59 protein-coding genes (2 of these 59 cut by a window edge) are annotated in these 54440 nt (G+C 68.5%); 35 read left to right on the plus strand and 24 right to left on the minus strand.

Annotated features, from left to right (window positions below):
• Window positions 1-472: the 5' end (the start) of an NAD(P)/FAD-dependent oxidoreductase gene (locus ACYQ07_RS06145; protein WP_459878851.1), read on the minus strand. The gene continues 857 nt to the left of window position 1, outside the view; the window shows 472 of its 1329 coding nt (coding positions 1-472); its start codon is at window positions 470-472; the stop codon falls past the left edge of the window.
• 84 nt (window positions 473-556) lie between these two features.
• Here ACYQ07_RS06145 and ACYQ07_RS06150 point away from each other — a divergent pair, with 84 nt between their 5' ends.
• A complete protein-coding gene (locus ACYQ07_RS06150) occupies window positions 557-1765 on the plus strand; it encodes a threonine synthase (protein ID WP_459878853.1) in 1209 nt (402 codons plus the stop codon).
• 126 nt (window positions 1766-1891) lie between these two features.
• Window positions 1892-2944 carry a DUF7096 domain-containing protein gene (locus ACYQ07_RS06155; protein WP_459878856.1) on the plus strand — a complete coding sequence of 351 codons (1053 nt, stop codon included), beginning with the start codon at window positions 1892-1894 and terminating at the stop codon, window positions 2942-2944.
• Window positions 2945-3266: 322 nt separating this feature from the next.
• Here ACYQ07_RS06155 and ACYQ07_RS06160 read toward each other — a convergent pair whose 3' ends face one another.
• Window positions 3267-5117 carry a flippase-like domain-containing protein gene (locus tag ACYQ07_RS06160; protein ID WP_459878859.1) on the minus strand — a complete coding sequence of 617 codons (1851 nt, stop codon included), beginning with the start codon at window positions 5115-5117 and terminating at the stop codon, window positions 3267-3269.
• A 184-nt stretch (window positions 5118-5301) separates the two neighbouring features.
• Between ACYQ07_RS06160 and ACYQ07_RS06165 the strand changes: the two genes are divergently transcribed.
• A complete protein-coding gene (locus ACYQ07_RS06165) occupies window positions 5302-5559 on the plus strand; it encodes a DUF7123 family protein (RefSeq protein WP_459878862.1) in 258 nt (85 codons plus the stop codon).
• Between the two features lie 37 nt (window positions 5560-5596).
• The gene (locus ACYQ07_RS06170) at window positions 5597-6277 is read left to right on the plus strand and encodes an HAD family hydrolase (RefSeq protein WP_459878865.1); all 681 of its coding nucleotides are present in this window, start codon (window positions 5597-5599) and stop codon (window positions 6275-6277) included.
• Between the two features lie 23 nt (window positions 6278-6300).
• Here the strand turns inward: ACYQ07_RS06170 and ACYQ07_RS06175 are convergent, their stop codons facing one another.
• The 4 genes from ACYQ07_RS06175 to ACYQ07_RS06190 all read right to left on the minus strand — a co-directional run bounded on the left by ACYQ07_RS06175 (window position 6301) and on the right by ACYQ07_RS06190 (window position 9641).
• On the minus strand, window positions 6301-6906 hold the full coding sequence (locus ACYQ07_RS06175) for a winged helix-turn-helix transcriptional regulator (protein WP_459878867.1): 606 nt from the start codon (window positions 6904-6906) through the stop codon (window positions 6301-6303).
• Between the two features lie 114 nt (window positions 6907-7020).
• Window positions 7021-8163 (minus strand): SPFH domain-containing protein, encoded by a 1143-nt coding sequence (locus tag ACYQ07_RS06180; protein ID WP_459878869.1) that lies wholly within the window; start codon window positions 8161-8163, stop codon window positions 7021-7023.
• 90 nt (window positions 8164-8253) lie between these two features.
• Window positions 8254-8790, minus strand: a complete 537-nt coding sequence (locus tag ACYQ07_RS06185) for a DUF84 family protein (protein ID WP_459878871.1) — start codon at window positions 8788-8790, stop codon at window positions 8254-8256.
• Window positions 8791-8810: 20 nt separating this feature from the next.
• Window positions 8811-9641 carry a cobalamin-binding protein gene (locus ACYQ07_RS06190; protein ID WP_459878873.1) on the minus strand — a complete coding sequence of 277 codons (831 nt, stop codon included), beginning with the start codon at window positions 9639-9641 and terminating at the stop codon, window positions 8811-8813.
• Window positions 9642-10047: 406 nt separating this feature from the next.
• Here ACYQ07_RS06190 and ACYQ07_RS06195 point away from each other — a divergent pair, with 406 nt between their 5' ends.
• From ACYQ07_RS06195 to ACYQ07_RS06220, 6 genes are all read left to right on the plus strand, one after another.
• Complete coding sequence (locus ACYQ07_RS06195) at window positions 10048-11034, plus strand: transcription initiation factor IIB (RefSeq protein ID WP_459878875.1); 987 nt, start codon at window positions 10048-10050, stop codon at window positions 11032-11034.
• A 65-nt stretch (window positions 11035-11099) separates the two neighbouring features.
• Complete coding sequence (locus ACYQ07_RS06200; protein WP_459878877.1) at window positions 11100-11489, plus strand: DUF7994 family protein; 390 nt, start codon at window positions 11100-11102, stop codon at window positions 11487-11489.
• Between the two features lie 57 nt (window positions 11490-11546).
• Window positions 11547-12257, plus strand: coding sequence for a type I 3-dehydroquinate dehydratase (locus tag ACYQ07_RS06205; RefSeq protein WP_459878879.1), 711 nt, complete (start codon window positions 11547-11549; stop codon window positions 12255-12257).
• Window positions 12258-12315: 58 nt separating this feature from the next.
• Window positions 12316-13299: a rhomboid family intramembrane serine protease gene (locus ACYQ07_RS06210; protein ID WP_459878881.1), complete on the plus strand. Its 984-nt coding sequence runs from the start codon at window positions 12316-12318 to the stop codon at window positions 13297-13299.
• Between the two features lie 7 nt (window positions 13300-13306).
• Window positions 13307-14161, plus strand: coding sequence for an endonuclease V (locus ACYQ07_RS06215; RefSeq protein WP_459878883.1), 855 nt, complete (start codon window positions 13307-13309; stop codon window positions 14159-14161).
• Between the two features lie 127 nt (window positions 14162-14288).
• Window positions 14289-15128 (plus strand): SDR family oxidoreductase, encoded by an 840-nt coding sequence (locus tag ACYQ07_RS06220; protein ID WP_459878885.1) that lies wholly within the window; start codon window positions 14289-14291, stop codon window positions 15126-15128.
• Window positions 15129-15197: 69 nt separating this feature from the next.
• Here the strand turns inward: ACYQ07_RS06220 and ACYQ07_RS06225 are convergent, their stop codons facing one another.
• Window positions 15198-15707 (minus strand): DUF7984 family protein, encoded by a 510-nt coding sequence (locus tag ACYQ07_RS06225; protein ID WP_459878887.1) that lies wholly within the window; start codon window positions 15705-15707, stop codon window positions 15198-15200.
• A gap of 186 nt (window positions 15708-15893) precedes the next feature.
• On the opposite strand from ACYQ07_RS06225, the gene ACYQ07_RS06230 reads away from it, so the two are divergent.
• Window positions 15894-17822 (plus strand): beta-CASP ribonuclease aCPSF1, encoded by a 1929-nt coding sequence (locus tag ACYQ07_RS06230; protein ID WP_459878889.1) that lies wholly within the window; start codon window positions 15894-15896, stop codon window positions 17820-17822.
• Window positions 17823-18063: 241 nt separating this feature from the next.
• Here ACYQ07_RS06230 and ACYQ07_RS06235 read toward each other — a convergent pair whose 3' ends face one another.
• The 3 genes from ACYQ07_RS06235 to ACYQ07_RS06245 are packed head-to-tail and all read right to left on the minus strand — an operon-like array spanning window position 18064 to window position 20411.
• Window positions 18064-18975, minus strand: coding sequence for a thiamine-phosphate synthase family protein (locus ACYQ07_RS06235; RefSeq protein ID WP_459878891.1), 912 nt, complete (start codon window positions 18973-18975; stop codon window positions 18064-18066).
• A complete protein-coding gene (gene dcd, locus ACYQ07_RS06240) occupies window positions 18972-19616 on the minus strand; it encodes a dCTP deaminase (RefSeq protein WP_459878893.1) in 645 nt (214 codons plus the stop codon). Before dcd ends, ACYQ07_RS06235 begins: the two co-directional genes overlap by 4 nt.
• 48 nt (window positions 19617-19664) lie before the next feature.
• A complete protein-coding gene (locus tag ACYQ07_RS06245) occupies window positions 19665-20411 on the minus strand; it encodes a Yip1 family protein (RefSeq protein WP_459878895.1) in 747 nt (248 codons plus the stop codon).
• Window positions 20412-20505: 94 nt separating this feature from the next.
• Here ACYQ07_RS06245 and pth2 point away from each other — a divergent pair, with 94 nt between their 5' ends.
• From pth2 to ACYQ07_RS06285, 8 genes are all read left to right on the plus strand, one after another.
• On the plus strand, window positions 20506-20844 hold the full coding sequence (gene pth2, locus ACYQ07_RS06250) for a peptidyl-tRNA hydrolase Pth2 (protein ID WP_459878897.1): 339 nt from the start codon (window positions 20506-20508) through the stop codon (window positions 20842-20844).
• Entirely contained in the window at window positions 20845-22389 is a 1545-nt protein-coding gene (gene truD, locus ACYQ07_RS06255) for a tRNA pseudouridine(13) synthase TruD (RefSeq protein WP_459878899.1), read from the plus strand.
• Between the two features lie 144 nt (window positions 22390-22533).
• Complete coding sequence (locus ACYQ07_RS06260; RefSeq protein WP_459878901.1) at window positions 22534-22800, plus strand: eL43 family ribosomal protein; 267 nt, start codon at window positions 22534-22536, stop codon at window positions 22798-22800.
• The gene (locus ACYQ07_RS06265) at window positions 22801-22935 is read left to right on the plus strand and encodes a DNA-directed RNA polymerase subunit P (RefSeq protein WP_121561748.1); all 135 of its coding nucleotides are present in this window, start codon (window positions 22801-22803) and stop codon (window positions 22933-22935) included.
• A 9-nt stretch (window positions 22936-22944) separates the two neighbouring features.
• Window positions 22945-23214: a KEOPS complex subunit Pcc1 gene (locus tag ACYQ07_RS06270; RefSeq protein ID WP_459878904.1), complete on the plus strand. Its 270-nt coding sequence runs from the start codon at window positions 22945-22947 to the stop codon at window positions 23212-23214.
• Window positions 23215-23329: 115 nt separating this feature from the next.
• Window positions 23330-23716, plus strand: a complete 387-nt coding sequence (locus tag ACYQ07_RS06275; protein WP_459880244.1) for a prefoldin subunit beta — start codon at window positions 23330-23332, stop codon at window positions 23714-23716.
• Complete coding sequence (locus tag ACYQ07_RS06280; RefSeq protein WP_459878906.1) at window positions 23717-23989, plus strand: DUF3194 domain-containing protein; 273 nt, start codon at window positions 23717-23719, stop codon at window positions 23987-23989.
• A gap of 128 nt (window positions 23990-24117) precedes the next feature.
• Window positions 24118-24315: an HVO_0649 family zinc finger protein gene (locus tag ACYQ07_RS06285; protein WP_459878908.1), complete on the plus strand. Its 198-nt coding sequence runs from the start codon at window positions 24118-24120 to the stop codon at window positions 24313-24315.
• Window positions 24316-24558: 243 nt separating this feature from the next.
• Here the strand turns inward: ACYQ07_RS06285 and ACYQ07_RS06290 are convergent, their stop codons facing one another.
• The 3 genes from ACYQ07_RS06290 to ACYQ07_RS06300 all read right to left on the minus strand — a co-directional run bounded on the left by ACYQ07_RS06290 (window position 24559) and on the right by ACYQ07_RS06300 (window position 28377).
• Window positions 24559-26517, minus strand: coding sequence for a DUF2070 family protein (locus ACYQ07_RS06290; protein ID WP_459878910.1), 1959 nt, complete (start codon window positions 26515-26517; stop codon window positions 24559-24561).
• Between the two features lie 115 nt (window positions 26518-26632).
• Entirely contained in the window at window positions 26633-27187 is a 555-nt protein-coding gene (locus ACYQ07_RS06295; RefSeq protein ID WP_459878912.1) for a GMP synthase subunit A, read from the minus strand.
• Between the two features lie 110 nt (window positions 27188-27297).
• Window positions 27298-28377 carry a tubulin/FtsZ family protein gene (locus ACYQ07_RS06300; RefSeq protein ID WP_459878914.1) on the minus strand — a complete coding sequence of 360 codons (1080 nt, stop codon included), beginning with the start codon at window positions 28375-28377 and terminating at the stop codon, window positions 27298-27300.
• Between the two features lie 75 nt (window positions 28378-28452).
• On the opposite strand from ACYQ07_RS06300, the gene ACYQ07_RS06305 reads away from it, so the two are divergent.
• The 7 genes from ACYQ07_RS06305 to ACYQ07_RS06335 all read left to right on the plus strand — a co-directional run bounded on the left by ACYQ07_RS06305 (window position 28453) and on the right by ACYQ07_RS06335 (window position 34902).
• Window positions 28453-29148 carry a DUF7310 family coiled-coil domain-containing protein gene (locus ACYQ07_RS06305; protein WP_459878916.1) on the plus strand — a complete coding sequence of 232 codons (696 nt, stop codon included), beginning with the start codon at window positions 28453-28455 and terminating at the stop codon, window positions 29146-29148.
• 261 nt (window positions 29149-29409) lie between these two features.
• A complete protein-coding gene (locus tag ACYQ07_RS06310; protein WP_459878918.1) occupies window positions 29410-29856 on the plus strand; it encodes a DUF5791 family protein in 447 nt (148 codons plus the stop codon).
• Window positions 29853-30782: an NAD-dependent epimerase/dehydratase family protein gene (locus ACYQ07_RS06315; protein ID WP_459878920.1), complete on the plus strand. Its 930-nt coding sequence runs from the start codon at window positions 29853-29855 to the stop codon at window positions 30780-30782. Before ACYQ07_RS06310 ends, ACYQ07_RS06315 begins: the two co-directional genes overlap by 4 nt.
• Before the next feature lie 77 nt (window positions 30783-30859).
• Complete coding sequence (locus tag ACYQ07_RS06320) at window positions 30860-32035, plus strand: DHH family phosphoesterase (RefSeq protein ID WP_459878922.1); 1176 nt, start codon at window positions 30860-30862, stop codon at window positions 32033-32035.
• Window positions 32036-32102: 67 nt separating this feature from the next.
• Entirely contained in the window at window positions 32103-32867 is a 765-nt protein-coding gene (locus ACYQ07_RS06325; protein ID WP_459878924.1) for a class I SAM-dependent methyltransferase, read from the plus strand.
• Window positions 32868-32889: 22 nt separating this feature from the next.
• A complete protein-coding gene (locus ACYQ07_RS06330; RefSeq protein WP_459878926.1) occupies window positions 32890-33300 on the plus strand; it encodes an FxLYD domain-containing protein in 411 nt (136 codons plus the stop codon).
• A 24-nt stretch (window positions 33301-33324) separates the two neighbouring features.
• Window positions 33325-34902: a flippase gene (locus ACYQ07_RS06335; RefSeq protein WP_459878928.1), complete on the plus strand. Its 1578-nt coding sequence runs from the start codon at window positions 33325-33327 to the stop codon at window positions 34900-34902.
• A gap of 105 nt (window positions 34903-35007) precedes the next feature.
• On the opposite strand, the gene ACYQ07_RS06340 is transcribed toward ACYQ07_RS06335, so the two are convergent.
• From ACYQ07_RS06340 to ACYQ07_RS06365, 6 genes are all read right to left on the minus strand, one after another.
• Entirely contained in the window at window positions 35008-35487 is a 480-nt protein-coding gene (locus ACYQ07_RS06340) for a metal-dependent hydrolase (RefSeq protein WP_459878930.1), read from the minus strand.
• Between the two features lie 149 nt (window positions 35488-35636).
• Complete coding sequence (locus ACYQ07_RS06345) at window positions 35637-36572, minus strand: sulfide-dependent adenosine diphosphate thiazole synthase (RefSeq protein ID WP_459878932.1); 936 nt, start codon at window positions 36570-36572, stop codon at window positions 35637-35639.
• 540 nt (window positions 36573-37112) lie between these two features.
• Window positions 37113-37871: a DUF2103 domain-containing protein gene (locus tag ACYQ07_RS06350; protein WP_459878934.1), complete on the minus strand. Its 759-nt coding sequence runs from the start codon at window positions 37869-37871 to the stop codon at window positions 37113-37115.
• Window positions 37872-37923: 52 nt separating this feature from the next.
• Window positions 37924-39276: an AlbA family DNA-binding domain-containing protein gene (locus ACYQ07_RS06355; RefSeq protein WP_459878936.1), complete on the minus strand. Its 1353-nt coding sequence runs from the start codon at window positions 39274-39276 to the stop codon at window positions 37924-37926.
• 47 nt (window positions 39277-39323) lie between these two features.
• Entirely contained in the window at window positions 39324-40451 is a 1128-nt protein-coding gene (locus tag ACYQ07_RS06360) for an ArsA family ATPase (protein WP_459878938.1), read from the minus strand.
• 306 nt (window positions 40452-40757) lie between these two features.
• Window positions 40758-41054 carry a DUF7565 family protein gene (locus ACYQ07_RS06365; protein ID WP_459878940.1) on the minus strand — a complete coding sequence of 99 codons (297 nt, stop codon included), beginning with the start codon at window positions 41052-41054 and terminating at the stop codon, window positions 40758-40760.
• A gap of 89 nt (window positions 41055-41143) precedes the next feature.
• On the opposite strand from ACYQ07_RS06365, the gene ACYQ07_RS06370 reads away from it, so the two are divergent.
• Window positions 41144-41920, plus strand: a complete 777-nt coding sequence (locus ACYQ07_RS06370) for a PHP-associated domain-containing protein (protein WP_459878942.1) — start codon at window positions 41144-41146, stop codon at window positions 41918-41920.
• 18 nt (window positions 41921-41938) lie between these two features.
• Here the strand turns inward: ACYQ07_RS06370 and ACYQ07_RS06375 are convergent, their stop codons facing one another.
• A complete protein-coding gene (locus ACYQ07_RS06375; protein WP_459878944.1) occupies window positions 41939-42430 on the minus strand; it encodes a metal-dependent hydrolase in 492 nt (163 codons plus the stop codon).
• A 205-nt stretch (window positions 42431-42635) separates the two neighbouring features.
• Between ACYQ07_RS06375 and ACYQ07_RS06380 the strand changes: the two genes are divergently transcribed.
• Both ACYQ07_RS06380 and ACYQ07_RS06385 read left to right on the plus strand, forming a co-directional pair.
• The gene (locus ACYQ07_RS06380) at window positions 42636-43745 is read left to right on the plus strand and encodes a pyridoxal phosphate-dependent aminotransferase (protein WP_459880247.1); all 1110 of its coding nucleotides are present in this window, start codon (window positions 42636-42638) and stop codon (window positions 43743-43745) included.
• A complete protein-coding gene (locus ACYQ07_RS06385; RefSeq protein WP_459878946.1) occupies window positions 43742-44248 on the plus strand; it encodes a PaaI family thioesterase in 507 nt (168 codons plus the stop codon). Before ACYQ07_RS06380 ends, ACYQ07_RS06385 begins: the two co-directional genes overlap by 4 nt.
• A 6-nt stretch (window positions 44249-44254) precedes the next feature.
• On the opposite strand, the gene ACYQ07_RS06390 is transcribed toward ACYQ07_RS06385, so the two are convergent.
• Window positions 44255-44899 (minus strand): ferredoxin--NADP reductase, encoded by a 645-nt coding sequence (locus ACYQ07_RS06390; protein ID WP_459878948.1) that lies wholly within the window; start codon window positions 44897-44899, stop codon window positions 44255-44257.
• 342 nt (window positions 44900-45241) lie between these two features.
• On the opposite strand from ACYQ07_RS06390, the gene ACYQ07_RS06395 reads away from it, so the two are divergent.
• The 3 genes from ACYQ07_RS06395 to ACYQ07_RS06405 all read left to right on the plus strand — a co-directional run bounded on the left by ACYQ07_RS06395 (window position 45242) and on the right by ACYQ07_RS06405 (window position 49286).
• Window positions 45242-46987 (plus strand): 2-oxoacid:acceptor oxidoreductase subunit alpha, encoded by a 1746-nt coding sequence (locus ACYQ07_RS06395; RefSeq protein WP_459878950.1) that lies wholly within the window; start codon window positions 45242-45244, stop codon window positions 46985-46987.
• A gap of 3 nt (window positions 46988-46990) precedes the next feature.
• Window positions 46991-47854: a 2-oxoacid:ferredoxin oxidoreductase subunit beta gene (locus ACYQ07_RS06400; protein ID WP_459878952.1), complete on the plus strand. Its 864-nt coding sequence runs from the start codon at window positions 46991-46993 to the stop codon at window positions 47852-47854.
• Window positions 47855-48056: 202 nt separating this feature from the next.
• Window positions 48057-49286 carry a digeranylgeranylglycerophospholipid reductase gene (locus ACYQ07_RS06405; RefSeq protein WP_459878954.1) on the plus strand — a complete coding sequence of 410 codons (1230 nt, stop codon included), beginning with the start codon at window positions 48057-48059 and terminating at the stop codon, window positions 49284-49286.
• Window positions 49287-49380: 94 nt separating this feature from the next.
• Here ACYQ07_RS06405 and ACYQ07_RS06410 read toward each other — a convergent pair whose 3' ends face one another.
• Window positions 49381-50049 carry a DUF6517 family protein gene (locus ACYQ07_RS06410; protein WP_459878956.1) on the minus strand — a complete coding sequence of 223 codons (669 nt, stop codon included), beginning with the start codon at window positions 50047-50049 and terminating at the stop codon, window positions 49381-49383.
• A gap of 161 nt (window positions 50050-50210) precedes the next feature.
• Here ACYQ07_RS06410 and ACYQ07_RS06415 point away from each other — a divergent pair, with 161 nt between their 5' ends.
• The gene (locus tag ACYQ07_RS06415) at window positions 50211-51068 is read left to right on the plus strand and encodes an aldo/keto reductase (protein ID WP_459878958.1); all 858 of its coding nucleotides are present in this window, start codon (window positions 50211-50213) and stop codon (window positions 51066-51068) included.
• A gap of 159 nt (window positions 51069-51227) precedes the next feature.
• On the plus strand, window positions 51228-51968 hold the full coding sequence (locus ACYQ07_RS06420) for a hypothetical protein (protein WP_459880250.1): 741 nt from the start codon (window positions 51228-51230) through the stop codon (window positions 51966-51968).
• 45 nt (window positions 51969-52013) lie between these two features.
• Here ACYQ07_RS06420 and ACYQ07_RS06425 read toward each other — a convergent pair whose 3' ends face one another.
• Window positions 52014-52574: a DUF7097 family protein gene (locus ACYQ07_RS06425; RefSeq protein WP_459878960.1), complete on the minus strand. Its 561-nt coding sequence runs from the start codon at window positions 52572-52574 to the stop codon at window positions 52014-52016.
• Window positions 52575-52695: 121 nt separating this feature from the next.
• Between ACYQ07_RS06425 and ACYQ07_RS06430 the strand changes: the two genes are divergently transcribed.
• Entirely contained in the window at window positions 52696-53688 is a 993-nt protein-coding gene (locus ACYQ07_RS06430) for an NAD-dependent epimerase/dehydratase family protein (protein WP_459878962.1), read from the plus strand.
• Window positions 53689-53736: 48 nt separating this feature from the next.
• Here ACYQ07_RS06430 and ACYQ07_RS06435 read toward each other — a convergent pair whose 3' ends face one another.
• On the minus strand, window positions 53737-54440 hold the 3' portion of the coding sequence (locus ACYQ07_RS06435; protein ID WP_459878964.1) for a GNAT family N-acetyltransferase. 49 nt of this gene lie beyond the right edge of the window; only the last 704 of its 753 coding nucleotides appear in the window; its start codon lies off the right edge, out of view; it ends in the stop codon at window positions 53737-53739.

Here is a 54440-nt window from a genome sequence, read left to right on the forward strand (position 1 = left end):
TGTAGGTCTCCGAGAATCCCCAGTCGTCGAGGTACTCGCGGATCGAGGCGTCCTCGCCGGCGAAGAACTCGGCTTCGTCCCGCTTCGAGAGGTCGTAGCGGAGCGCCAGCGTCCGGAGCTTGTCCGAGAACGGGATCTCGGGGTTGAACGCCGACTCGACCGCCCGTGCCGGATCTCGAATCGGGTCCGAGAGCACCGACCGGGATCCGGGTCGGCAGATGGTCGCGCCGGGTGCAAACGACCGGAGGTCGAGCGCGTCGAGGTCGAGCTCGCGGGCGACCGCGGGGTAGCTCGTGAACAACACCTGAAAGCCACGGTCCAGCGTGAACCCGTCCGTCTCCGCGGTTCGTACCCGGCCGCCGACCTCGGGGCGGCGCTCGAACAGCGTCACGTCGGCGCCCGCGTCCGCGATCCGGCGCGCGGCGACCAGTCCGGCGAGTCCCCCTCCGACGACCGCGACGGCTCCGTCCATACCCCCGCTTGGGCCGGCACCCTCAAAGGGGTCCCGACGGCCGCGGACGGGAAGCGCTTAGTCGCCGGCGACGAACGACCCGATATGGAGACGACGGAGACGACAGAGACGTTCCGCGGACTGCGGAGCCGGGAGTCTGGCACGGTTCACGAGACGGCGGATCCGGAGACGGTCGACCCGGACGAGGGGGGACTCGATCCCGCCTACGACCACGAGGCGGTCGACCCGGACGACCTGCTCGCGCCCGCCGAGACGCCCGGCGTCGGCCACTGGCGGTTCGACGCCCTGCTCCCGTTCCCCGCGGAGACGGCGGTGAGCGCCGGGGAAGGTGACACTCCCCTCGTCCCTGCCGAGCGGCTCGCCGGCGAGCTGGACGTGGGTGGCGTCTACATCAAGGACGAGGCGCGCAATCCCACGGGGACCGTCCTCGACCGCGGGCTCTCCGTGGCGCTTACCGCCGTTGCGGGCCGCGCCGCTGCGGGCGACGACGTGGAGCCGCTCGCGTGTGCGAGCCCCGGCAACGCGGGCCAGTCGATGGCGGCGTACGCCGGGCGGGCGGACCTCCGGTCGTACGCGTTCGTCCCCTCGCGGTGTGCCTTCTCGAACAAGGCGATGACGAACGTTCACGGCGGTGACATGCGCGTCGTCGGCGGCCGGTTCCCGGATGCAGCGGCAGCCGTCGACGAGCAGTTGGAGACCGACTACACGAACCTCAACGAGTTCACGACGCCGTACCGCCACGAGGGCGTCAAGACGCTCGCGTTCGAGCTGGTTGCCGACCTCGGTGCGGCGCCGGATGTAGTCGTCGTCCCCACCGGCTCGGGCGAGGTGCTGGCCGGCGTCCACAAGGGGTTCGTCGAGCTGGAGCGCGTCGGCGCGATCGACGGCCTCCCGCGGCTGGTTGCGGCACAGGCCGAGGGATGTGCGCCGGTCGTCGCGGCCGTCGAGCGCGGACTCGACAAACCGGAGCCGTGGTCGACGCCCGACACCATCTGTGGCGAACTGGAGATCGCCGATCCCGCCGGCGGGCGGGAGGCGGTCGCGGCGGTCCGGGAGACCGACGGCGCCGCCACGACCGCGACGGACGAGGAGATCCTCCAGAGCGCGGTGACCGTCGCGCAGAACGAGGTGCTGGAGATGGGCGCGGCCGCCGGGGTCGCGCCGGCCGCCGCGTGGAATCTCGCCGAGGACGGGTTCTTCGACGGCGACGAGACCGTCGTCCTGCTCAACACCGAGGCCGGACTCAAGACGCCAGACGTGCTCCGGAGCCACCTGATGGGGCAGGGAATCTGACTTCTCGGTCGACCAGGGTCATCCCATATTTGCCGGGTGTTGTTCCGACCCTGAACCCGTGTTGATCCGCCTGAATCCGGGCTAACGGTCGTAGGAGTATAAGGGGACGTGGCAGCAAGAGCGGGTATGATGAAACGGGGCGACTGGATGGCGGGTGTTGCGGTCGTCGCCGCGCTCCTGCTCGCGGCGGGATTCGTCGCGGCGGGCGCCGCCGCGCTCGACGAGCCGGCCACCGTCGAGGCGGACGTTGGGGACGTGACCGCAAACGAGTCGAGCGACGCCAACGAGTCGGCCAATGAGAGCGTGTCACCGGGTGAACGCCTCGGCGGCGTCGTCGGCGTACAGGCCGCGGAGATCGACGGCGAGGTCGAGAACCGGTCGTTCGAGCGTCGCGTCGGTCCGGACCGGAGCGACGAGGAGCGCGCCGACGCAGTCGCCGCAAAACTGGAGGAGAACGAACAGCGGCTCGCGGCGCTCGAAGAGCGGAAGATGGAGCTGGAAGCCGCCCGCGAGGCGGGGAACCTGAGCCACGGTGGCTACCGGGCCCGGATGGCGTCGCTCGCCGCCGAGGTCGCCGCGATCGAGCGAACGGCCAACCGGAGCGCGGAGGCCGCCGCCGACCTCCCGGAGGAGGCGCTCACGGATCGGGGCGTCGACGAGGAACGGCTTGCGGCGCTCCGGAACCAGGCGAGTGAGCTCGCCGGGCCGGAAGTCGCCGAGATGGCACGCGGAATCGCCGGGCCGAACGTCGGCGTCGGAGCCGGACCGCCGCCCAACGCGGGACCGCCGGCGGCCAACGAGACGCGGGGGAACACGGCAGCGGTGGAGCCCGGTCACTCGACCGAAAACCGGACGCGGGATACTCCGGGAACCCCCGGTGAGGCCGGCGGCAACGCCAGTGGGGATGCTGCGAACGGCGGTGCGAGCGCCGGCAACGCCAGTGACGGGGCCGGAACCGGCGGCGAAGGTGACGGAAACGCCGGTGAGGCCGGAGAAAACCACGGTGACAGTCCCGGAAATGGCAGTGCAGGGGCCGGGGCGGCCGAAAACGGGACGCCGGCTGGGAACGCCACAGCCGACGAGGCACGGAATGGCGGCCAGCGAGGTGGCACGGCGTCCGGAAACGCCCCCTCGATCATTGACCGCTTTCGAGGCACGCTCGGCGGCGTGTTCGCGTAGCGTGGCCAGCGTGGTCGGCCTGTTCGGAAACGCCCTCGGTGCCGGCACGGCCGGAGCGTGTTCTCACTTTGATCCACTCGGCACAGCCATTGCGGCGGTTGGGTTTGGCCATGGCGGTCTGAACCCCTGACCGCCCCATCCCTGCCTGCACACGACGATCCGCCGCGCCCCGACTCTGCTCCGGGAAACCGCGGCCGGACACCCGGTGTGCCAGCCACCGGCTCCGGGGGGCACGCGGTTGCGTGGAACGGACGCCCCGAGAATCGTCGAAGTCCGTTCCAACCTGCAGACCCCACGGATACCCGGCGAGCGGTCCCCCAGCTCACTTTCCCGTTCCCGGCACCGGATCCGCGTTCGCGGCGTCGACCGCCTCCTCGGCCTCCTCGCTCTCCTCGACGGCCGTCGTGAGCGAGACGTTGAGCGCCAGCATCGACGCCACGCCGCCGACCACCGTGACGACGTTTTTCACCGCGTGGTCGACGATCGCGGCGCCGAGCGCCGTCGCCGCGCCGACCGGCGTCAGCCCCACCACCAGCACGGTGAACGCCCCCTCGTAGAGGCCGATCCCGCCGGGCGACAGCGGCAGCACTTTCGCGAGGTTGCCCACGCTCACGGCGAAGAAACAGACCGCGAGCAGGGTGGCTGGCGCGAGCCCGACGCCGAACGCGGCCAGCACGATCGCCGCGACCAGCACGTCGATCACCCAGACGACCACGCTGGAGGCACCGACCCGCGCGAATGCCGCGGGGTTCCCGCCAACCTGCTGGACGTCGCCGACGAACCGCTCCAACACCGCAGCCACCTTCTCGCCGTAGGCGTCGCCGCTGACCGCCGTCACGAGCGACCGCACGCGGTTGGCGTCGGAGCGAGCGGAGAGCACGATGCCGACGACCGCAGCGACGGCCGCGGTTCCGACGCCCATCGCCACGAACACCGCGGTCCGGCCGGCGCTGTCCGCCTCGCCCCCCGTTCCGAACGCCGCGTCGACGACGAGCGCAAGCTCGCCGGAGGCGGCGTAGCCGACGAGCACGACGCCCGCCAGCGCCGCCAGCGTCAGCAGGTCGAACACGCGTTCGGCCGCCAGCGACGCGAACCCCGACGGATACGGAATCCCGCGGCGCATCTTCACGACGTACGCCCGGATCGCGTCGCCGGCACGTGCCGGGAAGACGAGGTTCCCCGTCTGTGAGACGAAGATGGCGCCCGTCAGGAAGCCGACGCGCTCCTCGAACCCCAGCTCCCGCAGAATGTCGCGGTAGCGGTAGCCGCGCACGGGCCACGAGACGAGGTACAGCGCCGCCGCCACCGCGACCATCCCGCGATCAGCGTTTCCCATCTCCGCGAGCACCTCGGCCGGGTCGAGGTACACCTGCATCAGCGCGACGGCGGCCAGCACCATGAGGAGCCCGGCGCCGACCGTCACCCGACGCGTGATCCGGGGTTGGACGGAGAGCTGCCACCACAGACGGAGAATGGCGCTGCCCATCCCGAGCACGTCCCGGACGAGGTCCACCTTGGTGTCACCCTTCGGCTCCCAGTCGACGGCGAACTCCTTGACGGCGAGCCCCTCACGCTGGGCACGGACCAGCAGCTCCGTGTCCCAGAACCAGTGGGTGTCCTCCACGTCGTCGCGCAGGCGCTCGAACGCGTCCCGTGAGAGCGCCTTGAACCCACACTGGTGGTCCCGGAGGTCGGACTGGAGAAACAGGCGGACGAGGAAGTTGAACCCCTTCGACGGGATTCCCCGCTTTGCCGGGCGGTCGGCCCGGTTTCCGGGCATCCAGCGGGAGCCGGTCGCCACGTCGTACTCCCCGTTTCGGACGGAGTCGACCAGCTCCTCCAGGTGCGTCATGTCCGTCGCGAGATCCGTGTCGAAGTAGACGAGGGTGTCGCCGTGCGCCGCCGCGAACGCGTGTTCGAGCGCGCCGCCACGCCCGAGCCGCTCGTCGCTGTGGAAGTGGCGCACGCGCTCGTCGGCCTCGGCCATCCGACTCGCGATCTCGGGGGTGCGGTCGTCACAGCCGTCCTCGGCGACGATCACCTCGAAGGAGCCCGCCGGGAGGAACGCGCCGAGCGTCGACAGCGTCGTCTCGACCGTCCCCTCGATGGTCGCCTCCTCGTTGTACGCGGGGAGCACGACGCTCACGCTCGGCTCCCCGGCCGATCCGCTCATTAAAAACAGGTGCAGTCGGCGAAGGTAAGTACCTTCTGAAGGCTCACGTGACGGTTTACCTGACGTACCTGATCGACGCCTCGATCACGGGTGAGCGGCCCATTGAGCCCCAAAAACCACCTGACAGCACCGTATTAGCTCGGTTTACCAACCCGCTTTTGAGGGTCGACCATCCAGACATGGTATGAGCACTGCACCCGCGGAGACGGTCGGCAACGCGTCCCCGACCGGCCTCTCGACGAAACAGGTCCGGATCCTCGAATACCTCCGCGAGCACGCGGCAACGCGCACCTACTTCAAGTCCCGGCTGATCGCCGACGAGCTCGACCTCTCCGCGAAGGAGGTCGGCGCGAACATGAGCGCGGTCGCGGACGCCGCGACCGACCTCGACGTCGAGAAGTGGGGCTACTCCTCCGGAACGACCTGGATGGTGACGGCGTAGCCGCGCGCCTTTTGAGGCGCCGGCACGAATTCGGCCCATGACCGACGCGGTGCTGTTCGACATGGACGGCGTGTTTCTGGTCGGCGCCGGCACCGATCCGGCCGTCTACCGGACCGCCGCCCGCGACGCGCTCGCCGAGCTCGGCGTCGAGGAGCCGCCGGCGGATGCGGCCGAAACGCTCGGTGCGGTGCGGTACGATCCCGCGATGGACGCGGCATGCGAGCGACTCGGCGTCGACCGCGACGAGTGGTGGGCCGCCCGCGAGCACCACGCCTCCCGACGGACCAACCGACGTGTCGAGACGGGCGACCGGTCCGTGTACGATGACGCGCAGGCCGTCGCCGACCTCCCCGCGGACTGTACCGCCGCGCTCGTCACCAACAACCGGCAGGCGACCGCCGACTTCGTCGCCGATCACCTGTTCGGCGACCGGCTGGATGCGGTCGTCGGCCGGGAGCCGACCATCGCCGGCTACCGCCGGCGAAAGCCGGACCCGAACCTGATCGAGACGGCGTTGTCCGAGATCGGCGTCTCGGACGGGCTCTACGTTGGCGACCGCGAGACGGACCTCGTTGCCGCCGAGCGAGCCGGCCTTCGGGGCGTCTTTCTCGAACGCGAACACAACGACGCCGCCGCGCTGGCGGCGTCGCCCGACCACGTCGTCGGGTCGCTCTCTGAACTCCCCGAGCTGGTCGCGTCGCTCCGGGCGAACGAGTAGCACAGGGGCCGGAGACGGCGCAGTCAGCGGTCGTAGCTGACCAGCGACGCGGCGTCGTCGGCGAGCGCGACGGCGTCGGCGTCGAAGGTGTCCGCGTATCTGACGATCAGGGTGAGCAGTCGCTCCGGTTCCGTCAGCCGGTAGCCGTCCGAACGGTCGAGGAGGCCGGCGTCCGCGAGGTCCGCGGCGGCCCCGCTCACGGAGGGACGGGAGACGCCGAGCGCGTCCGCCAGGTCCGCGCCGGTCGCGTCGGGATCACGCAGGAGCGCGACGACCATCCCCCGAGGGGTGTCCCGTCGGAGGTAGCCGAGCGCTCGCCGGTCGAGGTCGTCAAACCGCCCAGCCGGGAAGTAGCGTCGATAGTCGGCGTCCTTCTCCGAGACCACTTCGCCCGCCTCCTCCAACGTTCGAAGGTGGTGTTGGGTCTCGCCCGTGCCGAGTTTGAGGTCGTCGCGAAGCTTCGAGAAGTGCGCGCCCGGCGTCGTGGAGACGTAGCCGCGGAGCGCCTCGCGCGTCTCGTTGGCGTCGTCGCCGGCGCCCGCCGCCGAGCCGACGAACGGCGCGGCGGCTCCGACGGCGGCGAACCGCCGCAGAGTCTCGCGTTTTTGCTCGTCGACGCCGTCGGTCACGAGCGGAGGGAGTCGTCGAGTGGGCAAAAGCGCTTCGGCAGGATGACGGGTCGCCAGCAGTGGCAAAAACAAGGAGGGAGGCGATATCGGCGTCGTTCGCCGGTCGTGAGCCGGCTACTCCGTCTCCTTCTCGATGTCGACGTCGGTGTCCGCGGGCGCCTCCTCGTCCATCTCCTGGATGACCTCGTCGGCGGACTTGATGTCGGTACCGGCGTTGCCGGCCTTGACGGCCTCCGCCTCCTTTTCGAGCTCCTCGACGTCCATCTCGGCCGCCTCGTCGATCTGACCGATGATCTCGTCGATGTTGTCGAGCCCGAGCATCTTGCGGGTGTCGGCGTCGAACTCCTTGCCGTCCAGTCCCTCCATCTCCTGTACGTCGGAGCCGGAGAGCGCCTTGCCGTAGCGCCCGACGAGGCTGGTGAGCTCCTGCGGGAGCACGAACGTCGTCGACTCGCCTTTCCCGATCTCTTCGAGGGTCTCCATTCCGCGCTCGATGATGGCGCGCTCGCCCATCGACTCCGCGGAGCGGGCTCTGAGGACCGTGGAGATGGCGTCACCCTGCGCTTCGAGGATCTGGCTCTGCTTTTCACCCTGTGCACGGATGATGTTCGACTGCTTGTCACCCTCGGCCTGCTCGACGGCGGAGCGCCGTTCACCCTGCGCTTCGAGGATCATGGCGCGCCGGCGGCGCTCGGCGGAGGTCTGCTGCTCCATCGCCTGCTGCACGTCCTTCGAGGGGTTCACTTCCCGCACCTCGACGCTCTCGACGCGGATCCCCCACTCGTCGGTGGGCTCGTCGAGCTCCTGGCGGATCTTCGCGTTGATCTCCTGGCGCTTGTTCAGCGTGTCGTCGAGCTCCATGTCGCCGAGGACGGCACGGAGCGTGGTCTGTGCGAGGTTGGAGACGGCCTTCTTGTAGTCGTCCACTTCGAGGAACGCCTTCTTGGCGTCCATCACCTTGATGTAGACGACCGCGTCGGCGGTGACCGGCGAGTTGTCCCGGGTGATCGCCTCCTGGCGGGGCACGTCGAGCGTCTGGGTCCGCATGTCGAACGCGTAGGTGCGCGAGACGAACGGCGGGATGAGGTTGATCCCCGGCTCCAGCAGCTTCCGGTACTCGCCGAACACCGTCAGCGCCTTCTTCTCGTAGGCGTCGACGATCTCGAACGATTGCCAGAGGGTGACGGCCACCAACAACACGAATAGGAGACCGACCGCTACCAGCCCGAACTCTATCTGGAGGGGAAGTGCGTCCATACCCCGAGGTTGGGCCATCCGAACCTTAATAGTTCGCCTGCCGGTGTCCGGACCGATCCAGAACAGGAGTCCAGCGCGGCTCGGGGCAGCTCAGTATAATTTCGAGACGAACGGCCCGAGCGCGCCGGCCACGGCGGTCGAGAGCGCCTCCGCGCGGCCGACGCGGCCGCCGGTGAGCGCACCTGCGGCGCCGCCACGGGTGGCGACGCCCTGCGTACCGAGCACGTCGTCCATCACGGGGCCGAGCTCCTCGCCGGCGTTGACCCGTTCGGCGATCGAGTCGGGAAGCCGCATGCTCGGTCCGGCGCCGCGGCCCACGCACTCGCCGTCGTCGACGGCGGCCCACATCACGAGGGAGAGCCCGTCCATGCCGTCGAGCTCGGCGACGCCGCCCTCCACGCCGACGCCGAGGTCGTAGACGCCGTCGCTCTCGGCGAGAACGGCACGAGCGCGGTTCTCCGCGCCCATGATCGTCTCAGCGTGCCCTCGTGGCTGCTCGCTCACGCCCGAGGGAACGGGGACGGCCTCGACGGTTGCCTCCGCGGCGAACGCGTCCTCGCCGTCGTCGAGAACGCGCTCGACCGCGCGACGTTTCACCGGGTTGCCGCTGCCGACGCCGATGCGCATGGCCGGGTTTGGGGAGGGGGTTAAAAGCCGGTGTCGGGAGACAGCAGCTCGGCCAGCCGCTCGACGCCGTCGATCAGCCGGGGACTCGGCTGGTTGAGCAGCGCGTCGTCGAGGACGTGAACCGGTGCGTCGATCGCCCAGTCACGGTCGCGGACGGTGTCGGGGTCGACCCGGTCGCCGTGGCCGCAGACGTGGAGCACGACGTGGTCGGGGGTCGCGGATTCCACCTCGCTCGGAGTCACCTCACGGGAGCGCTCGCCGGCGTCGACGAACGGGTAGCGCCCGCCGGCCGCCCGGACGGCGTCCGGCACCCAGTTGCCGGCGGCCATCGGCGGGTCTGACCACTCCTCGCAGTAGACGACGGGACGTGGGGTCTCGCTGCTGGCAGCTCCGGCCCCTCCGGTCGCCTCGCGCGCGTCCGAGACGGCCTCCGCAACTCGGTCGAGGCGCTCGCGGGAGCGGGCGGCGAGCTCGCGGCCGGCTTCGGGGAGGCCGACGGCCGCCCCGAGCGCGGCGAACCCGTCGACGGCGTCGTCGAGGGTGGCGGGTTCACGGTGATGCACGGCGAATCCGCGGTCCCGGCAGTCGGCCGCCACTTCGGCCTGGAGCCCGTCACTGGTGCAGACGAGGTCCGGGTCGAGTTCGGCGACGCGGTCGAGATCGGGGTTCAGCCACCCACCCACCGGTTCCGGGGCGGAGGGGTTCTCGTGGGCCCGTCCGGCGTCATCGCCGGGCTCGCAGTGGTGGGTGACGCCGACGAGGCGGTCGGCGGCGCCCATCGCCGCAAGCGTCGCCGTCGCGCTCGGCGCCAGCGAGACGACGCGCGGCGGCGTGGCGTCGGTGTCGGTCATGGGTGACGTTCCGCTCCCGAGGACCGAAGCCCTTCGGGTTGGCGCCGCGGATCGGTGTCACGGGTTGACGCCACCGCCACCGCCACCGCCACCGACGGCGGCGGGCCGGAGTTCCCCTCCGGCGTTCCGGGAGCCGAGTAGCAGCGTCTCCGTCGGGCCGGAACGCGTCCGCCGGAGAAGTCGCTCATCCCCACCGTCAAACAGTACCAACCAGTGACATATCGTGCAGCGTGCATCTCCCTGTCCGGGCTTCCTGTCGGAGTGGTGTGTGCCATCACCTCTCGTGAGAAACCGTGATGATACGCCCTGCACCGCCGGCACGTTTCGAGCCCTTTAAGTGTTGGTCCACCATCAAGCTGGTAAGACCGTCCTCGGGCGTTGTTCAGTTACCGGGGTCCTGTCAGCCATGAGTGAGAAAATGCACACACGGGAGAGTCCCTCCCGACGACGGACGAACGAGACGGAACGAGAGGAGTCGAGCGAGCGAAACGACGAGAGCCTGAACTGTCCGGAGTGTGAGGGGCACGTCATCAACGACGAGGAGCACGGCGAGAGCGTCTGTTCCGACTGCGGGCTCGTCGTCGATGCGGACTCGGTCGACCGCGGGCCGGAGTGGCGCGCGTTCGACTCCCGCGAGAAGGACGAGAAGAGCCGCGTCGGCGCCCCGACGACCAACACGATGCACGACAAGGGGCTCTCGACGAACATCGACTGGCGCGACAAGGACGCCTACGGGCGCTCGCTCGGCGCGCGCCAGCGTCAGAAGATGCAGCGGCTCCGCAAGTGGAACGAGCGGTTCCGCACGCGCGACTCGAAAGAGCGCAACCTGAAGCAGGCGCTCGGCGAGATCGACCGCATGGCCTCGGCGCAGGGCCTCCCGGACAACGTCCGCGAGACCGCCTCCGTCATCTACCGCCGCGCGCTCGACGAGGACCTCCTACCCGGGCGATCCATCGAGGGCGTCTCGACCTCCTGTGTGTACGCCGCCGCGCGCATGGCCGGCGTCCCCCGGAGCCTCGACGAGATCGCCGACGTGTCCCGCGTCGAGAAGGCGGAGATCGCCCGCACGTACCGCTACGTCGTCCGCGAGCTCAAACTGGAAGTGAAGCCCGCCGACCCCGAGCAGTACGTCCCGCGGTTCGCCTCCGACCTCGAACTGAGTGAGGAGTCCGAGATGCGCGCGAAGGGCCTCCTGAAAAACGCCAAGGAGAAGGGCGTCCACTCGGGCAAATCGCCGGTCGGCCTCGCGGCCGCCGCCGTCTACGCCGCCGCACTGTTGACCAACGAGAAGACGACGCAGGCGGCGGTTTCGGAGGTCGCGGACATCTCCGAGGTCACCATCCGCAACCGCTACCACGAACTGCTTGAGGCCGAGGAAGGGCTCGTCGCCTGAGCCGGCTCGGCCGCTTCGACCGGTTCGACCGGCCGCTTTTTGTCGTGCCACACGGAGATGGCGACATGCACTCACGAGACCTCTTTTTAGGGCTGTTCCTGATCGTCGGCGCCGGCTGGATAGCGACCGCGGCGCCGCTCGGTGGTGGACCGGCGTTTACGGTCGCCACCGTCGGGTGTGCGCTCGCCGGCGCCGTCTATCTGGTCGCCGGCGCGGAGCTCGGCGTCGGGACGACCGTCGCCGGGACGACGATCACCCGGCTGCGCTATCGGGCGGTATCGCAAGCGCTGCTTGGCGTCTCGATGCTCGCGCTCGGCGTGGGCGGCTACCTCGAAGCCGGCGACATCCTGTCGGCGGGGATCGGCCTCGTCGGCCTCCTGGTACTCGGGCTGTCCGGGGTGCTCTGGGTGACGGGCGGGGCGGACGCCGGCGCAGGGGAGGTCGGGGCGACTTGAGGGAGTCGCCGAACGTTCGAGGCCACACTCAAGTCCCCGCTTTTCGTACGTCCACCCATGTTCGAGGAGTTCACCCTCGCGGCGAGCACGACCGATCTGTCCGAGGAGCCCGACGCCCGCGAGCACGCGGACATTGTGGAGTTTCGGATGGACCTCGCGACGGATCCGCTCGCGGCGCTCGACGACTACGACGGCGAGCTCCCGATTCTCGTCACCAATCGCGCGGAGTGGGAGGGCGGCGAGGCGGGCGACATCGGCCGGTACGGCGACCTCTCGGACGCGCTGGTCCACGAGTCGGTCGCGGCCGTCGACATCGAGCTCGCCGCGCTCCGCGGGAACGCGCCGGACGGAGAGCGTTCGCACGCCGTCGCCCTCCGCGAGGAGGCGCGCGACGAGGACGTGACGGTGGTCGCCTCCGTCCACGACTTCTCGTCGACGCCCGAAACGGGGACGCTCGTCGACCTCCTTGCGGACGCCGCCACCGAGGGCGACGTGGGGAAACTGGCGACGACCGCCGAGGTGCCGGCTGACGCGCTGGCGATGCTGGAGGCGACTCACGAGGCGACCGAGACTGGGCACGCGGTCGCGACGATGTGCATGGGCGAGCCGGGACGACACACCCGCGCGGTCGCGCCCGTCTACGGGTCGCGGATCGGCTACGCCCCCGTCGATCCGTCCGAGGCGACGGCACCCGGCCAGTATCCGCTGGCCGAACTCCGATCGCTCGTCGACGGGCTCATGCGGGAGGCGGCGGACGACCACTCCTGACCGCTCGCCACGACCCGCGAGCCAAACCGCTTTAGGAGCGCCCCGATAAGGGCGGGTAATGGCGACGTGCGACGAGTGTGGGGAGTACGAGAACCTCCCGTATCAGTGCCGACGCTGCGGGAAGACGTTCTGCGGGGAGCACCGCTTGCCCGAGAACCACGACTGTCCCGGCCTCGCCGAGTGGAACGACCCCGGCGGCGTCTTCGAGAGCGACACGAACGCCGGCGGTGGCGGCGGCACGGGTCGGAGTGCAACCGGCGCCCGTGGCTCCGGCAGCGGGTCCGCCGGCGCCGTGGGACGGATCAAACGGCGCATCGAGCGCGAGACGAGCACCGGCGGTTTCGCGGGGTACTTCCGCGGGAACGCGACGTACGTGCTGCTCGCGTTGATGTGGCTCACGTTCGTCGCACAGTTGGTCGTGATCGCCGTCGGCGGGCAGGCACTCCACAACCGGCTGTTCGTGCTCCATCCGGACCGGATCGAGTACGTCTGGACGTGGGTGACCTCGGTGTTCTCACACTCGCCGGAGCTGCTGTTCCACATCCTCGCCAACAGCATCGTGCTGTTCTTCTTCGGCCCGCTGGTCGAGCGCGCCGTCGGATCCCGGAAGTTCGTCGGGCTCTTCTTGGTGGCGGGGATCGTCGCCGGGCTCGGCAACACGACCGTGAACCTGCTCACTGGCGTGCCCTTCGGCGTACTCGGCGCCAGCGGTGCCACTTTCGCGCTGCTCGGCGTCCTCACGGTGTGGCGGCCGAACATGGAGATCCTCCTGTTCTTCGTGATTCCGATGAAGATCAAATATCTCACGTGGGGGACGGCGATCATCTCGGCGCTGTTCGTGCTTGATCCGAGCCTGGCAGCGGCCGCCGGCCTCGGCGGAATCGCCCACCTCGCGCACCTGATCGGGTTCGCAATCGGTCTCGCGTTCGGCAAGCGCAATGAGGGGCTCGCACGCTCCGCACGCGGCGGTGGCGGGGCCGGCGTTCGCGGTCCGCGTGGTCCGCGCGGTCCCGGTGGCCCCGGCGGCCCGGGACGGTACTGAGACGCCCATGGCTGACGAACCCCATCTGGACGTCGACGCGCTCGCGCATCCCGAGTTCCTCCCGGACCCCTCGCTCTCCCACGACGAGATGGAGACGCTCCAGCGCGAACTCGCGACGACGGCCGTCTTCGCGGACGACGGCGCGCCCGACCCCGAGACGGTCGCCGTCACGGAGGCGTTCGACCTGACGGCCGAACTGCCGCCCGCCCGCCCGGACGCCGCCGACCCGGACGCACCCACCGTCGTCGGCATCGACCAGGCGTTTCGACTCGACGCGGGGGAGGCCGTCTCCGCGGCGGTCGCGGTGCGGGACGGCAAGGTCGTGGAGTACGCGCACGCGGTGACGCCGCTGCGGATCCCCTATATCCCGGGACTGCTCGCGTTCCGCGAGGGCGAGCCGATCCTCGACGCGCTCGCCGCGCTCTCTGCGGAGCCGGACCTGCTGGTGCTCGACGGGTCGGGACGGATCCACTTCCGGGAGGCCGGCATCGCGACGCACGTCGGCGTGCTCCACGACGTGCCAGCCGTGGGCGTCGCCAAGAGCCTGCTGTGTGGCGAGCCGGACGACCCGACCGACGAACGGCCCGAAGGGTGGCGAACGCCGATCCGGGCCGACGACTCGGTGGAGACTGCCGACCCCGGCACGATCATCGGCCACGCCTTCCAGTCACGGCAGTATCCGAACAGTCGGCGGATCAACCCGCTGTACGTCTCGCCGGGGCATCGCGTCTCGGCGGAAACGACCGTCGACCTCGTCGATGCGCTGTGTGCGGGGTACAAGCTGCCGGAGCCGACCCGGCTCGCGGACGCGTACGCCGGCGCGGTCAAGCGTGGCGAGCTTGCGGCGTCGGACCCCGACTGAGGCGGCGCTCGCCGTGCATCCGGGGCGGCTCGACCGATGTCCGCGGCATTCGCGGGGACCGCCGCGCAGTACCCGCACCTCGCGCTCCGTCGGGAGAGTTATGCCGGCGGCGCTCCACTCCTGACGCGTGCAGAAGACGGTACTCATCACCGGCTGCTCGTCCGGCATCGGCCGCGCGACCGCGCAGGCGTTCAACGACGAGGGGTGGACGGTGTACGCCACCGCCCGCAACCCCGCCGACATCCAGACGCTCGGCGAGCAGGGCTGCGAGCTAGCGACGCTGGACGTAACCGACCGGAGCGACGTCGACCGGGTGGTCAACCGGATCCTCGACGAGGAGGGCGCGATCGACGCGCTCGTCAACAACGCCGGCTACGGCCAGTTCGGGCCGATCGAGGACGTGCCGGTCGAGAAGGTCCACGAGCAGTTCGACGTGAACGTGTACGGGCCACACCGGCTGATCCGCGCCGTGCTCCCCGCGATGCGCCGCGAGCGCGACGGGACGATCATCAACCTCTCGTCGGTCGCCGGGCGCGTCTCCTTCCCGGGCGGCGGCGTCTACAGCAGCTCGAAGTTCGCGGTGGAGGCGATGTCCGACGCGCTCCGCAACGAGGTGGCGGAGTTCGGGATCGACGTGGTCGTCGTCCAGCCCGGCCCGGTTCGCACGAAGTTCTCGACACGTGCCGAACGGGAGGTCGACCCGGAGACGACCGACGGCGTCGAGCGCTCGGGCGCCTACGAGCAGTTCTACGACCTCTTCGAGGACACCGACGCGATCGCGGGGGACGGTCCCGGCTCGGTCGAGCCGGAGCTGGTCGCCGGCGAGATCCTCAACGCGGCGAGCGCGACGAAGCCCCCCGCACGGGTCCAGCCCGGCACCGTCGCGCGCGTCGGCGTCCTCGCCCGGTTCCTGCCCGACACGCTCCGGGACAAGGGGTTCGAGCTCGTCCGGAAGTTCACCAGTTAGGCGGCGTTACGGGGGGACGGTGAATCGTGCACCGTGATTCCGTGCGCTCACGATACGTGCTCACAACGGTCACATCTGCAGGTCAGGGTCGACCGCGAACGGGCTCTCCCCTTCTCGCCAGTCCCAGCCGGGGAGCCGCGTCTGGAACCCAGCGGCGAGCGCGGCATCGAGGTCGTCGGCGCCGGCAGCGCCTTTTCCGTCGGCGGTCGCGTCCTCGTCGACGTGGACATCCGCGACGTGGAACGTCGCCTGCGCGAGGATGGAGAGCGGTTGGCCGCCGGCGATCGTGGCTGCCAGCTCCCGGCCGAGCACCTCGTCGACGACGAAGCCGGGATAGTCCCCCTCGACGTCGAGCTCGCGGAGGAGGGCGGCGTAGCCGGCGACGTTGACGGCGACCTCCCCGTCCGCGAACACGACATCGACCTCGTGGCGGTAGGCGTCCTGGGTGACGTGGTCAACCTCGGTGTCGAACAGGTCGCCGAGTCGGTCGCGGATATCGTTGAGGATCGGGACGATAACGGGCGCGCGCTCGCGGAGGCGGTCGCGCTCGGTGCGGACGGCGTCTGGCGTGAGTCGCATGACGGTGGTTTGGACGCACGGGGCTTGCGCTTTGCGAAGGCTTTTATAACACACGCGATATACCTTGAGACAAGCGGGTTTTCGCTAGCTGTTCCCGCACGGTATCACTCGCAGAGTACTTCCACTATGCCTAGCCGTCCACGGTCGGCCGTCCAGCGGTCGAGCCTCACGCGGTCGCGGTGAGATATGAGTCAAGTCGATAAGCAACTCGAAGACCTGAAAGCAGAGATCGAACAGGAGATTCCGTCGGATATCTCGGTGACGGATGTCAAATATGAGGGCCCCGAGCTCGTCGTGTACACTCGCGATCCAAAGCGGTTCGCGGGCGACGGCGACCTCGTGCGGCGGCTCGCCTCCCAGCTCCGCAAGCGGATCACCGTCCGCCCGGACCCCGCCTCCCTGTCGCCGCCGGCGCAAGCGGAGGAGAAGGTCCGATCGGTGATTCCGGAGGAGGCCGGCGTCACGGACCTCGACTTTCACGAGGACACCGGAGAGGTCATCATCGAGGCCCAAAAGCCCGGGATGGTGATCGGTCGCCGTGGCTCCACGTTACGGGAGATCACCCAGGAGGTTGGGTGGACCCCCGAAGTCGTGCGCACGCCGCCGATCGAGTCCTCCACGGTGTCGAACGTCCGCAACTTCCTGAAAAACGAGCGTGAGGAGCGCCGCGACATCCTCGAACGGGTGGGCCGCCAGATCCACCGCGAGGAGATGTCCGACGACGAGTGGGTGCGGATCACCACGCTCGGCTGCTGTCGTGAGGTCGGCCGTGCCGCGTTCATCCTCAACACGCCGGAGACGCGGATCCTCATCGACTGTGGGGACAAACCCGGCGCGGAAGGCGAGGTGCCGTACCTCCAGGTGCCCGAGGCGCTCGGCGCCGGCGCCCAGAACATCGACGCCGTCGTGCTCACGCACGCCCACCTCGACCACTCCGCGCTGTTACCCCTCCTGTTCAAGTACGGCTACGACGGGCCGATCTACACCACGGAGCCGACACGGGACCTGATGGGCCTGCTCACGCTGGACTACCTCGACGTGGCTGCCAAGGAAGGGCGCACGCCGCCGTACGAGTCGGCACAGGTTCGCGAGGCGATCAAACACACCATCCCGCTGGAGTACGGCGACGTGACGGACATCGCCCCGGACATCAAGCTCACGTTCCACAACGCGGGTCACATTCTCGGCAGCGCGGTCACCCACTTCCACATTGGCGACGGCCTCTACAACGTCGCCTTCTCCGGCGACATCCACTACGACGACACGCGGCTGTTCAACGGCGCCGTCAACGACTTCCCGCGCGTCGAGACGCTGGTGTTAGAGTCCACCTACGGCGGTCGCGACGACTACCAGACCGACCAGGAGGACTCCGAGCGCAACCTGATGAAGGTGATCAACGAGACCTACGACCAGGGCGGAAAGGTCGTCATCCCGGCGTTCGCCGTCGGGCGCTCCCAGGAGATCATGCTCGTCTTGGAGGAGGCGATGCGCGAGGGCGACATCCCCGAGATGCCGATCCACCTCGACGGGATGATCTGGGAGGCGACCGCCATCCACACCACCTACCCCGAGTACCTGCGTGACGGGCTCCGTGACCGGATCTTCCACGAGGACGAGAACCCGTTCCTCGCCGACCAGTTCAACCACATCGACGCCGGCGAGGACGAGCGCCAGGAGGTCGCCGACGGCGACCAGTGTATCATTCTCTCCACGTCCGGGATGATCGAGGGCGGGCCGATCATGTCGTGGCTTCGCCACATCGGTCCCGACCCGAACTCGAATCTCACGTTCGTCGGCTATCAGGCACAGGGGACGCTCGGTCGCCGCATCCAGAACGGCTGGGACGAGATCCCGGTTTCGGGCTGGGGCGACGCCGGCGGCCGCGGCGACACCCTCACGCTGGAGATGGGCGTCGAGACCGTCGACGGCTTCTCCGGTCACGCCGATCGCCAGGGGCTGGAGAACTTCGTGAAGACGATGAACCCGCGTCCGGAGAAGGTGCTGTGTGTCCACGGCGATGAGCAGTCCGTGCAGGACCTCTCGTCGGCGCTGTACCACGACTACAACATGCGAACGTTTGCGCCGAAGAACCTGGAGACGTTCCGGTTCAAGTAGCGCGACCGGACGACGGCGGCGATCGGTGTCCGGCGATCGGTCGCGCTCGACCGCGCTAGGCCGCACCCGCCGCGACCCCCTCCATGACACCGTGCGGCTATTCGCTTTGTTTGATCTTCCGATATCGTCTGCTCCCACAGCCTGAGTGACGTGTGTCGTCGCACACGCCGGTAGGGGAGAGTACGTTTCGCGAGTTCTTGGAGCGTGGTTACGCAGTAGCCCCGCGCCCTCGGAACCCCGGCTACAGCCCGTTACGGAGTAGTTTGCGCACGATGTCGGCGGCGTCCGTCGCGTCGGGCGCGAGGACGTAGACGATCGGCTCGACGCCGACCGCGCCGGTCTGGTACAACACCAGCGTGTCGTCGGGGTCCGCACCGCCGAGCGCGTCACGGACCGCCTCGGCGGTGGGGCGCTCGGCGTCGAACGCCACGGTCGGATGGTCGGCGTCGAGGGCGTCGACGATCTCGGGGTCGTACCGGAGGTTGACGGCGGCCCGGGCGCCGCTGCCGGCCTCGCGGGCGGCAAGCAGCAGGGAGGCGACGTGCTCGCTCACGCCGAACTCGGGCTCGCCGGGGACCATCGCCTGCCCTTTTACGTCGACGAGCCGGCCGGGGATGCCGGCCACGTCGTCGATCGTCTCGGCGTCGGCGAGACACTCGACGAGGTTCGCCCCGACGTTGGGAATGAGGCCGGCGAAGCCGGAGGCGTTGGTGAGCGTGCGGAGCCCGCCGCGGACCGACGCGAGCACCGTCTCGCGCTCACGGAGCCCGCTGTCGGGGTCGTGGACGGAGAACTCCACGTCGGCGTCCGCCAGCGCCGGCATCGCCTCCTCGTGGAGCTCCGCGAGGAGGTCGCCCTCCTCCAGCCGGCGGATCAGCACCTCGATCTCGACGAGGGCGGCGACCGGGCTGAGGTCGCCGGCGGCGAGCCCCTCGCCGACGCGGTCGACGAGCTCCTGCACGCGCTCGTCGGTCATCACCCGCTCGTTGCGAGCCACGTCGCCGTGCGCGTACTTCGACACCGCCGACTGCGAGATGCCGAGCGCGTCGGCGACCTCCCGCTGGGTGTATCCCCGCTCGCGGAGGTCCTCGGCGAGCATCGACCGAACGGTGGGGAGGAACTCCTCGACGACGACCTCCTCGATGAACCTCACGCGGAATCACCCGCGCTGCCTGCCCCGCCCGAGCCGTCCGCCCCGCCCGCGTCATTCGCGTCGTCCGCGAACTCGGGATCGTCACCGATCCGCGACGCCTGCGGCCCGTCCTGTCCCTGGTACTTCGAGCCGCGCTCGGCGCCGTAGGGGCGATCCGCGGGCGTCTTCAGCTCCGTGAAGGTGAGCTGGGAGACGCGCATTCCGGGCGAGAGCGCGACGGGCGCGGTGCCGAGATTGGAGAGTTCGAGGGTGATCTGGCCCTCGTAGCCGGGGTCACACAGTCCAGCCGTGGCGTGGACAACGATCGCCAGCCGGCCGAGCGAGGAGCGCCCCTCGACGTGTGCGACGAGGTCGTCGGGGATGGCGACGCGCTCCTTCGTCGTGCCGAGCACGAAGTCGCCGGGGTGGAGGATGAACTCGTCGCCCTCGGAAACGACGGTCTCGGTGACGTAATCACCGACTTCGTCGGCTTCCGTCGGGTGGATACAGGGGATGTTGGTGCGCTGGAACTCCAAGAACCGCTCGCCAAGCCGGAGGTCGACGCTCGCGGGCTGGACCTGCTGGTCGACGTCGTCGATCGGGTCGATAACGAGGTCGCCCGCCGAGAGCCGGGCGAGAATGTCCGTGTCGGACAGGATCATGGCGTATAGGCCGCACGGCCTCACCTAAAGAGTCTCGAAAGGCGTGCGTTACGCGAACGTGAGGAGGAGCCCGAGGACGGCAAATACCGTCGCGACGGCGATCGCCTTGCGTCGTGACAGGTCGTGGAGCACCTCCAGTCCGCCGATGACGATCCACCACTGGAGGGCGATCGTGATCGCGCTGGCCAGGAGAAGCGGCTCACCCGTCGTTTCGAGCGCGGCAATGATGTCGGTCCCGAGCGCCTCCATGGAGTCGTCGCGGACCTCGGCGCCGGCGAGCGCGTAGTGGATGACGGCCAGTCCGGCGACCATCCGGAACACCTCCGGGAGGAGCGCCCAGGCGGCCACGACGAAGGTGTCTCCCACCGACCCCTCACCGTCCGCGAGGCGCGCACCGATGTGGAGCACGACGCCGAATATCAGCCAGAGAACCACGCCCCCTACTGGGGCGTAGTGGAGGAAGCCGGTCGTGGCGTCGCGGATCTCCGACCCCGCGTCGACGTCGATCCGATCGGGCTCGTCACAGCTGTTGCCTAGCGGAGAGTCCTCGTCGTGAGTCTCACACACCCACTCGGGTGGCTGGTTGGGATTGTCGACGGTCACCGTCTCGTCGATCGTCGCGTCGAAGATGACGCCGAGCCCGTAGATGCCGAAGACGACCGCGACGATGACGATGGCGACGACGACGAGCGCGACCGGGAGCGACCGTGCCGCGGGACGATGCTCGAAGAAGCCGCGCGACCGGTCGAGGACGGTACTACCCAGCCGACGGAGGGAGGCAAGCGGGGAGGGCACGCACTGCGGTTCCGACGGCGAGTGCAAGTGTTTTTGGGCTCACCCGGCCCCTCCAAGTAGCCATTTATAACCGCGCCGCGGCAGTGGATCGGGTATGAAACAGGTCATCGTCGCGCGCCGCGACCTCAAGATGGGCGAGGGAAAACTCGCCGCACAGGTCGCGCACGCGTCGCTGTCGGCGTATCAGGACGCCGGCCGCCGGACACGAAAGAAGTGGCAGGGTGAGGGCCAAAAGAAGATCGTCGTCGGGGCGGACTCCGAAAGCGAGGTCTTCGAGCTGGCGGACAAAGCCGACAAGGAGGGGCTCCCGTACGCCGTGATTCGCGACGCGGGCCACACCGAGTTGGATCCCGGTACCGTCACCGCGCTCGCGGTCGGCCCCGCACGCGACGAGCTCGTCGACCGCGTCACGGGCGACTGCTCGCTCTACTGAATGGTGGACAGTAATCGCGACACCAACGGCGACAACGACACCGACGCCGACTCCGACGCCGACACCAACGCCGACGCCGACGCCCCGTACACTCCCGCCGACCTCCGCGAGGCGCATCCCGTCGAGCGCGCCGTCGGCATCGACTACTTCGTAAGCGACGCCGACGGCGTCGGCGGCATGCTCCGGGAATCCCCGGACGATTTCCGCGTCCGAGAGCTGGAGGCGTTCGACGCCGAACCGGCGGATTCGGACCCGGGGAGCTACCCGGAGCTGGTGATTCGGGTCACCCTTCAGAACTGGGACACCAACGACTTCGTCCGACGGCTCTCCGACGCCATGGGGATCAGCCGCGAGCGCGTCTCGTGGGCGGGGACGAAGGACAAACGCGCCGTCACCACCCAGCTGTTCACCGTGCGCGGCATCGACGCCGACGACCTTCCCGAGATCCGCGGCGCGGAGATCGAGCCGCTCGGTCGCGCCGGACGAAGCCTGACGTTCGGTGACCTCGCGGGAAACGCCTTCGAGATCCGGGTTGCGGACGCGGTCGCGGACGCCGCCGACCGGGTCGAGTCGGTGGCTCGCGACCTCCGCGCGTTCGCCGGCAGCGACCCGGACGACGAGGACGCGCCCGCCGGCGTCCCCAACTACTTCGGCCAGCAGCGATTCGGGAGCCGCCGCCCGGTCACCCACGCCGTCGGGCTCGCAGTCGTCCGGAACGACCCGCGAGAGGCGGTCCGGTTGTACGCGGGCAACCCCTTCGAGAGCGAGCCGTCCGACACCCGAGCGGCCCGCAAGCGCGTGGACGACGCGTTCGGCGTGACCGACGCACGGGATGCCGAGCGGGACACGGGCAACGCCGAGCTCGCCGTCGACGGCACCGGCGACGGCGACTGGGCCGACTGTCTCGATGCCGTCCCCGGGAAGCTCCGGTTCGAGCGGGGGATGCTCCACCGACTCGACGAGCGCGGCGTCGACCCTGCCGCGCCGGCAAACCACGACGACTGGTGGCATGCTCTGGAGGCGGTTCCCTCCAACCTTCAGCGGCTGTTCGTCAACGCCGCCCAGTCGTACCTGTTCAACCGGATGCTCTCGGAACGGCTCTCCCGTGGACTCCCCTTCCACGAGCCGGTCGCCGGCGACGTGGCGTGTTTCGCGGACGTCGACGCGCCTGACGAGCTGTACGCGCCGGACATGGACCGGATCCAGCGTGTCACCGAGGACCGCGTTTCGATCGTCGGTCGTCACTGTGCGCGCGGGCGAGCGTTCGTCACCGCGCCGCTGGTCGGCACCGACACCGAACTCGCGGACGGTGAGCAAGGGGCGATCGAACGCGAGGTGCTCGACGCCGCCGGCATCGAGCCCGGAGACTTCGAGCTCCCGGGCGAGTTCGACTCGACGGGGACCCGTCGGGCGATCCTCCTTCGGACCGACCTGGAGGCGACGACCGAGAACGGCGACCCACGCTTCACCTTCGCGCTGCCGAGCGGGTCGTACGCCACCGTCGTGTTGCGGGAGTTCCTGAAGAGTGGCCCGCTCGATCTGTGAGGTCGGTCCGCGGAATCCGCGGGGTCCGTGGCGCCCGGTGGTCGCCCGCCGGCTCGCCTCGCGGCGTTACCCTGTGAGAGCGACACACGACGACGTGGCCGACTCGTAGCCTTTTTACGCACGCTGGCGGTAGAGACGGTCACTATGGCTGAGGACAAGGCTCGAAGCACCGGCAGTGCGGGCCGATTCGGCGCCCGTTACGGCCGCGTCGCTCGCAAGCGGGTTCAGGAGATCGAAGACGACATGCGCAACGCCACGGTCGACGGCGACGACGTCAAGCGCATCGGCACCGGCATCTGGGTTAACGAGGAGACCGGCGAGACGTTCACCGGCGGCGCCTACCGGCCCGAAACGCCGGGCGGCCGCACCGTTCGCCGCTCCATCCGCGCCGCACTCGCAGACGAGGAATAGATGAGCTACAAGTGCTCCCGCTGTAAGCGTGACGTCACCCTCGACGAGTACGGCGGCGTGCGCTGTCCCTACTGTGGCCACCGCGTCCTCCTCAAGGAGCGCGGCGGCGGCATCAAGGAAGTTAACGTCGAGTAACGACCCGTCGTGACGGCGACCCGCGAGCACGACGCTATCCTGCGGTTTTCCTACCCTACCGAGCGCCGAGCGATGGCCGTCGCCGACGCGCTCGCGCCGGAGGTCGGCGAGATCGACGACGTGCGCTCGGGCGCGACCGTCGAGCGCGAGGGACACGTCGTCCGAGTGTCGGTGTTCGCCGACGACCTCGTGGCGATGCGCGCCGGGGTCAACAGCTGGTCGCGGCTCGTCGAGACCGCCGAGCAGGTCGCCGCGTACGGCGACCGGTTCTCGAAGTAGCGCGGAATCGGACGCGTGAGACGCTCTCCGGCGCACGTGACACGTTCACGTCCGCGAGTCCGGAAGTCGGGGGTTTTTCCGTCCGGACCGCCACGTTTCGCTCATGCAGGGCAACATGCCGCCGGAAGCACAAGAGAAGATCGAGGAGCTGCAGGAGCTGCAGGAGACCGCACAGCAGGTCACCCAGCAGAAAGAGCAGGCGCAGTCGGCACTCAACGAGTCGAAGACGGCCCTCGAAGCGCTCGAGGACGTCGACGAGGACGCCGGCATGTACCGCGAGATCGGCGAGGTTCTCGTCGAGACGGACTACGAGTCCGCCTACGACGACCTCGAGGAGAAGGTCGACTCGCTCGAAGTTCGCGTCGAGCAGCTCACGAAACAGGAGGAGCGTGTCGAAGAGCAGTTCGAGAGCCTCCAGGAGGAGCTCCAGCAGCTTCTGCAGGGCGGCGCCGGCGGCGGCGGTCCGATGGGCCCCGGCGGTCCGGGTGCGGGCGGCGCGTAAATGTCGACCGACGACCCGACCGACGAACAGCCTGACGACCCCGACGACGAGGAGGTCGTGCGCACGGCGGCCCGCGCGGCGGAGGGCGTCGTGTTCAAACACTACGCGCAGTCGGAGGTGACGGACCTCGACGTGACCGTCACGTTCGAGGACGGCGTCCTCGACGTGGACGTCTACCTCAACGCGCCCGACGACGAGGCGGACCCCGACGCGGTCGCCGAGGCCGCCGTCGAGGCCGCGACAGATGCGGTCGACGAGCTGTTCGCCGTTTAAGACGGCGCTCCCGTCTCGTTCGTTTTGACACGACTCCACCGGCGAGCTTCGGGTGTTTCGTTCCGGATCTTTCACGGTTCTTACTTTTAGCGGCAAGTATTAGTCGCAAGAGTGTTTTGTGTTACCACATGTCGTCCACGAACAGGGGAACGACGGCGTTCGACAGACTGCGGGCACGGTTCGACAGCGAACCATACGTCTGTGCCGAGTGTGGCTGCGTGGACGAGTCCGGTGAATGGGAGGCCCGGACGAGCGGCGCGCGCGTCGTGTACCGGCGGGAGTGCCCGAGTTGCGGCATTGAGGTAGTTCGCGACTACCGCCTGTGAGGCCGTTTTGAGGACGACTCGCGCTCGATGACGTGAGTCCGCGAGGCGGCTGCGCCGGCGGACACCCTTTCAGCGTTACCGTCGACGCGCTCGCACCGTTCGTGCCCTGCCCACGCTTCGTCCTTTTAAACCGCGAACACGAGCACCAGGCTCACAACCGTCACCAACAGCGTCACCGCCGCCGCGAGCGCGCCGCCTTCGCCGACGCGCTCGCACCGTTCGTGTCATCGTCGCTTCGCCCTTTTAAGTCGCAAACACGAGAACCAGGCTCACAACCGTCACTAGCAGCGTCACCGCCGCCGCGAGCGCGCCGCCGAGCGACACCGCCGCATTTGCCTGTGCCGCCAGCGTTTCCGTGCGGTCGTTGCCGAAGACGACGGCGGTCGCGTGCTCCGTGGCACCGCCGGCCACCACGGGCTCGCGGTCGGCGTCCGCCTCCATGACGAGGTTCCCGACGAGGTCGGCAAGCGCGCCATGGTCGATCTCCTCACCGACCCGATTGTCGGCCGTCGTGCGATTGACGACGTGGGTGTCCGTCGTGAGCACCTCCGCGTGCTCGATACCGGTGTGGTCGCGGACGGCGTCGAGGAGCGTGCTGCGGAGGCCCGGAACGACGTTGTTCCCGTCGATCACCACGTAGGCGGCGCGCTCGCCGGCTGCACGGGTGACGGCGACACGGATCCCCAGCGGGCCGATGCCCTCCGCCGGCGTCCAGTTAGTGGGATCGTGAGCGATCCCGAGTTCGAGCGGACCGCGGTCGGCGGCCGCGAGCGCGTCGCCGGTTTGCTCGGCGGCCGCGAACAGGTCGTACGACCGGCGCGAACCGGGCGTGACGTGGCCGAGGTCGGGTCCACCAAGTCCCTCGTTGCAGTTGTGTGCGTCCGCGAGGAGCACGTCGTCGAAGCCGCCGGCGCGTAGCTCCGCGCGGGCTGATTGGCCCACCGCGAAGTTCACGTCGTCCGCGGAGTTCGGCGCGAAGGTGTTGACCGCGAGGGCGGTTCCGCCGAACGCCTGCCCGAGCATCGTCGCCTCGCCAGCATGTTCCACGACCGGCGTGGTCGCTTCACGGTCGAACGCGATGCGGTCGTGGGCTCGGTCGGCGGCATCCAACAGGCGCTCGACTTCGCGTCCCGAGACGAGGTTGAAGTCGTGGCCGGCGGTCGCGTGCGGCACGAACGCCAGTCCCTCCGACCGCTGGGCGGCACGCACCGGGAGGTTGCCGCCGCCGATGTCGCCCATCGGCCCCGGATGCACCATCGGGAGGACGACGCGCGCCTTTTCCGGGCCGAACGCGGAATCGTCGAATTCTGCGTCGCCGTCCGTGTTGGCCCCTTCACCGTCCACCACCGGCCGGAACGAGAGCACGGAGACGGGGACGACCGCCTCCTGGCCCAGTTTCTCGAAGAAGCGCTCCAGGTCGCGGGAGCCGTCCGCGACGTGGCCGATGAAGCCGCGGACGAAGTCCAGCACCGAGACGCCGAGCGAGCGCCGCCACGGCCGTTCGATGCCGACGAGAAACGCCCAGACAGCGAGGGCGTTGAGCATCGAGAGCGCGCCGAGCAGCAGGAAGTGGTCGGCGGCGACCGCCTCGAACGCCGGCGGTCCCGCCTCGCCGCGCGCGAGCCACGTGATATAGGCGTCGTACGGGGACCCGCCCTCAGTCAGCAGCTGGACCGTCCCGCTGTAGACGAACAGAAGGAGGGCGGCGACCCCGCTCTGAATGCTGGCGGGCAGACACGCCCGGAGCAAGGAGAGCCGCGAGACGGCGAGCACGACGAGCAGCCGCACCGCGAAGATGGCCGCCAACGCCACCACCAGCGCGTCGAAGACGAACGCCTGCCCGAGCGCCGTGACGGCGGTAACGACGGCGGCGGCGACGAGAATGGCGACGACGAGTACCTCACAGCAGAGCGCAAGCAGCGCCGACCGGTTGTACGTGAGGTCGCCGCCGAGCGCGCCGTCGACGGTCGTCGTCGCCAGCGCGGCGACTACGGTTGGGATCCCGATGAAGAACAGTCCCTGCCACGCGTCCTGGCCGAGAAGCAGCACGCGGTACGGCGACTCCATCGTGGCCGCCGCGTCGAACACCGCGATGCCGGTCAGCCCGGCAAGAAGGACGGCGAACGCGAGCGTCCGCGGCCATCGCGGGGCTCGAAAGACGAACCGGGAGAGCTCGGCTAGCCGTCCCTGGTTCGCGGTCATACGTCCGGAATCGTCGGACTTCCTGAAAAGGTCGCCGGAGAGCGGATGGAAAGAGCGGATAGGGAGAGCGGATAGAGAGGGCAGATGGGGAGAACGGGAGTAGCAGCCGGCGTGCTCAGGCGGACTCGCAGATCGCGACGAAGTTCTCGAAGACCTCCTCGCCCTCCGCCGTGTGGGCCACTTCTGGGTGCCACTGCACGCCGTAGAGGTCCCGGTCCGTGTCGGCCATCGCCTCCACGTCACACACGTCGGAGGTCGCCGTGCGCGTGAACCCCTCCGGCACCGCCTTCACCTCGTCGGCGTGGGAGGCCCACACGCGGGTCTCCGGCGCGAGCGACCCCACGAGCGGGTCCTCGTCGTCGACGATCTCCACGTCCACGTCGGCGTAGCCGCCGTAGTCGCCGCCGCCGACCGTCCCGCCGAGCTCGTGGGCGATCACCTGCATGCCGAGACAGATGCCGAGGACGGGAACGTCCGCTTCGAGGTACGCCGGCGCCTCGCCGATGTCGTCGATGTCCGGGCCACCGGAGAGGACGACCCCGTCGGCGTCGACCTCCGCGGGGGGCGTGTCGGCGTCGATCAGCTCCGTGTCGACGCCCATGTCGCGGAGCGCCCGGCGTTCGAGGTGGGTGAACTGTCCGTGTAAGTCGAGCACGACGATGCGAGTCATGTCCCGCATAGCGTCGACGCGCACAAAAACACCTCGAAAGACACGCAGGAACGTGTCGAACGATCACCCACTGCGGGACAGGTAATGCACTTCCGTGGATCTCTCACGGCTCACAGCAGGTCCTCGAGCTGGTCGTTGTCGAACGCGGACGCGGGGTCCGGTTTCTCCTCGGCTTCGTCGCGGACGGCCTGTCGGGCGCGTTCGAGGAACGCTTCCACCCGGTCGGAGCGTTCGACGCCGCCGAGGAGGACGAGCGAGGCGAGCCGGTCGGAGTCGAGCGGGAAGTCGCCGCCGCGCACCTGCATCGACCCCGTCTTCTCCTGGAGCCAGCTCCGTGCTTTTTCAGCGCCTTTCCGGGGGATCCGGTCGGGGTCGCCGGCGACCGCCAGCAGCGCGGCGTCGGCGGTGGTGGCGTTCGGCAGCGACATCCCGGAGGTCACCGCCTTCCGGGTCGTGCTCGTCACGACGTTGATGTTCTCGCCGGGATCCTCCGCCGCGGGTGCGGACGCGAAGCCGACGGCGGCGATCCCGCCGCCGCGCAGCGTGTTGATCACCTCGCTGGTGTCGACGACCGACTCGCCGACGCCCTCGACGGCCTCGCCGGCGGCCAACACCAGTCCGACGCGCTTTGCCATCGCCTCGTTGACGGCGGCGTAGCCGCTCTCGACGCTCTCGCCCGCCGAGCGCCAGGCGTCGTTGTCGAGCAGAATCGCGGCGTCGGCCTCCCGCACCACGGTCTTCAGCGACCGGCCGGCGTTGACCTGGTAGAGCGCCCCCTCGTTGCGACCCGGTAAGACGCCGAGGGCGTAGACGGGCACGTCGTACACCTGCTGGAGCTCGTTGAGGAGGACGGGCGCCCCGCCGGAGCCCGTCCCGCCGCCGAGCCCGGCGACGACGAAGACGGCCTCCACCTCGGCGGTGAGCTTCGGCGCGAGCGCGTCGAGCACCTCGACGGAATCCTCGCGCATCACCTCGGCGCCGAGTTCGTTGTCGCCGCCGACGCCGTGGCCGTTCACGCGTGACTGTCCGACGAGCACCGTTTCGAGTGGGAGGGGGTCGAGGTCGGCGGCGGCGGTGTTGACGGCGAGCGCGTCCGTTACCGCGCCGAACCCCATGTCCGCGTCGAACTCGGCGAGGGCGGTGGTCAGCTTCCCGCCCGCCTGTCCGACGCCAACGAGGACGGCCTTCATGCAACATACGTGTTCGCACGGCCACAAGAACGTTCCCCCGACTGCTTAAGGGCGAAACCGCGACAAGGGCGGCGCATGACCGACGACGGAACGCCAGCCACCGAGACGGCCGACGACGCGTCGACCGCCGGCGACGTGCTCCGGGAGGAGCCACCGGCCGGCGGAACGCCCGCCGAGCGGCCGCCGCACGCCGCGACCGACGACCACCTCCGGGACCACCTCCAAGACCGGCTTCGGGCGGTCGAGCGCGCGCTCGCCGACGGAGGGGATCCGGCCCCTGCCGCCCTCCCGGATGCAGCCGAGACAGCTGCCGAGCGCGACGCGATTCGTGACCGGATGGACGAGATCGAACGACGCGTCGCGGAGCTGGAGGCCGCCACGCAGGCGCTCCGCGGATACGCCGCCGGCGTTCGCTCCGTGAACGAGGAGGTGGAGCGTCGGGCTGACCTCGCGCTTGCGACCGCTCGAACCGCACGCGTGACGGCCGAGCGTGCGGACGGCGACGACCGACCCGGAACCGGCCGACTCGGCGACGACGACCGCTCGTCGCTGCTGCCGGACGATCCCGCCGTCGCCGCGGCGGTACCCGACCCGTCCGCGGACACCGAGCGATCCACGGGCTCAGCCGACTCCACCGACGCCGACCGCTCCGCCGACTCCGACCGCTCCGCCGGCTCCGACCACCCGAGCGCCGAGGAGAACGACGCCGACGGGGCCGCGGGTCGGTCGTGGGGCGACGAGGCGATCGCCCGCCTCCGTGACGCACTGTGACCCCGCGCGCCGCCCCCGCAGTACTGCTCACGACCGCGATACCGGCTGTCGCTCCGCCCGCGCTCGCCGCCGACGCCGTCGCCGTCGCCGTACAGGATCCGCCGACTCCCTCTCCGGGGTCGGCGACGTGGACGGCACGCACGACGAGACTGCCGCCGGATGGCCCTCCCCGGAGACGGCGGCCGCCGAGCGGGCGGTCGACCGCTGTCCCACACCGGGGTGACCGCAGGCGTTTAGGCCGCCCGCCGCCGAGTTGGCCGCATGTTCCACGAGGTCATCGAGGAGGTCGCCGCGGACGCGGACGCCGAGCGGGCGGGGGAGGCCGCCGCGCTGTTGGCCGCGTTCGAGGCGCTGGTACAGGAGTCGGTTGAGACGGCCGGGCGCGACCGCGTGACCGACGAGACCGCGCTGTCGAGCGAGGCGATCGACGCCGCCGTTGCCGGGGACGCCGCCGGCCTCACCGTCGACCAAGGGGCGGCGGTGATCGCCGTCAGCCGCGACCGCGACCCCGACGCCGTCGTCTTCGAGCTGCGCGACCATCTGCTGATGGGGATGACGACGGCGGTGCTCGACGTCGACACCCTCGCCGGCGCGATCGACGCCGACCTCACCGGGCAGGAGGTCCAGCAGGCCCTTGAGGGGCGCGCCGACATGACGCTGGCCCAGCTGGCGGAGATCATGGCCGTCATCGAGGCACGCAAGCGATGAGGGTCGTCGTCGTCGGCTGCGGCTACGTCGGACTGGCGCTCGCCCGCCAGCTCGCGGCTCGGGGCCACGACGTGACGGGGGTCCGCCGTTCGGACGCGGGGCTCGACGCGGTGCGCGCGGCCGACGCCGCCGCCGACGACCCGGGCAGCGTGTCGGCCGTGCGGGCGGACGCGACCGATCCCGAGTCGCTCACCGCGCTGCCGGACGCCGACGCAGTCGTCTTTGCGGCGAGCTCCGGCGGTCGCGGCGCCGAGGCGGCCCGAGCGGTGTACGTCGAGGGGCTCGGCAACGTGGTCGACGAGTACGGGAGCCGTCCGCAGGCGGACCGCCCGGACCGGCTGGTGTACACCTCATCGACGGGGGTCTACGGCGACCACGGCGGCGACTGGGTGGACGAGGAGACGCCGCTGGACCCGACGACGGACAAGACGCGGGTGCTCGTCGAAGCCGAGCGCGTGGCGACCGCGGATGCCGCGGACGTCGGCATCGACGGCACCGTCGCGCGCTTCGCGGGCCTGTACGGACCGGACCGATACCGGCTGAACCGCTATCTGGAAGGGCCGGTGACCGCCGGCTACCTCAACATGGTTCATCGTGACGACGCCGCCGGTGCCGTGCGGTTCCTGCTGGAGTCCGACCTCGCGCGCGGCGAGGCGGTGCTCGTCGTCGACGACGAGCCGGCCGACAAACACGCGTTCGCGGACTGGCTCGCCGACGAATGTGGCGTCGACCGTCCCGAGAAGCAGTCGAAGGCGGAGCGGATCGCCGCCGGCGACCTCTCCGAACCGGCCGAGCGACGGATCCGGACGAGCAAGCGGTGCTCGAACGCGAAGCTCCGAGCGCTGGGCTACCCGTTCGCCTACCCCACCTTCCGCGAGGGGTATCGAGCGGCTGTAGACGCGTTTCGCGCGTCGAGCGACGACTGAGGCGCTCGTTTCGTCGCGTATACGCGAACGAAAACGCCGCGAACCTTCTTGTGCCACCAGTGATTCCGGGGAGATACATGCGGGTTCCAGGTGTGGTCGCCGACGCGCTCTCGGAAGCCGAGGCGTTCGTCCGGGAGAACCCCGAGCTGGCGGCCGCTGCCGTCCTCGGAGCGGTCATCGTCCTGGCGAGCACCTACGCGTTCCTGCGGCTCCGCCGCGCGCCCGGCGTCCGCTTCCGGCGGCTGATCGGCGCCCAGGAGGAGATCGCGATCCTGATGCATCCGAACCCCGACCCCGACGCGATGGCGTCCGCGGTCGGCGTCGCCTCGCTGGCCGACCAGCTCGACGTGGACGCCATCATCCAGTTCCCCGGGCAGATCCGCCATCAGGAGAACCGAGCCTTTCGGACGGTTCTCGACCTCGAACTCGACCGGATCGACCACGTCTCCGACCTCGCCGCGGAGTCCGTGGTGCTCGTCGACCACAACGAGCCGCGAGGGTTCGCCGGCGCCGACGGCGTGCTGCCGACGGCGGTCGTCGACCACCATCCCGGTGACGGCGCCGGTGAGGCGTTCACCGACGTGCGAACGGACTACGGCGCAACCGCCTCCATCATCGCGGAATACTTCCGGGACAATGACGCGGTCCCCGTCCCGCCGGACAAACACGCCAGCGAGACGAACGGCGAGCTCACGCTGTCGACGAGCGCGGCAACCGGCCTGCTGTACGGCATTCTCGCGGACACCAAACACCTCACCGTCGGCGCCAGCGAACGGGACTTCTCGGCGGCGGGCTACGTCTATCCCGGCGTCGACCAGGACCAGCTCGACCGGATCGCCAACCCCGCCGTCGACGCCGAGGTGCTGGAGGTGAAAGCGCGCGCCATCGCCGGCCGACAGGTGGAGGGGTCGTTCGCCGTCGCTGACGTGGGCGGCGTGAACAACGTCGACGCCATCCCGCAGGCGGCCGACGAGCTGATCCAGCTGGAGGGGGTCACGGCGGTCGTCGTGGTCGGCGAGCGTGACGGCACCGTCCATCTCTCCGGGCGCTCCCGCGACGACCGCGTTCACATGGGGAAGGCGATCGAGGCGGCCCTCGACGGCATCGACAACGCCGGCGGGGGCGGCCACGCACGGATGGGCGGCGGCACCATCACCCCCACGGTCGACCCCACCGGCGAGGAGGAGTCCGCCCCCGTCGACCGGGACGCGCTCGCCGACGACCTGTTCCGGGCGATGGCCGGCGACGTGTGATCCGCCGGCGCGTTGCACCCCTGCTCCCGCCCCAACGGCTTTGCCGGTACGTGGCCGACGTGCGCACATGAACGAGGAGGGAACGGGAGCGCAGGCGTCGGCCGCCTTTTACACCCGATACGCCGGCGTGTACGACCGGTTCGCCAGCGCGGCGCCGTTCGCGGCGGGGCTGCGCGAGCGGATCGTCGACGCGCTCGCGCCCGACCGCGGTGACGTGGTCGTCGAGATGGGGTGTGGAACGGGGGCCAACTTCCCGGCGCTTCGCGAGCGGGTGGGGGCGGCCGGGGCGGTCGTCGGCGTCGACGTGTCGAAGGGCGTCGTCTCCCGTGCGCGCGACCGGATCGAGCGCGCCGGGTGGGAGAACGTCCACGTTGTGCGGGGTGACGCCACGAGGCCGCCCGCGGCGTTCGCGGACCTTCCTCGGGTGACTGCACCCGCGGGCGAGGTCGACGCCGTGGTGGCGACGTTCGTCACCGGAATGCTCGACGATCCGGCAGACGCGGTCGACGACTGGTGCCGGCTCGTCGGCGAGGGCGGTCGCGTGTGCGTCGCCGGGTTCGCCCGGTCGACGACGCCCGTCGGTCGGCTGCTCAACCCGGCGTTCGCGGCGGCCGTGCGGCTGGGGACGCCACCCGGCCGCGGCCGGGGGCGGCCCGAATCCCCCGTCGAACTGCTGGACTGCCGGGCGGTGGCGGCCCATCGACGGGTCCACGACCGCTGTCAGGACGCGCGAACGACGCGGTCGCTCGCCGGCTTCGCGCGGGTGACTGCCGGCACGGTGGGCGATCCTGGCGGGGAAGTCGTCGACGCCAGCGACCGGCAGTTTATGTGACCTGCCCCGTAACGGTCGACGTATGCGCCGTCGTCGCTTCCTCGCCGGGTCGGCCGCGTGTAGCCTCGCCACCGTTGCCGGCTGTGGGACCACGCCGGGCGGCGAGAACGGCAACGACAGCGACGACGAGGAGCACGAGGGGCCCCCCGCAGCGGTGGTCGAGAGCGAGCTCGTCCGCGAAAACGAGGGGACCGACGAGGAGTCGGTGCGCGTCGAGGGCATCGTCGAGCGAACCCGCGACGAGGAGATCACGTATCTGGAGGTGCGTGCGGTCTTTTTCGACGAGAACGGCGAGCCGCTGGAACGCACCGTCGAACACGTGGGGGACGTGACGGAGGGGGACCGCTGGTCGTTCTCCGTCGCGTACTCCGGCATCGGGGAGTCGGCGGCACGAGTCGCCGACCACGACGCCGAAGTCGTCGAGAACCCCTGAAATGGTGCCGTCACGGAGGCACCGATGACCGACGGAGCGGACGGCGGCAAGGAGACGAACGAGGTCGAGGATTCGCCCGCGAGCGACGCTCCCGCGGCGGGAGACGACACGATGGTCGCCCAGAGCGGCATCACCTTCGGCGGCGAGCTCGTCAAGAAGGCGTTCGGGTTTCTCGTCGTCGCCATCATCACGCGGCTGGTGAGCCCCGGCGTCTACGGGCTGTTCGTGCTGGCGACCTCCGTCATGCACCTGCTGCAGGTGTTCGCCAGCGCCGGGCTCCACCGCGCCATCGACTACTTCGTCCCGCAGTACCTCGCGGCCGGCGAACCCGGGAAGGCGCGCGGCGTCACCCTGCAGGTGTTCGGACTCCTCCTTTTCACATCGAGTCTGACGGGCGCCGCGATGTACCTCGGTGCCGACTGGCTGGCCGCGCTGTTCGACGAGCCCGCGCTCGCGGCGGGGTTGCGGATGCTCGCCGTCGCGCTTCCGCTGTTGGCCGTGTTCAACGGGCTCCTCGCCGGCTACAACGGGATCAAACGGCTGCAGTACCGGGTGTACGTCCGTGACCTCACCCGGCCCACGATCCGGCTGTTGACGACCGCGGCGCTGCTGGTCGCCGGCTACGGACTCCTCGGGATCGTCGGCGGCTACATCGTCGGGCTCACAGCGTCGATCCTGCTCGGCGGCGTGCTCCTGCTGAGACACGACGCGCTGAAGGGCGGCAATATCGCGTTCACGCCCGTCAAGGAGGTGCTGTGGTACGGGATGCCGCTGGCGCTCGCCGGCGTCATCTACGTCGTGATGGGCCAGGTGGACTACTTCGTCGTCGGCTACTTCCTCTCGTCGGACGACGTGGGGATCTACCGCGTCGGCTACATGCTGGCGGCGAACCTGCTCGTCTTCTTCTCGTCGCTCGCGCCGGTGTTCAAACCGCTCATCGCCGAGGAGCGCCGGGACGGCGACGCGGTCGCCGAGCGCTACCGCACCGCAACCCGATGGGTGCTCGGGCTCTCGTTGCCGGTTGCGGCGATCCTCGTGCTCGGCGCGGAGGTGTACCTCTCCATCGTGTTCACGCCGCAGTATACCGTCGCCAGCGGCGCGGTGCTGGCGCTGGTCGCCGGCTACCTCGTCAGCATCACCGCCGGCGGCCCCGACGGCGCCCTCCTGCAGGGGCTCGGCTACTCCCGGCTCGTCTTCCTCAACTCCGGCATCCTGCTCGTCGCCAACGTCGTGTTCAGCGTCCTGCTTGTCCCCGAATACGGCATTCTCGGAGCCGGGTTGGGGACGATGACGGCGCTCGTCCTGTCGGGGACTGCGGCGCTGTTGGAGGTGTACTACTACCGCGGCATCCACCCGTTCACGCTCGACCTCGGCCGGATCCTCCTCGCGTGGCTCCCGTCGCTGGTCGCCGGCGGACTGGTCGTGTGGCTGATTCCCGACCGGTTCGTCGTCGCCGCCGTCCTCCCCGTGGTCGTGTTGGTCACCTACGCGCTCGCCGGCCGCGCGACCGGAGCGCTTCGGCCGAGGGACCTTGCGGTCGCCGAGCAGGTGGCGCCCGAGGCGGTGGTTGCCAGGCTTCGGACGTTCGTCGACGCGGAGTGAGGCGGTTCGCGGCAGCTGAGTCGGGTCGGGGCAGTCAAGACGGTTCGGGGCGGGTCGGGTCGGGGCAGCCGAGGCGGCCGAGGGAGACCCACGCCGGCGCGGCACTCACGCCACGCGCAGCACGGACACCGATAGCGCGAGGACCCCGCCGGCGAGAAAGAGATAGTTGGCCAACGGATTCTTCGCCGGCGTCAGATCCAGCGTGAAGTGAAACGCCGACAGCGGGCGGAACGGCTGGATCCCCATCGGCGTGATGGCGTCGCCGGCGATGTGCGAACAGAGGGTAACCGTGACGACCGTCCCGACGAAGTGGGGAGTCCACGCGGGCACCGCGAGTCCGGTGGCGAGCGCGACGCCCGCCGCGACGAGGGCGGTGAGGACGCCCGCGACGACCGCGAACGCGAGCGTGTGGGTGGGGCCGCGGTGGGGGATGGGGAGCGACTGGTCCGCATCCGGGAGAGTGGCGAATCCGACGGCGAGAAGCCCGCCGGCGACCGCCAGCCCCGGCTGGCCGGCCTCCAGCACGAGCCCGGCGACCGGCGCGTACGCAAGCAGGGCGATCCCCACGTGTCCTCGCCAGTACATACGTCAAACTCGGCGGGCGAGACGCAAAAACCCCTCGCCGTTGGGGGTCGCCCATCGAGACGGGCGAGAAGAGCGGCGCGGAGCGGAGGACCGTCGGCGTGGACGCGGTTGCGGGTACGCCGACTCGTCGGCGGGGAACGGTGGCGACCTCAGTCGTCCGCCGGCGCCGGGGTGCTCGCCGTCGAGAGCGTTACGTCGGGTTCGTCGACCGCCAGCTCGTCGAGGGCGGCCTGTGCGCCCTCCTTGCCGGAGACGAGCATGGCGCCGAACGTGGGGCCCATGCGCGGGAGCCCGTAGGCGGTAGCGACCGCCATGCCGGTGGCGATCAGCCCGTCGTGGACGACGCCGGTGTCCTGGACGATGGCGTCCTCGCTCTCGCCGACCCACATGGAGTCGTGGCCGGGGGAGTCGTGGCCGGGCGCGCCGTACTCGTTCTCGCCGGTGTTGTCCATCCCGGTGTTGTGCTCCTTTGCGTGCTGGACGCCGGGCGCCTCGAGGACGCCGCGCTCGTCGAGCTTGCTCACGGCGACCGCGTCGTGGCCCGTCGAGTCGATGACGAGGTCGGACTCGACGGCGATCGGGTCGACGCAGGTGATCTCGCGGGGGAGCGCGTGGACGGGCGTCCAGTTCATCACGATGCCACCGACGCGGTGGTCCTCGCGGATCACGATGTCGGTGAACTCCGTCATGTTCTGCATCTTGGCGCCGGCGTCACACGCGGCCTTGATCAGCGCGGAACACGCCTCGGGGCCGTTCGCCACGTAGAGCCCCTCGGTGTCGGCCGCCTGCTCGTAGTCCACGTCGAGGTCCTCGAGGATCTCCTGGGCGGGCTCGCGGACGGTCACCTTGTTCATCAGGAAGCCGCCGAGCCAGAAGCCGCCGCCGAGGTAGTTGTTCTTCTCGACGACCATCACGTCGACGTCGCGCTCGGCGAGCTCCTTGGCCGCCATCAGGCCGGAGGGGCCGCCGCCGATGATGATGACCTCGGTGTCGGAGAACTCGAGGAACTCCTCGCTCCACTGCTGGCCGATCGCTCGGGTCACTTCCGCTTCGCCAACGTCGCTGAACTCGGTGAATCCTTGCATACAACTGGCTAATACCACACAGTACTCAAAGGTGTTCCGGTCGACCGCCAAGATTGGAGACGCTCGAACATCGAGAGCGTTTGCGGACTGAACCACCAGTGGTGGCGCGCCCGGCGAGCGCCCAGCGGGCGCGAGCCGGAGCGCGAGGGAGGCAGCGGTCGCCGGCGGCGCGGTTTCCCGCCGGCGCCCGCTGCCGAGGCTGGGGAGGCGTGAGGTGCGGTTGCTGTGCGGTGCGGGGCGGGACTCAAAGGGGCAGCCGGCTCCGGGAAGACGGGCGATGTAAGCACTCAAAAGGCCGGGTGGTGCCGAGAGGCCTTTTGAGCGCGCAACGAGCCCCTCAACCGGAGCCGGCTGGGGCTTTGGAGGTGTTTGCCGTCGTGCTCACCACTCAACCCGCTTATAAGGAGCCGGCTGGGACTTTGGCGGTCCTGTTCACGGAGCACACTGTCGCTTTTCAGACATACTCCTTATAAGCCGTCGTCTAGCCGTTCGTGACCGGTCACCCACTCAAAACCTGTTCGCACACCTTCTTCATAACCGCTACTCGTCCTGCAGCTCCGCCTCGCGAAGCGCCTCGTTGAGGTCCTCGCGGACGCGCTCGCCGGTCTCGCGGTCCATCGCCGTCGTCACGACGCGGTTTTCCTGCACGCTGGAGCCGTCGCGCAACAGCAGCCGCACGTTCCCGTTCGTCCCCGCGCGCGTCGCCTTCGCCCGCAACCCCGTGCGCGACCCCGTCCCGCCGGCGTCGATCGGCCCCGGGACGATCTTCTTGACGTGAGGGTGCTCCGCAACCGTCGCGATCGCCCGGCGACCTTTTCGGTCGCCGATGAGCGTCGAGTGCGATCCGCCGATCTTCTCGCGCGGCGGCGTCTCGACGACCTCCAGCGCGCGGTCGCCGCGCCGGTCGAGCACCCACTGAACGACGGCGTCCTCGTCATCGCCGCCGCCACCGCCACTACCCGCTTCCGGCACCCGGTAGAACTCGTGGTGCAACTGGGCGCGGGTCTCCCGTAGCGGCTCGCGCTCGCCGGCGGCGTACACGGTGTCGGGGCGCTTCCGCCGGATCTCGTCCGCAACGCGGCCCGCGAAGTTCCGAAGCTGCATCTCCGAGAGCTGCTCGTCGCTCTCCGGGCGCGTGGTGACCGTCGTGCGCCCGACGACCGACTCCTCGTCGAGCACCGTCAGCTCCGCGCGGTCCTCCGAGAACTCCACGACGACCGCGTCGCTGTTGGCGGTGTTGCAGGTGAGACAGTAGTCCCCCGGCTTCTCGAGCGGGGTTCCACACCGCCGGCAGTTCATGCGAGAGGGAGGGAGGTGAGGGGTAAAAGGGCGTCCGTTTAGTTTTAACAGGCTATTTACTTATCTCATCCAGCTTACTATTCATCTCTTCTAGTCGTTCTTCTATTTTGAACAATTTTTTATTAGGAATGTCGGAAGAAAACTCTTCCCAGTCATAATTTGATATAGTGCCTTCCCAAATTTGGTCACAGTATTCAAAATAGGTTCTATACGCGTCGTATGATTGTTTAGGATATTCAAACTTGGCATTGAAATTAATATGGACTTCAATGGTTCTCTTTTCCTTGTCATATTCACTTCCACTAAACCTGCCCGCATTTGAACTGGGATGCTCTGCTGGAAGGCTCATAGCAAGCATTCTCCATTGTATTTCAGCACTAACCTGAAATTCCCCATCCGAACTTATAGTAAACCCACTAAAGTTGTCATGTATGTCTAATTTAGAACCGGAAGGAATCCAGAATCCATTTTCTTTCTCATCACCATTATGAGATTCATTTTGTTTGATGAATTCCTCGGGATCAAAAGGAAGCGTCTCAATAATATCTTCGTACTTATCATCCAAATCTGGATAACTAATCTCCCCACCGTGGAAATCACAAACGGGATTCAAATCTTGATCATTTAATCTATTAATTATATTTTCTACCTGTCTTTCTGTATTTATATTATAAAGATCCCTCAATATAATTGTTGTCAATATTATTTGAAATGCAGTGTGATATTCTGTCAGTTCATGATCGGCTTCGGTTTGTGTTGTTATGAGCTCAACTATCTCGTCTCTTTGCCCTTCTAGGTCTGAATATACCTCATCAATCCAATGAAAATAGCGCGGTTGAGGATTGAGATCTACAGGGGACATATCTTCGGTATGTGAATATTTCACCACATTCTTCCGTTCGATAGTCTTTTTTGGACCATCTTCAAACAGGCTTACAAGTTCCCCGTCAGAGACTAGTCTCGTTGAATCACCGGATCGAATTCTATACTCCCGTTTCCGGATTTTGCCCTCACTCCGGTCTACGATAGCAACAGGAGGTAAATTTGTTCTTTGTTCAATCCTTAAAACGAACACACTACCTTCAGAAAGATCACCGCGATTTTCTGAATAGAATTCATGCGAGAAATTAATACTTGGGCTACATTTTGTGCTAACTATCTCTGATATTGTACTAAGACACATTTCTTCCTTGAGTTCTGCGCCTTCCGGATTCCCATCATCATTAACTCCAAAAACTAACCTACCACCTCTACGATTTGCAAAACCAACAATATGCTTTGCAATTTTATATCTATTTGATCCATCCGGATCCATCAAGAGCTGACTACTCTTGAAATCCAACCGGTCATTCTCATCGGAGTGTAATATTTCCCAGAGATCGTCATTTCTTATTAATATTTTCATGACTTACTCTTCAGACTACAGGATTAAATAGCTTTGACATATTTTCCTCAATCCAGACACGCCGCAACCACGCGCAACGCGGCCTCTCCCCGAACTTCGTCCGCTAACAGCGGCACTCGCTTCACGTCGCGGCCGCGGAAGAGGTCGGTCGCTTTTTGTAGCGCGTTCTGCTGAACGTCCCAGCGGCGCGCGCAGAACTCGCAGTTTTCGGGGTCGGGCTCGACGACCCACTCGGCGGGCACGTTGGCGACCTCGCTCACGCGCTCCATCACGCGGTTGACCACGAGGGTGTTGACGGGAATGTTGAACTCGTCGAGGCGCGCGACGAGGCGCTCGGACTCGACGACGCTCATCTCCTCCGGGATCATCACCACGCGGAAGTCGGTCTTCTCGGGGTCCTGCAGCACGGCGCGGAGGCGCTCGATCCGCTCCTGGAGCTCGTCGAGGTCGGCGGTCGGGTCGGCGCCGTCGTCGCCGGCGCCGAACGCCCCCTTCAGCCCGTCCATCATCCCCGAAAACTGCTGGCGGAGCTTCATCACGCGGCCGATCATCGAGTCCATGATCTCGGGCAGCTGCAGGAGTCGGAGCGTGTGGCCGGTGGGGGCGGTGTCGATGATGACGCGCTCGAAGCGCGGGTCGTCGAGGTACTCGAGCAGTTGGCGCATCGCGGCGGCCTCGTCGGCGCCGGGCATGGTGCCGCCGAGGAGCCCGCCGGGCGCGTCGTCGAACCCCTCGGCGGCGTCCTCCGCTGCGCCGCCCATCGGCCCCATGCCGCCCATCGCGTCGCCCATGTCGCCGAGTCCACCGAGGGGGTCGCCGTCGGCGCCGAACATGCCCTCGTCCATGGCGGCGTCGGGGTCGATCTCGGCGGCGAACAGCGGGAGGTCCTCGCGAATGCGCGCGGGCTCGGCCGGGATGTCGACGCCGAAGGTGTCCGAGAGGGAGTGTGCGGGGTCGGTGGAGACGACGAGGGTGGGGATGCCGCCGGCGGCCGAGGAGAGGCCGGTGGCGGCGGCCATCGTCGTCTTGCCGACGCCCCCTTTCCCGCCGTAGAGCACGTAGTCGGGGGCGTCGACGCCCTGCGGGAGGTCGGCGGTCTCGTCGGTGTCGAGTTCGTCGCCGGCGGTCGTCGCGTCCTCGACGCGCTCGACCGGTTCCACGTCGATCTCGTCCATACCGGGAGTCGTGGCGGGGCGTTTGTGTACCCGTCGGTCCACGACGCCGGGGTGGTGGAGTTGGTTCGGGAGTGGTTGTGTGGGGGCGTCGGGCGCGGGCGCCGTTGACCTCACCCTCCCCAGCCTCGGCCGACGACGGCCGCGGGACCGCACCGCTCCGCCGCGGCCGCCGTCGGCCTCCCTCGCGCGCTCCGTCGCCGGCGCTTCGCGCCGGCTTCCGGGTGCGCGCGCCAGCGTGGAGGAGTCCGAAAGCGTGGGCTAGGAAGTGACGTGCAGAGAACGGGTTCAAGGAGACTGCGGACTGCGTTACGGGTGTTCGTCGAGGTGCTCGACGACCGCCTGGAGGTCGGCCTGCTGTTCCACGTCGCGTTTCACCTCCTCGCGGCGGCGCACCGCGGAGGAGTCGGCGTCATACGCGCGGACGTACTCGGCGCGGGTGTGCTCGTCGAAGGCGTGGCGGATGGCGAAGTAGCCGTCGGGGACGATGGTGCCACACACCTTGCACTCGTGGCGCTCGTGGTCGGTCGTCTGGTGGATGATGACCGACTCCACGTCGTCGAAGGAGGCGTCACAGCCGCCGATACCACACGTCCAGCGGGACATACAGGAGGGTGTCGGCCGAGTGGGATAACCGTTTTCCCCGGAGCCGCAGGAACGACACGCCTTTGCGCAGGCGGGCGTACGGTTCGTGCGTGACCCGACCTCGAACTCGCGTCGACGCACACGTGAAGGTGCTCGACGACGCGGTCGTCGCCCGCGCGAAGGAGCGCGGCGTCGACGCGCTCGTGTACGCGCCACATTTCACTCGTCTGCCGACGATCCGTCGCCGTGCCGAGCGGTACTCCGACGACGAGCTCACGGTCGTACCCGCACGCGAGGTGTTCACCGGAAACTGGGGGAACCGCCGCCACCTGCTCGTGCTTGGACTCTCCGATCCCGTCCCCGACTACATCACCTTCGAGGGGGCGATGGCGGAGTTCGACCGTCAGGACGCCGCCGTGCTCGTTCCCCATCCCGAGTTCGCGACCGTCTCGCTCACCCAACCGGAGATCGAGGCGCACGCCGGCCGGCTCGACGCGCTGGAGACGTACAACACGAAACTGCTCCCGCATCAGAACGCCCGCGCCCAGCGGATCGCCCACGACGCGGGGGTTCCCGGATTCGGCTCGTCGTACGCGCACCTTCGTGGCACCGTCGGCGAGGCCTGGACCGCCTTCGAGGCCGACCTCGATGACGAGGCGGCCGTCGTCGACGCGTTCCGCAACGGGCTCGACCGCACCGTCGTCCACCGTGCGGGCGCCGGCCACCGGCTCCGCGGACTGGCGGAGTACGCGCATCTCGCCTACGAGAACACGTGGGCGAAAGCCGACCGGATCTTCCTCTCGGGTGACGAGCCGACGCTCCCGACGAACGTCGCCTACGAGGGGCGGTTCGACGACGTGAGCGTGTACGACGGCGGCTCCTTCTGACCGGCAGTTTTGTCCACGTTAGACGCCGACTCCCGCGACCGCCGAGGAGATGTCGGCGTCGAGCTCGACGACGTAGGTGTGGACCGCCCAGAACGCGGCGATCTCGATGGCGGTGATGATCACCGTCACGAGGTCGGCGTACTTGCTGCTCGTCGTCACGCCGAAGGGGAGCGAGAACTCCTTATCCGAGAGCGGGTGGAAGAGGGCGATCCCCCGTCGGCTCCCCACCAGGTCGAGGATGTAGTGGGTGAGCACGCCGATCCAGACGTAGTGGAGGTTGTTGAAGACGATGGGGTATGCGACGATGACGGCGAGCACGGGGAGGCTGTGGAGCGTTTTGCGGTGTTTGCCGAAGGCGGTGTCCACGTCGGGAAACAGCGCACCGAGGATGATGGGGACGGAGATCTGCGCGATGGTGGTCGCCGTCGCCATGTCGGCGCCCGGCTCCAGGACGAACCCGAGCCCGAGCGCGAGAAGCAGGGCGTTCAACACGTGGCCGCGTTTGTTCATGGTCGCCGGTCGGCGGGCGGGGACTCAAGTGTTGTCCAATTCGACGGGCGCGGGTGCGGTTGTGGTTGTGGTTGCGGTTGCGGTTGTGGTTGTGGTTGCGGTTGCGGTTGTGGTTGCGGTCGCGTCCCCCGACCGAGGCGGCGCCGAGCGCTCGCGTGCTGCCCATGCCGAAAGAGCCACGGAACTCCCCGACGACGGGTTCGGCATGGAGTACGAGGAGCCGAAGTTCTTCCACGTGATGGAGTATGCGGCCGCGGCCGACGGCGACGTCATCGACATGGTGAGCGGCAATCCCGACTGGGAGCCGCCGGCCGCGCTCCGTGAGGGGCTCGCGGAGTACGCGGAGCTGGACTCCGCGGCGTTCCAGTACCCGCCGAGTGAGGGACTCCGCGAGCTGCGGGAGGCGATCGCCGCCCGACGCGGCGTCGATTCCGGGCAGGTCGTCGTCACCAACGGAACGGGTGAGGCGAACTACCTCGCGATGGCGCGCGCGTTCGAGCGCGACGCCGGCGACGAGGCGCTGTTGATGGACCCGGTCTACCCCTACTATCCCGGCAAGACGGAGCTGCTCGGCGGGACGCCCACGCTCGTCCCCACGGAGCGCGACGGCGGGCTCGATGTGGACGCAATCCGGGCGGCGGCGAGCGACGACACCGCGCTGATCGTCCTCAACACGCCGAACAATCCCACCGGGGCGGTGTACGACATCGAGAAAGTACGAGAGGTGATCGAGCTTGCGGAGTCGGTCGACGCGCTCGTGATGGCCGACGAGGTGTACGACCACTTCGATTTCACCGGCGAGTTCGAGTCCGCCCTCTCCGTCGACTCCGACCACCGGATCGTGACGAGCGGTTTCTCGAAGTCGATGGCGATCACGGGATTCCGCGTGGGATACGCGATCTTCCCCGAGGAGCATACCTTCCCGGCGAAGGCGCGCCACATGCTCGTCAACGTCGCCGGCGCGCGCCCGTCACAGTACGCCGTTTTGCGCGCGCTCCACGACACCGACCCGGAGTACTACGCCGACTCTCGCGAGCTGCTCGACGAGCGTGTGGAGGCGTTCACCGACGCGCTCGACGACGCGGGCGCCGAGTACTCGCGGCCCGAGGGCGCCTTCTACGTGCTCGCTCGATTCGACGATTTCCCGGGGACGATGGAGAACGTCAAGCGGCTGATCGACGAGGCCGGCGTCGCGGGGATGCCCGGTGAGACGTTCGGCACCGCACGCAGCGACTGGATCCGGTTCGCGCTGGTGACGCCGCGGGCGGTCGAGGCCGCCGAGCGTCTCGTGGAGTTCTTCCAGAACCGGCCATGACAGGGGATCACGACGGCAACGGTGGGGGCGGCGGGGGCGACGGGGGAGATCGCGGAAGCGCGGGGGACACGGACGACCCGATCCTCGACTACTTCAACCGGAGCCCGTACCGCAACCTGCTCGATATCACGATCACGGCGGCGGGCGACGGCGCTGCGGAGGGACGGCTCGACTTCGGCGACAAACACTCCTCGAACCGCCGAAGCCGGATCGGCCAGGGCGGCGTCGCCTTCTCGCTGGCCGACAGCGTGGCGGGCGCGGCGGCGACCGCGCTCGTCGGCTTTCCGACGCCGACCATCGACTTCCGGATCGACTACCTCGCGCCCGCGACCGGCGACCTGTTCGCGACCGCCGAGGTGGTGCGGGAGGGCGGCGAGACCGCCGTCGTCGACGTCGAGGTCGTCGCCGCCGATGGCGAGGCGGTTGCCACCGGCCGCGGCGTCTACAAGACGAGTGACCTCCCCGACGACGCACCGTGGGACATCGATCAGGGGAACGAGTAGCGACCGCTATCCGAAGTTCTCGACTTTCGCGGCGTCGGCGTCGCCGCCGGCGGCCTCGATGGCGGCCTCGGCATCGGCGACGAAGTCGGCGAAGCCGTAGACGAAGGCGGCCTCTCCCGTCGCGCCGGTGAGCACGTCGGCGACCGGCTCCGTCAGGTCGGCGTTGCCCGCCAGCAGGTGAACGACCACGCCGTTCTCGCGGAGCGCGCCGATCCGCGCCTCGTGGGCGGGCTCGTCGTCGCGGTAGACGAGCGCGGCCTCGTTACCGCTCTCGATGGCGGCCTCGGCGATCGCGACGGCGGCGCCGATGCCGGGCCCGCCGGCGAGCACGACGGCGCGCTCCTCGCCCGCGTAGTGGTCGTCCCCGTAGGGGCCGGAGAGGTCCATCTCCGTGCCCGGTTCGAGGTCGGCGAGGAACTGTGAGAACTCCCCGCCCTCCTCGAGGTCGATGCCGACGGTCACCTCGAAGGTGCCCGTCGTCGACGGCGACGAGAGCGTGTAAAAGCGGGCGACGGACTCGCCGTCGAGCTCCGTGCCGAGCTTCACGAACTGACCGGGCTCGGCAGCGAACCCCTCCGGGGTCGAAAAGCGGATCGCGTAGGTGTCCGGGCCGACTTCCTCGACTGCGGTGACGGTAACGGTGGCGTCCATGCACTCCGGTTGTGGGGTCGGGCACAAACGCCTTGCCGTCCCGGCCGAGCTCGCCGTCCGGCCCTCGTATTCGTGTCCGCCGACTCCCACCTGTCTCCGCTCCGGAAGACGAATGCGTGCTATCCCGGAGTTTAAACATCGACAAACGTCGAAAACACCACCCGACGGAGAGTGGGTGCCGGTCAAAAATTGGTGGACGTATGGGCAGTATATGCCGGATTATTTTGCGTGTTGGTTCTGTAAAGCGTCAATTCTCGCCTCTTAGAATTCATTCGTCCAAAAACTCCATCGTGGCTCCTTCCAGAAGCCTTTTGATTGGTCCGGTGGAAGCATCGGAATAGCATGGCTGCGGACTTCAACTGGGCCGTCGGCGGGGAGGCCGGCGACGGCATCGACTCGACGGGCAAGATCTTCGCCCAAGCGCTCTCCCGGTCGGGTCGACACGTGTTCACGTCGAAGGACTTCGCCTCGCGGATCCGTGGTGGGTACACCGCGTACAAGGTGCGAACGTCCGTCGACAAGGTACAGAGCGTCGTCGACCGACTTGACGTCCTCATCGCGTTGACGCCTCGGACGATCGACGAGAACCTCGACGAGCTGCACGATGACTCGGTGATCATCTACGACGGCGAGCGCACGACGATGCAGAACGCCGAGATCCCCGAGGAGATGGTCGGGCTCGACGTGCCCCTCAAGCGGCTGGCCGAGGAGGCCGGCGGCGCCATCATGCGCAACGTCGTCGCGCTCGGCGCCGCGTGTGAGGTCGCCGACTTCCCCATCGAGAACCTCGACTCCGCGCTCGAAAAGCGCTTCAAGGATAAGGGCCAGAAGCTCGTCGACAACAACAAGGAAGCCGCCCGCGCGGGCCAGTCGTACGTCGCGGAGGAGTACGACCACGAGTTCGACTACGCGCTGGAGACGACGGACAACGACTACGTCCTCCTCAACGGGGACGAGGCGATCGGCATGGGTGCCATCGCCGCCGGCTGCCGCTTCTACGCCGGCTACCCCATCACGCCCGCGACGGACGTGATGACGTATCTGACGGGACGCATCGAGCAGTTCGGCGGCCACGTCGTGCAGGCCGAAGACGAGCTCTCCGCGATCAACATGGCGCTCGGCGCCGCTCGCGGCGGCGCGCGCTCGATGACGGCGACCTCCGGGCCCGGCATCGACCTGATGACCGAGACGTTCGGACTGATCGCGACGAGCGAGACGCCGCTCGTCATCTGCAACGTGATGCGCTCGGGCCCCTCGACGGGGATGCCGACGAAACAGGAGCAGGGCGACCTCAACCACATGCTGTACGGCGGCCACGGTGAGATCCCCCGGTTCGTGCTCGCACCGACCACCGTCGCGGAGTGTTTCTGGAAAACCGTCGAGGCGTTCAACCTCGCCGAGAAGTACCAGACGCCGGTGTACCTCACGGCCGACCTCTCGATGGCGGTCACCGAGGAGACGTTCTCGCCCGACGCCTTCGACATGGACGAGGTTGAGATCGACCGCGGCTTCGTCGTCGACGAGTCCACCATCGACGACCACCAGACGGAGACGGGCGGCTTCACGCCGCACGAGATCACCGAGGACGGCATCTCGCCGCGCGCGTTCCCCGGGACGGCCGGCGGCGCTCACATGTCCACGGGCCTCGAACACGACGAGCAGGGTCGTCGGACCGAGGACACCGACATGCGCGTCGAGCAGGTGGACAAGCGCGACCGGAAGGTCGAGACGGCGCAGGCTCGGGAGGACTGGAGCCCGCGCGAGTTCGGCGACGCGGACGCCGACAACCTCGTCATCTCGTGGGGGTCGAACGAGGGGGCGATCGTCGAGGCCCTCGACCTCCTCGCGGACGACGGGGTCGACGTGCGCGTGCTGTCGGTGCCATACATCTTCCCGCGGCCGGATCTGACCGACGCCGTCGCGGACGCCGAGAACACGATCGTCGTGGAGTGTAACGCGACGGGCCAGTTCGCGGACATCGTCGAACACGACGTGTTAGCGCGCGTCGACCGCATCAACAAGTACAACGGCGTGCGATTCAAGGCTGACGAACTCGCAGACGACATCAAAGCGTCCCTGGAGGCGTAACCCATGAGCTCAGACATTCGATTCACCGACTTCAAATCCGACAAGCAGCCCACGTGGTGTCCCGGTTGTGGCGACTTCGGCACCATGAACGGGATGATGAAGGCGCTGGCGGAGACGGGCAACGACCCCGACAACACCTTCGTCGTCGCCGGCATCGGCTGTTCCGGAAAGATCGGCACGTACATGCACAGCTACGCGCTGCACGGCGTTCACGGCCGCGCGCTCCCCGTCGGCACGGGTGTGAAGATGGCGCGACCCGACATCGAAGTGATGGTCGCCGGCGGCGACGGCGACGGCTACTCCATCGGCGCGGGCCACTTCGTCCACGCCGTCCGGCGAAACGTCGACATGACGTACGTCGTGATGGACAACCGGATCTACGGGCTCACCAAGGGCCAGGCCTCGCCGACCTCGCGTGAGGACTTCGAGACCTCGACGACGCCCGAGGGCCCCAAACAGCCCCCCGTCAACCCGCACGCGCTCGCGCTCGCGTCGGGCGCGACGTTCATCGCCCAGTCGTTCTCCTCGGACGCGCTGCGTCACCAGGAGATCATCCAGCAGGCGGTCGAGCACGACGGCTTCGGCTTCGTCAACGTCTACTCACCGTGTGTGACGTTCAACGACGTCGACACGTACGACTACTTCCGCGACTCGCTCGTGGACCTCAAAGAGGAGGGCCACGACCCCACGGACTATGACGCCGCCAAGGACGTCATCCTCGACTCCGACAAGGAGTATCAGGGCGTCATCTATCAGGACGAGAACTCGGTGCCGTACCACGAACAGCACGGCGTCGACGAGGACATGTCCGTCATTCCGGACGGCGCGCCGGAGGGCGCGACCGACCTCGTCCGCGAGTTCTACTGAGCGCTCGGACCGCCAGTCACCGCGGTTTCGGTTTTTTGTCCCGCTCGACCGTGAGCCGCAGTCTCGGCGAGCGCCCGCGGGCGCCGGCAGCCACGGAATCCCGTCGTCGCTCGCTCGTCAAAAACGGCCGACTGAGCGGAGTTGCTCGGGAGTTCCGGACGGATTCAGCAACACTAATTACCCGGACCTATATTGACGGTGTATGGTTGACCGCTACGACGTCGTGATCGCGGGTGCCGGGCCTGCAGGTGCACAGTGCGCCCGCGATCTGGCTGCCCGGGACTACGACGTCGTCGTTCTCGAGACGGAGCCCGAAGACGAGTTCCCGCGACAGAGCAACAAGTCCACCGCGGGCACCTTCCCCTCCATGATGGCCTCGTTCGGGATCCCCGACGACGTGGTGATGCAGTTCACCGACGACGTAGTCCTCGAATCGCCCAACGAGTACTACGAGACGTACAATCCCGGCGCAGTCCTCGAATTCGCCGACTTCAAGAACTTCCTCGTGGACGACGGCCGCGAGAAGGGCGCCGAGTACTCCTTCGACGCGCGGGTTTCCCGCCCGATCCTCGACGATAACGGCGTCATCGAGGGCGTCGTCTACAACGGCGACGAGGAGGTGTACGGCGACGTGGTCGTCGACGCCACCGGGCCGGCAGCGCCCATCGCCAGCGCGCTCGACGTCGTCGACCTCGAACGCGAGAACCAGGCGATCGGCATCGAGTACGAGATGGAGGGCGTCGAGCTCGACCATCCCGACTACGCCGACCTCTCGGACGCGATGATGCTCCGACTTGACCACGACATCGCGCCCGGCGGCTATTCATGGATCTTCGCCGCCGGCGACGTGACGAAGGTCGGTCTCTGTTACATCCAGAACGACCGTCACCGCGAGTTCGCCGACCAAGGTCAGACGATCGACGGCTATCTCGAGGGGTGGCTCGACAACGATCCGCGATTTGCGAACGCCGAGAAGATCGAGGGCGCCGTCCACCGTGGCTCCGCACACATCCAGCGGCCCGACCGCATGCACACGGACTCGTTCGTGGCGATCGGCGACACGGTTCCCTCCATCGACCCGCTGTGGGGAGAGGGGATCCACAAGGGAATGAGGTCGGCGCGGGCGGCCGCGATGGCGATCGACCGGTGTCTCACGGACTCCGACCAGCCAACCGACGCCGAGCACCTCGCCATCTACGACAAACTCTGGAATCGGGACGTTGCGCCGAACATGTACAACCGGCTGATGCTCACCCGGCTGCTGTATCTCGCGCCCAACGAGCGCTACGACCGGTTCATGCAGGATCTCAAGCGCACCGACGACGACGTCCTCGCGCGGGCCAACCAGGGCGACAAGCGGGCGATGGCGAAACTGCTCCACCTAAGCGACGCTCCCCTGCTGGCGAAGTTCACGCGAGAACACGTCCTCTAAGTCCGCGCATCGACCCCGAAGCACCCGCGCCCGCCGGCGGGCGCTACGCGGAGCCCGATGTGGCCGGTGTGGACGGTGTAGCTTCGGATCGTTCCTACGCCGCGCCGTGCTCGACCGACTCCATCAGCGACAGCAGTGTGTCGCGCTCGGCGACCGCCTGCGGGTGCACGCCCACCAGGACGACCATGTCGTCGTCGTGTGACACCGTCGCGAGGTGGAGATACGCCGGCACCGAGTCCGCCTCACCCGCCTCGCTCTCCTCGACGAGATCGGCGTCGACATCCACCGCCGTCTCGAAGGTGACCGCCTCCGTCTCCTCGCCGAGGATCGTCATGTCCGTCGTCTCCTGTCTGTCGAACTCGTCGGCGTCCACGTCGGCGTCGGTTCGGTCGCGGAACTCCCCGAGGAGGCGACGGAGAAACTCGGAATCGCTGCCGTGGACCAGCGGGTTGACCGAGTGGCCGGCGACGGTCGCGTCGGGCGTGCTCGCGACGAACAGCGCGGCGCTCCGGTCCGGATTGGCGTACTGGGCGAGCCACGTCGTCGCGGTGACGGTGATGTCGGCGCCGGCGACGGTCGCGTCGGTGTCGAGGGTGAACGACTCGGGCTCCTCGCCCGCGTATCCCGCCTCCTCACTCGCGTCCGCCGGCACGCCCGCGGGCGTCGCGTCGAACTCGTAGTGGCGCGCGTCGTCGTCGAGACATCCCGCGAGGAGCCCGACCGGGGGTCCGGAAACCGCCGCGAGGACGCGTCTGCGGTGCATGTGGTCACGTAGGCGGCGCGGGACTGATAAGCGTGTCTCGGGGCGCTCCCGTGTGCGAATCGTGGGGGCTATCGGCCGATCGAGTGTGGAGGGTGAGGGGGAGAGCGATCCGACCCGCAGCTGCCATAACGCCTTTCCGGAAACCGGTCGTTCCGTCGAACATGGCAGACGAGATCGAGGTCACGACCGTCGAAGGTGCGCCAACCGCCGACGCCGTTCCCGAGATCGGTGGGATGCCGATGCTCGGGCTCGGCACCTGGCAGAACACGGACCCCGAGGTGTGTCCGGACACCGTCGCCGACGCGCTCGAACTCGGCTACCGCCACATCGACACCGCACAGGCGTACGACAACGAGTCGCTGGTCGGCGACGGCATCGAGAAGTCCGCCGTCGACCGCGAGGAGGTGTTCCTCGCGACGAAGGTGTGGATCGACGATCTCGGCTACGAGGACGCCATCGAGAGCGCCTACGAGAGCCTCGAGAAGCTCGGCACCGACTACGTGGACCTGCTGTACGTCCACTGGCCGTCCCGGACGTACGATCCGTCCGAGACGCTGGAAGCGTTCGACGAGCTGGTCGAGGAGGGCGTTACCGACCGGATCGGCGTCTCCAACTTCGAGCCCGAGCAGCTGGCGGAAGCCTGCGATCGGACCACCCACTCGATCTTCGCCAACCAGTTCGAATGCCACCCGCTGCTCCACCAGGAGGGCGTCATCGAGGCGTGTGACGACCACGACGTGAACCCGGTGGCGTACTCGCCGCTGGCCCGAACCGAGGTGTTCGACCTGCCAGAGATCGACGACGTGGCCGCCAAACACGACGTGCCGCCCGCACAGGTGAGCCTCGCGTGGCTCCGCCAGCGGGGAATCACGGCGATCCCGAAGTCCGCGAGCGCCGACCACATCCGCGACAACTTCGCGTCGCTGTCGCTCCGGCTCGACGAGGCCGACATGGAGAAGATCGGGAGCATCGACCGGACCGAACGCCAGATCGACCCCGACTTCGCGCCCTGGAACTGACGCCGGCGGTCGCCGGCCGTCGCCGGTTGTCCACTCGCGCTCGCCGTTCGCCCGCTACCGGCGCTCGTTGACCACCTGCCGCCACGTCGTGAGGCACAAAGTTCACGTCACCACGCCTGCGAGTTGGAGTCGATGGAACGACGAGGGCAAACCGGACTGCTGGAGGCGCTTTTGATGGACGTCGTCCGGCTCCACGAGACGTGGATGGAGATCGCCTTCCCCAGACAGCTCGACCCGAGCGCGGTGCTGGGGAAGTGGACCCCCGAGAGCGGACTCCAGAAAGTCGCCTACTACCTCTGGGCCGCGCTCGGCGTTCCGCTCGTGATCGTCGGCTATCCGCTGTTGTTGGTCGGGTTTGCCACCCGGTTTTACGCCGCGAAGCTCGACTCCGCGGTGACGCGATTCGGCGTGCTCGGCGCCGTGGTCGTCGCTACCGTTCTCTGGGGGACGCTGACGCTGGTCTCGTACCTGCAGCTGCCGTTCGACGCCGTGATCGCGGTCGGCGCCGCCAGCATCGTCGCCGTCGTCTCCGCGGCGCTCGCCGCCGGCTTCTCGAAGGTCGGCGGCCGGTTCGTGAGCGTCGTGCTCGCGTACCCGTTCGCGATGACGGCGATCTTCCTCCCGCCGGTGGTCGCCGCACTCGTCACGCCGACGCTGGGGAACGTGATCCTGCCGGCGAGCTACGACCTCGCGCGCTGGCTGCTCGACACGTTCCTCACGGTTGGGGGCATCAACGAAACGCTCCGCGGCGCGTTCGACCTGGAGACGTTCGGCGAACAGTGGGGGCTGCCCGGACTCGGCTACGTGCTGATGTGGGTCGCGATCTCCGTGCCGCTGGGCTGGTTCCTCGGCGTCCTCGTCGCGCTCGCGAACCTCATCCGGCCGCGCCCGGATAACTGAGGCGACTCGCTCGTCCGGCGACCGACGACCGACGACTGCCGGGCGTTACGGGTCGCGCCCGCGGCCGAACCGCTCGCTTGCGCTCTCGAAGGCGGACTCCTCCAGCTCCTTCGTCCGGCGTCCTTCCCGTTCGGCGACCGCCTCCGGATCCGGGCTCGCGTCGTCGTCGATGCGGCCGAACGAGTTGTGAACCTTGCTGTGACACCAGCGACACAGCGAGACGGTGATCTCGTGCGGGCCGGCGCCAGCTTCGTCCTCGTGCTCGCCCACGATCGGCTCGCGGCTCGCGTCGCCGTACGACAGGTGGTGCTCCTCCAGCAGGGGGCGGGCGTCGTCGTGGGCCATCCGAACCTCCCCGAGTCCGCATCTGACACACTCCTTCCCGTCGGTAGTCGAGCGATAGTGGGGACACGCGTGCCACTCACCGTCGGCGCCGACGTGACAGGCGTAGCCGTCGGCCCGGCGCTCGGCGGCGAACGCGGCGTCGTTACCCGTGTGATTCAGCGCATACCGACAGCGACCGTCGTCGGTGAGGTGGTCACAGACGCCGGCGACCGCGTACGGGTCGTCGACGCCGACGGGCGTTCCGTCGGGCGTGCGTTCCATGTCGGTTCTCCGGGCTCAACCCACTTGAACGCCGGCGTCCGGCGGATGGGCGGTCGACAAGTGGCGCCGCCCGGCTGGCCGGTTCGACCACCCTTTTGCCCGCCGGCGTCTCACGTCCCCCATGACCGACACTGCACTCGTCATCGGCGGCACGCGGTTTATCGGCCGGCACGTCGTCGAAGATCTGCTCGAACACGGGTACGACGTTGGGATGCTCAACCGCGGGAACCACGAGAACCCGTTCGCCGACACCGACCGGGTCACCCACGTCGAAGGCGACCGCACGAACGAGCGGGATCTGAAGACCGCGAAGCTTTCCGTCGACCCCGACATCGTCGTCGACTGTGTCGCCTACCATCCGAGCGACGTAGAGGCCACGACCGAGGTGTTCGCCGACGTTGACGGCTACGTCTACATCTCCTCGGGCGCGGCGTACGCCGAGGAGTGGATCCCGAAACGCGAGGGCGAAACCCCGCTTCACGACTGCACCCCGGAACAGGCCACTGACGACGACCACGACACCTACGGCAACCGGAAGGCGGAGGGTGACCGCGTCGTGCGCGAGGCCGCCGAGCGCGGCGTCGCCGCGATGGCCGTCCGCCCCTGCATCGTCTACGGCCCGCACGACTACACCGAGCGGCTCGACTACTGGATCGACCGCGTGCTCTCGTCCGACCGGGTCGTCGTTCCCGGCGACGGCGATAGCCTCTGGCACCGCGCGTACGTCGAGGACGTGGCGAGCGCGCTCCGGATCGTCGCCGAGCGAGGCGAGCCGGGTGAGGCGTACAACGTCGGCGACCGCCGGGCGGTCACGTTAGAAGAGACCGTCGAGCTCATCGCCGACGTGGCCGACGAGTCCGTCGAGGTAGTCCACGCCGGGGCGGATGCGCTCGCCGCCGGCGGTCTCGAACCGGACGACTTCATCCTCTACCGGGACTACCCGCACCTCCTCGACACGAGCAAACTCGCGGCGCTCGGCTGGGAGTCCACGCCGCTCGAGGAGGCGATGGGGCGCGCCGTCGCCGACCACCGCGAGAGCGACCGCGACGGAAGCGAGTGGGATCCTGGCCGCGAGGCGGAAGAGCGCGTCATCGGCGTCAAAGAAACGCTGTAGTCAACCGACTACGCCGGTTCGCCAGCACGCACCGGCGTTTTCTCGATCTTAGAGGTACGCGGAGTCCCACCGAGCCGGCTTCCGCCGATTGCCGCACTCCTGACACTCCACGCGGTCCATCGTGTCGACGGCGACGTTCGTGCTCTCACACGACCCACAGAGGTAGCCGTAGCGGTCCTCGTGGTCGGTGTCCGTGTACACCGCGTAGAAGGGAGCGTCGGACCCGCGGTCGCTCTCCTCGAAGGCGACGTACACCGTCTCGCCGTCGTCGGTCTCGTACGACTCCTTCCGGAACGCCTCAGCCGGGCTCAGCCGCTTCCTGTACAGCCGCTCGGTGAAGGTGTCGTGGCCGATGTCGACCATGCGCTCGCCGGCGAACTCGTACCCCTCCCGCTCGTAGAAGTCGCCGCCGGCCTCGTTCGCGACGAGCACGCGTCCCTCGATGCGGGCGACCTCCGCGTCGCGCAACAGCTCCTCGACGCGGGTCAACAGGTCGCTCCCGATTCCGCGCTCCCGGTACTCCGGCTGGACGTGGAGCCAGTCGATCTCGCCGACGCGTTCCCGTCGGTCGACGACGTAGCTCTCCGCGAAGCCGACGACCTCTCCCTCCTCGACGGCGACGGGAAACACCGTGTCGGGGGCGGCGATGTCGTCGCCCAGGTCGGCTGCGTCGTACCACCGCTCGACGGCGTCGTCGATCAGCGCCTCGTCCAGCGCGTGGCCGTAGGAGGCCGACAGCGACGCACGTGCTA

The sequence above is a fragment of the Halorubrum gandharaense genome (genome assembly GCF_054654575.1).

What these genes read in the sequence shown, in the direction of transcription:
- ACYQ07_RS06315 (WP_459878920.1), top strand. Translation starts at nt 29,853, where the DNA reads ATGAGGGTCGTCGTCGTCGGCTGCGGCTACGTCGGACTGGCGCTCGCC.
- ACYQ07_RS06280 (WP_459878906.1), top strand. Translation starts at nt 23,717, where the DNA reads ATGTCGACCGACGACCCGACCGACGAACAGCCTGACGACCCCGACGAC.
- ACYQ07_RS06180 (WP_459878869.1), bottom strand. Translation starts at nt 8,163, where the DNA reads ATGGACGCACTTCCCCTCCAGATAGAGTTCGGGCTGGTAGCGGTCGGT.
- ACYQ07_RS06210 (WP_459878881.1), top strand. Translation starts at nt 12,316, where the DNA reads ATGGCGACGTGCGACGAGTGTGGGGAGTACGAGAACCTCCCGTATCAG.
- ACYQ07_RS06305 (WP_459878916.1), top strand. Translation starts at nt 28,453, where the DNA reads ATGACCGACGACGGAACGCCAGCCACCGAGACGGCCGACGACGCGTCG.
- ACYQ07_RS06330 (WP_459878926.1), top strand. Translation starts at nt 32,890, where the DNA reads ATGCGCCGTCGTCGCTTCCTCGCCGGGTCGGCCGCGTGTAGCCTCGCC.
- ACYQ07_RS06230 (WP_459878889.1), top strand. Translation starts at nt 15,894, where the DNA reads ATGAGTCAAGTCGATAAGCAACTCGAAGACCTGAAAGCAGAGATCGAA.
- ACYQ07_RS06360 (WP_459878938.1), bottom strand. Translation starts at nt 40,451, where the DNA reads ATGGACGAGATCGACGTGGAACCGGTCGAGCGCGTCGAGGACGCGACG.
- ACYQ07_RS06310 (WP_459878918.1), top strand. Translation starts at nt 29,410, where the DNA reads ATGTTCCACGAGGTCATCGAGGAGGTCGCCGCGGACGCGGACGCCGAG.
- ACYQ07_RS06165 (WP_459878862.1), top strand. Translation starts at nt 5,302, where the DNA reads ATGAGCACTGCACCCGCGGAGACGGTCGGCAACGCGTCCCCGACCGGC.
- ACYQ07_RS06215 (WP_459878883.1), top strand. Translation starts at nt 13,307, where the DNA reads ATGGCTGACGAACCCCATCTGGACGTCGACGCGCTCGCGCATCCCGAG.
- ACYQ07_RS06155 (WP_459878856.1), top strand. Translation starts at nt 1,892, where the DNA reads ATGATGAAACGGGGCGACTGGATGGCGGGTGTTGCGGTCGTCGCCGCG.
- ACYQ07_RS06200 (WP_459878877.1), top strand. Translation starts at nt 11,100, where the DNA reads ATGCACTCACGAGACCTCTTTTTAGGGCTGTTCCTGATCGTCGGCGCC.
- ACYQ07_RS06400 (WP_459878952.1), top strand. Translation starts at nt 46,991, where the DNA reads ATGAGCTCAGACATTCGATTCACCGACTTCAAATCCGACAAGCAGCCC.
- ACYQ07_RS06325 (WP_459878924.1), top strand. Translation starts at nt 32,103, where the DNA reads ATGAACGAGGAGGGAACGGGAGCGCAGGCGTCGGCCGCCTTTTACACC.
- ACYQ07_RS06295 (WP_459878912.1), bottom strand. Translation starts at nt 27,187, where the DNA reads ATGACTCGCATCGTCGTGCTCGACTTACACGGACAGTTCACCCACCTC.
- ACYQ07_RS06335 (WP_459878928.1), top strand. Translation starts at nt 33,325, where the DNA reads ATGACCGACGGAGCGGACGGCGGCAAGGAGACGAACGAGGTCGAGGAT.
- ACYQ07_RS06150 (WP_459878853.1), top strand. Translation starts at nt 557, where the DNA reads ATGGAGACGACGGAGACGACAGAGACGTTCCGCGGACTGCGGAGCCGG.
- ACYQ07_RS06265 (WP_121561748.1), top strand. Translation starts at nt 22,801, where the DNA reads ATGAGCTACAAGTGCTCCCGCTGTAAGCGTGACGTCACCCTCGACGAG.
- ACYQ07_RS06365 (WP_459878940.1), bottom strand. Translation starts at nt 41,054, where the DNA reads ATGTCCCGCTGGACGTGTGGTATCGGCGGCTGTGACGCCTCCTTCGAC.
- ACYQ07_RS06260 (WP_459878901.1), top strand. Translation starts at nt 22,534, where the DNA reads ATGGCTGAGGACAAGGCTCGAAGCACCGGCAGTGCGGGCCGATTCGGC.
- ACYQ07_RS06375 (WP_459878944.1), bottom strand. Translation starts at nt 42,430, where the DNA reads ATGAACAAACGCGGCCACGTGTTGAACGCCCTGCTTCTCGCGCTCGGG.
- ACYQ07_RS06225 (WP_459878887.1), bottom strand. Translation starts at nt 15,707, where the DNA reads ATGCGACTCACGCCAGACGCCGTCCGCACCGAGCGCGACCGCCTCCGC.
- ACYQ07_RS06185 (WP_459878871.1), bottom strand. Translation starts at nt 8,790, where the DNA reads ATGCGCATCGGCGTCGGCAGCGGCAACCCGGTGAAACGTCGCGCGGTC.
- ACYQ07_RS06205 (WP_459878879.1), top strand. Translation starts at nt 11,547, where the DNA reads ATGTTCGAGGAGTTCACCCTCGCGGCGAGCACGACCGATCTGTCCGAG.
- ACYQ07_RS06290 (WP_459878910.1), bottom strand. Translation starts at nt 26,517, where the DNA reads ATGACCGCGAACCAGGGACGGCTAGCCGAGCTCTCCCGGTTCGTCTTT.
- ACYQ07_RS06345 (WP_459878932.1), bottom strand. Translation starts at nt 36,572, where the DNA reads ATGCAAGGATTCACCGAGTTCAGCGACGTTGGCGAAGCGGAAGTGACC.
- ACYQ07_RS06275 (WP_459880244.1), top strand. Translation starts at nt 23,330, where the DNA reads ATGCCGCCGGAAGCACAAGAGAAGATCGAGGAGCTGCAGGAGCTGCAG.
- truD (WP_459878899.1), top strand. Translation starts at nt 20,845, where the DNA reads ATGGTGGACAGTAATCGCGACACCAACGGCGACAACGACACCGACGCC.
- ACYQ07_RS06430 (WP_459878962.1), top strand. Translation starts at nt 52,696, where the DNA reads ATGACCGACACTGCACTCGTCATCGGCGGCACGCGGTTTATCGGCCGG.
- ACYQ07_RS06385 (WP_459878946.1), top strand. Translation starts at nt 43,742, where the DNA reads ATGACAGGGGATCACGACGGCAACGGTGGGGGCGGCGGGGGCGACGGG.
- ACYQ07_RS06415 (WP_459878958.1), top strand. Translation starts at nt 50,211, where the DNA reads ATGGCAGACGAGATCGAGGTCACGACCGTCGAAGGTGCGCCAACCGCC.
- ACYQ07_RS06405 (WP_459878954.1), top strand. Translation starts at nt 48,057, where the DNA reads ATGGTTGACCGCTACGACGTCGTGATCGCGGGTGCCGGGCCTGCAGGT.
- ACYQ07_RS06380 (WP_459880247.1), top strand. Translation starts at nt 42,636, where the DNA reads ATGGAGTACGAGGAGCCGAAGTTCTTCCACGTGATGGAGTATGCGGCC.
- ACYQ07_RS06195 (WP_459878875.1), top strand. Translation starts at nt 10,048, where the DNA reads ATGAGTGAGAAAATGCACACACGGGAGAGTCCCTCCCGACGACGGACG.
- ACYQ07_RS06350 (WP_459878934.1), bottom strand. Translation starts at nt 37,871, where the DNA reads ATGAACTGCCGGCGGTGTGGAACCCCGCTCGAGAAGCCGGGGGACTAC.
- ACYQ07_RS06355 (WP_459878936.1), bottom strand. Translation starts at nt 39,276, where the DNA reads ATGAAAATATTAATAAGAAATGACGATCTCTGGGAAATATTACACTCC.
- ACYQ07_RS06340 (WP_459878930.1), bottom strand. Translation starts at nt 35,487, where the DNA reads ATGTACTGGCGAGGACACGTGGGGATCGCCCTGCTTGCGTACGCGCCG.
- ACYQ07_RS06160 (WP_459878859.1), bottom strand. Translation starts at nt 5,117, where the DNA reads ATGAGCGGATCGGCCGGGGAGCCGAGCGTGAGCGTCGTGCTCCCCGCG.
- ACYQ07_RS06170 (WP_459878865.1), top strand. Translation starts at nt 5,597, where the DNA reads ATGACCGACGCGGTGCTGTTCGACATGGACGGCGTGTTTCTGGTCGGC.
- ACYQ07_RS06395 (WP_459878950.1), top strand. Translation starts at nt 45,242, where the DNA reads ATGGCTGCGGACTTCAACTGGGCCGTCGGCGGGGAGGCCGGCGACGGC.
- ACYQ07_RS06390 (WP_459878948.1), bottom strand. Translation starts at nt 44,899, where the DNA reads ATGGACGCCACCGTTACCGTCACCGCAGTCGAGGAAGTCGGCCCGGAC.
- dcd (WP_459878893.1), bottom strand. Translation starts at nt 19,616, where the DNA reads ATGATCCTGTCCGACACGGACATTCTCGCCCGGCTCTCGGCGGGCGAC.
- ACYQ07_RS06190 (WP_459878873.1), bottom strand. Translation starts at nt 9,641, where the DNA reads ATGACCGACACCGACGCCACGCCGCCGCGCGTCGTCTCGCTGGCGCCG.
- ACYQ07_RS06410 (WP_459878956.1), bottom strand. Translation starts at nt 50,049, where the DNA reads ATGCACCGCAGACGCGTCCTCGCGGCGGTTTCCGGACCCCCGGTCGGG.
- ACYQ07_RS06425 (WP_459878960.1), bottom strand. Translation starts at nt 52,574, where the DNA reads ATGGAACGCACGCCCGACGGAACGCCCGTCGGCGTCGACGACCCGTAC.
- ACYQ07_RS06285 (WP_459878908.1), top strand. Translation starts at nt 24,118, where the DNA reads ATGTCGTCCACGAACAGGGGAACGACGGCGTTCGACAGACTGCGGGCA.
- ACYQ07_RS06300 (WP_459878914.1), bottom strand. Translation starts at nt 28,377, where the DNA reads ATGAAGGCCGTCCTCGTTGGCGTCGGACAGGCGGGCGGGAAGCTGACC.
- ACYQ07_RS06320 (WP_459878922.1), top strand. Translation starts at nt 30,860, where the DNA reads ATGCGGGTTCCAGGTGTGGTCGCCGACGCGCTCTCGGAAGCCGAGGCG.
- pth2 (WP_459878897.1), top strand. Translation starts at nt 20,506, where the DNA reads ATGAAACAGGTCATCGTCGCGCGCCGCGACCTCAAGATGGGCGAGGGA.